This is a genomic window from Curtobacterium ammoniigenes NBRC 101786 (assembly GCF_001571045.1).
Lineage (GTDB): Bacteria > Actinomycetota > Actinomycetes > Actinomycetales > Microbacteriaceae > Curtobacterium > Curtobacterium ammoniigenes.
Map to the genome: position 1 here is coordinate 57387 of NZ_BCSV01000003.1, position 57100 is coordinate 114486.

The following is a 57100-nucleotide window of genomic DNA, read 5'->3' on the forward strand; positions in this document are numbered from 1 at the left end:
CCCCGACGGGCACGAGGCCCGAGCGGTCGGTGCGTGGATCACGGAGGGGTTCGGGGTCCGCCACTGAGCTTTGTGCTCCTCGGATTGTCCGCGCGATCCGGATCATGGCGTGCGCTCGTGTCGCGTCATCGCGTAGCGTCCCCGCCAACCACTCAATCCTGTAGGAAATAGGAAGGGGATCGGCATGGCCAACGTTGTCCACGCTCGAACCGTCGGAAGCATGCGATGGAAGCGACTCATTCCGGTCGCGATCATCGTTTACATCATCTCGTTCATGGACCGGACCAATATCGGGTTCGCGCTCACGGGCCTCCAGAAAGACCTCGGGATCAATGCCGCACAGCAGGGGCTTGCGGCAGGGATCTTCTTCATCGGCTATCTCGTGCTCCAGATTCCCGGCGGCTATCTCGCCGAGCGGTGGAGCGCGAAGAAGTTCGTCGGGATGATGGTCCTCATCTGGGGTGCACTCGCGATCCTGTCCGGGTTCATCCAGAACTTCTCCGAACTGCTCATCGTGCGGTTCCTGCTCGGCGTTGCCGAGGCCGGCATCTGGCCGGCGATCCTCGTCCTCATCAGCCATTGGTTCCCGGCTGCCGAGCGCGCACGTGCGTACGCGTTCTGGATGATGAACATCGCGATCGCGTCGATCATCACGGCGCCGTTGTCGGGGTGGATCCTGTCGTTCTCGGACTGGCGGATGCTCTTCATCGTCGAGGGAATCTTCCCGTTCGTGATCGCGGCCCCGCTGTGGTGGTTCCTCGTCGCCGACCACCCGCGGGAGGCCTCGTGGGTGACTCCAGGAGAGCGCGACTACATCGAGAGCGCGCTGGAACAGGACCGGATCGCGGCCGGGCATCACGAGAACCTCACCATCCGCCACGTCGTGCGGAACGGCGTCGTGTGGCGGCTCACCATCGTGTATTTCCTCATTCAGATCGGGTTCTACGGGCTGAACATCTGGCTGCCGAAGGTTGTCAAGACCATCACCGGTGGCGGCAACGTCGAAGTCGGTCTCGTCACGGCGATCCCGTACGTCCTCGCCATGTTCGCGCTCTGGTACAACGCGAAAGCAGCCGATCGGACGGGCCGCTACTCCACGCACGTCCTGCTGTCGATGGCGGTCGGCGCGGTGGCGCTCGTGATCTCGGTGGCGACTGGCAGCGACGTTCCGCTCCTCGCGATCGTGTTCATCAGCATCGCGATGGCGGGTGCGCTCGCCTACGACGGACCGTTCTGGGCAGCTGCCTCTCGTGCGATGCCCGTTGCGGTCGCCGGCACCGCGATGGGGCTGATCAACGCGATCGGTAATCTCGGCGGGTTCGTCGGCCCGTATGTCGGCGGATTCCTACAGGACATCACTGGCGGCAGCTTCTTCGCGACGAGCATCTTCCTGGCGTGCTGCCTCCTCGCGGCGGGCCTGGTCATGCTGACCCTGCGGCGTGGCGGCGACCGACCGGTCGGGGTCACCGCGGCGGAAGACACGACCGAAGTCGTCCGGGAGGCGCACTGACCGCCACCGGGACCCGCACCTCCGCAACGGGGCGCTCTGGCTACACTCGGCGCATGATGAGCGCCGCGGAGTCAGAGTTCCCCGTGGTGGGCCGACGGATGCTCGCGGACGAGGTGTACGAGCGTCTGCTCGAGATCCTCATCGACGGCCGCATTCCGGCGGACGCCCCCGTGAGCATCGACGGCATGGCACGACAGCTGGCGGTGTCCCCGACTCCCGTGCGCGAGGCCCTCGCCCGGCTCGAGGCGACGGGACTTGTGCACCGGGTTGCATTGAAGGGCTACCGCGTCGCTCCGATCCTCACGCCTGAGGAGCTCGGCAAGCTGATGGACGCCCGCCGCATCATCGAGGGCGCGAACGCCCGAATCGCCGCGTCGACGTCCGACCCGACCTTCGTCGAGGAGCTCGGCGCATCCATCCGAGCGCTCGAGGTCGCCCCGCACGGCCCCGGCTTCGCCGAGCTCCGCCCCTACTGGCGCGCGGATGAGCAGTTCCACCGGCTCATCGCACTCCGCGCGGACAACCCGTTCCTCCTGCATGCGTTCGAGGCGCTCGGCGGCCAAGTGCAGCGCTTTCGTCTCTACGGGCGATCCGGCGTGACCGACGCAGCCCAGGCAGTAGCCGAGCACAGCGCGATCCTCGATGCGCTCCGTCGGAACGACGAGGACGCCGCCGCTGCCGCAATGGAGGCCCACATCACCGAAGCGCGTCGGCGCGCGTTGCGTGATCGCGAGGAGAAGCTGGACGAGCGAGCGCGGCGGCCCGAGCACGATGGGGGCGTGGAACCGGCGAGCGATGACGGGATGAACTCGTCTGTCGGCCAAACGCCTTGACGACGGCGCTCCGGTCCGTAATCGTATAGGAAACAGGATCTCTCAGGAGGAACGATGACGTTCACCGCGGACGACTGGCCGATCGCCGCCGCCCTGCTCCAATTCCCCGGGACAACCGACCGAGGCCCGGTGCAAGACGCGCCAGCCGCGGCCTGGGTCGACGCGTTCACCGAGCTACACGAGGCCGGCTTCGACGACGTCGACCTCACCGACAGCTGGGTGAGAATCGGCGATCTCAGCGATACGCGCCTCCAGGAGTTCGGTGAAGCGCTCCGCACCGCGGGCGTCCGCGCGCCCTCGGTGTCAGCGATCCGCCGAAGCGTCATCGACGCACGCCACGGCGACGAGAACCTCGCATACTCGCACCGCACCATCGACGCCGCCGCCGCCCTCGGATGCTCCGTCGTCTCGGTCGGACTCCACCAGGCCCTCACACCGGCACAGCAGGAGCAGCTCTGGTTCTGGACCGTCGAAGGACACCACGACCCGACCGATGACCGCGAGACCTGGGACACGGCGGTCCGCCGACTCCGCGAGCTCGGCCAGCACGCTGCCGACGTCGGCCTCCTGCTGTCCCTGGAGATGTACGAGGACACCTACCTCGGCACCGCGGACTCCTCGGTGCGCCTCGTCGAAGACATCGGACTCCGCGAAGTCGGACTCAACCCCGACATCGGCAACCTCGTCCGCCTGCATCGCCCCATCGAGTCATGGCGCGAGATCGCCGAGAAGACGCTGCCCTACGCGAACTTCTGGCACGTCAAGAACTACTACCGAGACGAAGACCGAGCCCGCGACCTCTATGTCGCAATGCCCGCCCCCATGGAGTTCGGGATCATCAGCTACCGGGAAGCATTCCGCATCGCGATCGACGCCGGCTTCCAGGGCGTGCTCTGCTGCGAGCACTACGGCGGCGACGGTCTGAGCGTCAGCGCCACAAACCAGGACTACCTGCGCCGACACGTGCTCCCCAAGCACAGCGGCTACTCACTCGGGACCTCTCGAGTCGCACAGGGCTCCCCGAAGGACGGTGCGCAATGACCCACCTCTTCGACGACCCGACCACCTTCTCCGACGATGCGCTCGCCGGATTCGTCGCCGCGAACCAGCGATTCGTGAGAGGGACTGAGGGTGGAGTGCTCCGTGCCGCCGGAACCGAGCACGGGCATGTCGCCGTCGTCATCGGCGGCGGCTCCGGCCACTACCCCGCATTCGCCGGTCTCGTCGGGCCCGGCCTTGCCGCCGCCGCGGTCTGCGGGCCGATCTTCACCTCCCCGTCCGCAGCACACGCGCAGCGCGTCGCGCGCGCAGCGCAGAACGGCGGGGGAGTGCTCTTCAGCTACGGCAACTACGCCGGCGATGTCCTGCACTTCGGCCAGGCAGAGGAGCGCCTGAACGCCGCCGGGATCCCAACCCGCACCGTCCTCGTCACCGACGACATCGCCAGCGCACCGGTCGAGGAGCGCGAGAAGCGCCGAGGCATCGCCGGCGACCTCACCGTCTTCAAGGTCGCCGGTGCCGCGGCCGACCGCGGCGACACGCTCGACGAGGTTGTCCGCGTCGCGGAGCACGCGAATGACCGCACGCGCTCCCTCGGCGTCGCGTTCGCCGGCTGCACCCTGCCGGGATCCGACGAGCCGCTGTTCACCGTGCCCGACGGCATGATGTCGCTCGGGCTCGGCATCCACGGCGAGCCAGGCATCTCCGACCATCCGATGCCGAGCGCCCGGGAACTCGCCGAGCTGCTCGTCTCCCGCCTCCTCGACGAACGGCCGGAGGGCGCCGACACGCGGGTCGTGCCGATCCTCAACGGTCTCGGCACGATCACGAACGAAGAACTCTTCGTCCTCTACGGTCATGTCGCGTCGCTTCTCGCGGAGGCCGGGCTCCACATCGTCGAGCCGGAGTGCGGACAGCTCGTGACAAGCCTCGACATGTCGGGTCTCTCGCTCACACTCCTCTGGCTCGACGATGAGCTCGCCGACCTCTGGGCGGCGCCGTGCCAGACGCCCGCGTATCGGAAGGGCTCGCTGCCAGAGGCAGTGTTCGAGAAGCGAGCAGCGGGGGAGTCGGCGGACGCAGAAGACGCAACCGCGGGCCTCCCGATCGAGCCGGCGCAGAACGCTGCAGCCGCCGCGGTCGGCGCGCGCGTCGTCGACCTGCTCGTCGCCATTGCGGCGACATTGGCCGACCAGGAGCATGAACTCGGCGCGCTCGACGCGATCGCGGGCGATGGCGACCACGGTGCGGGCATGCTCCGTGGCGCCCGAGCCGCGCAGGCCGCCGGGAAGGATGCAGCAGCGGCCGGCGCGGGCGTCGACACGGTCCTCCAGGCCGCGGGCGACGCCTGGTCGGAGGAGGCCGGGGGAACGTCCGGTGCGCTCTGGGGAGCCGGCATCAGCGCAGCTGGGCGAGCGCTCGGCGACAAGGAGTCGTACGACGGCTCCGACGCGGTTCGTGCCGTCGCCGCATTCCGCGACGACATCCTGCACCTTGGCAAGGCCGAGATCGGGGACAAGACCCTCGTCGACGCACTCATCCCATACGCCGACGCGCTTGCGACCGCGATGGAGGGCGATTCGTCGACGGAGCGTCTGCTGGACGCCACACAGGCTGCAGCGGACCGGGCCGAGACCGCCGCGCAGGCGACCAGCGACCTCCGACCGAAGAAGGGTCGAGCCCGCCCACTCGCTGAACGCAGCGTCGGCCACCCCGACCCCGGGGCGATCTCCTTCGCCCTTATCGCCGCGACGATTGCGCGGCAGATCCGAACCGAACGAACGGGAGACAACTCATGAGCCGCAGCGTCGCGATCGTCGGATCGGGATACATGGGCGGGGGCATCGCGCAGGTCCTCGCTCTTGCCGGAGCGGACGTCGCACTCGCCGACGCCTCGCCGCACATCGCGCGTGAGAACTACGAACGGCTCCTGCGCGAAGGCGCGGATTTCGTCCGAGACGGACTGTTCCCGGACGACGCGGTCGAGACGTTGACACGGAATCTCCACGCCGCAGAGAGCATCGAGGAGGCGGTCGCCAACGCCGACTTCATCGAGGAGGCCGTGCCAGAGATCCCCGACCTCAAGCGCTCGGTGCTCGAGCGCATCAGCGCGGCTGCTCGGCCGGACGCGCTCATCGGCAGCAACACCTCCACGATCTCGATCGGCCAGCTCGCCGTCGCCGTGCAGAACCCGGAGCGGTTCCTCGGCGTCCACTTCTCCAACCCGGCGCCGTTCATTCCCGGCGTCGAGCTCATCCCGCACGCCGGCACCGCGGCAGCATCGGTCCAGCTCGCCCGGGAGATCGTCGCCGAGACCGGCAAGCAGACCGCCACCGTCAAGGATGTGACCGGCTTCGTGCTGAACCGGCTCCAGTACGCGCTGTTCCACGAGGCAGCGCAGGTCGTCGAAGACGGCATCGCGTCGGCCGAGGACGTCGACACGCTCGTCCGCACGACCTTCGGCTTCCGGCTCCCGTTCTTCGGGCCGTTCGCGATTGCCGACATGGCCGGGCTCGACGTGTACGCGTTCTGCTATGGCACCCTGCAGGAGGAGTTCCCGGAGCGGTTCTCGACGCCGCCGATCCTGCAGCAGATGGTCGACTCGGGCCGTCTCGGAACGAAGAGCGGAGGCGGGTTCCTCGACGTGCCCGCAGAGCGGATCCCGGAGCTCGTCGCCTACCGGAACAAGGCGTACGTGCTCATGCAGCGACTTATCGAGGATCTCGGCCCGGCGCCGCTCGGCGAGAACAGGAGCGACGCATGACATTCCCCGACGAACGCACCGTCATCGTGACCGGCGCCGGATCGCCCCGGGGCATCGGGCGTGTCACCGCGCATCGGCTGGCCGCGGCCGGCTGGTCGGTCGGCGTCCTCGACCTCGACGGCGCCGCGGCAGAAGCCGTGGCCGCTGAGCTGCGCGACACCGGCGCGGCAGCGGTCGGACTCGCCGCAGACGCATCCGACCCTGCTCCGGTCGACGCCGCGATCACCGAGGTCGAGCGCACACTGCCGCCGATCGTCGGCCTGGTCAACCTCGCGGGGATCAGCTCGCCGAAGCCGTTCCTCGAGGAGACCGTCGAAGGCTGGGATCGGATCATGGCCGTCAATCTCCGGAGCGTCTTCGTGATGGCGCAACGGGTCGTCCCCGGCATGATCGAGCGGCGGCTCGGCCGCATCGTCAGCGCGTCCTCGGTGTCGGCGCAGCGCGGGGGCGGGACCTACTCCAAGTCGGCCTACAGCGCTTCGAAGGCCGGGATCCTCGGGTTGACGCGTGCGCTCGCCCGTGAGGTCAGCGAGTTCGGCGTCACCGTGAACGCCATTGCGCCGGGCCCGATCGACACCGACATCATGGGAGGGACGCTCACCCCCGAGCGGAAGGCGGACCTCGCGCGCGACGTGCTCGTCGGACGCGTCGGCACGCAGGACGAGATCGCAGCGCTCATCGCGTTCTTGCTCGGTCCCGATGCCGGCTTCATCACGGCTGCCACGGTCGATATCAACGGCGGTCTGCAGATCTCGTGACGCGCCTCCAGGGCTTACTCGACCGGCAGCCTCCGGAGCTCATCGTTCCGGAGGCGCGGTCGACGATCCGTCATGCGAACGTCGCCTCGGGCCGCCGGTTCGCGGTCCTCGACGATGATCCGACGGGATCGCAGTCGGTGCACGACGTCAGCCTCGTCACGGCCCTCGATCGGGTCGAGTACGAACGCGCGCTCGCGGAGCCGGGGTCGGTTGCGTTCATCCTCACGAACACGCGGGCGCTGGACGAGCACGACGCGGTCGCGCGCACCACGGCGATCGGAGCGGACATCGCCGCGCTCGAGGCGAGTGGTGTCGGCCCGATCAGTGTCGTCAGCCGGAGCGACTCGACGCTTCGCGGGCACGTCATCGCCGAGGTGCGTGCGCTCGACGCGGTACGTCGACACGCGGACTCCTCCGGCTATGACGGTGTCCTGTTCGTGCCGGCCTTCTTCGACGCCGGTCGTGTGACGATCGACGATGTCCACTGGGTGGTGTCCGGCGGCGACGCGGTTCCGGCTGCTGACACCGAGTTCGCGAAGGACGCGACCTTCGGCTATCGCGCTCGGACGCTGCCAGAGTTCCTCGTCGAGCGCTCGGCTGGCTCGCTCGATCCAGCGTCGATCGTCTCGCTGTCGCTCGACGATATCCGGCGTGGAGGCCCGGATCGCGTCGCCCACGTGCTCTTGTCCGCCCCGAGCGGCAGCATCATCGTGGTGAACGCGGCCGCGCCGTCGGATCTCGAGGTGGTCACGCTGGGTCTCCAGCGCGCAGAGCAACAGGGGCATCGCTTCCTGCATCGGTGCGGACCGTCGTTCGTGCGAGCGCTGGCCGGCATCGAGCCGACGGCGCCGCTGACGATCGAGTCGGTCGCGCCGGCGATCACGCGACCGCGGGCGCACGGGGTCGTCATCGTCGGTTCGCACGTCGGTCTGACGACACGGCAGCTCGCTGCAGCGCGTGCGCTCGGCGGACTTGCCGACGTCGAGGTCGACGCATCGGCGCTGGCGGACCGTGGCGGCGCGTCGGACGAGATTGATCGAGCGGTCGCGCGAATCGCGACGCAAATCGCCGACGCGGACGTCGTGGTGGCGACGTCGAGGGCCCTGGTCCGCGGAGATGACCCGACTTCGAGCCTTGCGATCGGGCGCAGGATCTCGGACGGGTTGGTCGCGATCACACGGGGCGTTGCCCCGCTCGAGCCTGCCTGGGTCGTGGCGAAGGGCGGGATCACGTCACACGATGTGGTGCAGCGCGGCCTCGACATCAGACGGGGTCGTGTGATCGGTCAGGTCCTGCCGGGGGCCATCTCCGTGCTGCTGCCGGAAGAGGCTCCGACGACCGTGCTCGGCATGCCCGTCGTGATCTTCCCGGGGAATGTCGGCGGTGAAACGGCGCTGGCCGACACGCTCGCACTGCTGCGAGGTGCCGGCCAGCGAGGCTAGGCCGGGAGCAATGCCAGGCCGAACCGTGGCGTTCTGCGTGCGGCCCTGGCTTCCACGATCAGCGCGTTCGGCTCAGGCCGGGACGTAGTCGAACACGTCGGGGTCCGGGCCGGTGCGGTGTCCACGGTCGAGGGCCGTGATCGCGCTCATCTCCTCGTCCGACAGCTCGAAATCGAAGATCGCGAAGTTCTCCTCGACGCGGGAACGCGTCACCGACTTCGGGAACACGATGTCGCCGCGCTGAATGTGCCAGCGGAGCACGACCTGCGCCGGCGTCTTGCCGATCGCGTCGGCCACGCGCGTGATCGTCGGGTCGTCGAGCACGAGACCCTGGGCGATCGGCGACCAGGCTTCCGTCGCGATGCCGTGCTCGCGGTCGAATGCGCGCAGCTCGTCCTGCACGAGGTACGGGTGGATCTCGATCTGGTTCACCGCGGGCACGATGGTGGTCTGCTCGTGCAGCTTGCGGAGGTGGTGCGCCTGGAAGTTGCTGACGCCGATGCTGCGCGAGAGGCCCTGGTGGTAGAGCTCTTCAAGGCTCTTCCAGGTGGGCACGAAGTCGATGACGGTCGGCAGCGGCCAGTGGATCAGGAACAGGTCCATGTACCCGCCGAGCCGGTCCGCGGACTTCTTGCCGTTCTCGATTGCCGCGTCGGGGGCGTGGAAACCGTTGTTCAGCTTCGAGGTGACGAAGATCTCCTCGCGCGGAATCCCGGACTCCGCGATCGCCTCACCGACCTCCTTCTCGTTGCCGTACATCTCGGCCGTGTCGATGTGCCGGTAGCCGATCTCGAGCGCGGTCAGCGTGGCGGCCTTCGTGTTCTCGGGCTCGATCTGGAACACTCCGAACCCGAGTTGCGGAATGGTCTTGCCGTCGTTGAGCGTGATGGTGGGGACAGTCATGCCTCTAGTCAACCGCGCAGTTGAATGCGCTGCTCGCTACGGTTCGCTCTGCGGTACCTGTTCGACGAGGGCCACGAGATTGCCTTCACTGTCGCGGATGAACGCCTGCCACTCGTCGGAGTTCGCGGGCCCGAGCCGGTCGTCCTCATGCGAGAAGATGACGGAGGGTTCGTTCTCGATCGCCACCCCGGACGCCTGTAGCTCCTCGATCCGAAGGTGGATGCCCGTCACCCGGAGATAGATGAGCGCGGATGGGGCCGCCCGGTCGAGGAGCAGCCGCGTCCCGTCGAGCTCGAAGAAGAGCAGGCCGGGTGGGTCGAAGCGGGCCGCCGCTGGCGCGCCGAGCAGCTCTGTGTAGAACGCCTCGGCCCGATCGAGATCATCGGCGTGCTGTGCGATCTGGGTCAGATGCATTGGAGCCTCACATCCGTCTGCCGCTGACGCGCTGTCAGCTGCGCACAGCCTCCCATTCCGCGCGCCGGATGTCTGCAGCGACGTTCGGGAACGACGGAAGCGTGCCTCCTGCCATCGATTCGAGGACGCGAACGACCTGACGGCTGTACCCGTATTCGTTGTCGTACCAGACGTAGACGACGCACCGCTCCGATCCGTCGGCAATGGTTGCGAGTCCGTCGACCACCCCGGCTTTTCGGGCGCCGAGGAAATCGCTCGAGACGATCTCCGGCGAATCGACGAAGTCGATCTGCCGCTGGAGTGCGGAATGGAGGGAAATGTCTCGCAGGAACGCATTCAACGACTGCTTGTCGGTCGGCGATCGCAGCGTCAGGGTGAGGACCGCGATCGATACGTTCGGCGTCGGGACGCGGATCGCGTTGCCGGTGAGGCGTCCCGCGAGCGGCGGGTACGCCTTTGCGACGGCTCGGGCTGCTCCCGTTTCGGCGATCACCATGTTGAGTGCGGCCGAACGTCCGCGTCGGCCTGCACGGTGATAGTTGTCCGTGAGGTTCTGGTCGTTCGTGAACGAATGGACGGTCTCGATATGCCCATGCTCGATCCCGAAGCGGCGATCGATCGCGACGAGCACGGGCGTCGCAGCGTTGGTCGTGCATGATGCGGCCGCGATGATCTCGGCATCCCCGATCTCCGTGTCGTTGACACCGTGCACGATGTTCGGCACGTCGCCCTTCGCCGGCGCGGTGAGGAGCACGCGCGCAATGCCCTGTGCCCGCAAGTGTTCGCTGAGGCCCGCTCGGTCTCGCCGCGCGCCCGTGTTGTCGACGAGGATTGCGCGGTGAATTCCGTATTCGGTGTAGTCGACCGCGGTCGGGTCGTCCGCCGCGATCACTCGGATCACCGTCCCGTTGGCCGTGATCGTCCCGGCGCCCTCGTCGACCGTGATCGTTCCGTCGAACCGCCCGTGCACTGAGTCGCGCCGCAACAGACTCGCCCGCTTCACCAGGTCGCCGGGACCGGTGGCGCGCACCACGATGGCTCGCACGCGAAGCCCGTACGCGCCTCCGGCCCGACTCAGCAGGATCCGAGCCACGAGGCGACCGATGCGTCCGAATCCGTACAGCACCACATCCGTCGGCTCCGCCGAGTGACCGCCCGCATCGACAACCGGCTCGAGTTCGCGCCTGAGGTACGTTTCGAGGTCGTCCTCGTCCTGCGCTCGGTAGCCGGCGTTCAGATCGGCGACATCCACCACGCACGGTCCGAGCCGGAGCATCGCGAGCATGTGGAGCACCGGCAGGATCTCATGCGGCGACAGCTCGCGACCGTCGATATGCCTCGCGAACCGATGGAGTTTGAGGATCTCGTTCGTCGATCGGCCGACGAGGCGCCGACCGTGCACGGTCGTGACCACGTTGTTCCGCCGATACAGGCTGTCGATGATGGGCACCATCGCGGCGGCGACCGACTCACGGTCGACCCAGTCGGCAAAGATCTGCTCGTCCTCCGCGCGGCTCATGCGGCCACGCCGCTCGCGACGACCGCTCGACGCCCGCTGGTCTCGGTTGCCGTGCCCGCCGAGCCGCCTTCGCGCGAGGACGCGGAATGCGACTGGGGCTCCCCGATGCGCTCGCGCAGCGCGACCAGCTGCGCACGCACGGCCGCAGGCACCGTGTCACCGAGTGACGCGAAGTACGCCGCTATCTCATCGCACTCCTCAAGCCACGCAGCGCTGTCGACCTCGAAGAGCGCATAGAGGCTCCGATTCGGCAGGTCGAGCCCGCGCACGTCGAGCGCGCCCTCCGCCGGAATCAGGCCGAGTTCGCTCTCGACGGCGCCTGCAGTGTCGCGAGCGGAAACCCGAGCCGCGATCCATGCGAGTACCCGTGCGTTGTCGCCGAACCCGGGCCAGAGGAAGCTGCCGTCCGGACCCTTCCGGAACCAGTTGACCTGGAAAATCCGCGGAGCTCGGTCGCCGAGCGCGGCGCCGACATCGAGCCAGTGCTGCCAGTAATCGCCCATGTCGTATCCGACGAATGGCAGCATCCCGAACGGGTCGTGCCGCAACTCGCCGACCGTGCCCTCCTGCGCAGCGGTGCGCTCACTCGAGATCGTCGCGCCCATGAAGACGCCGTGCTCCCACGAGGTCGACTCGACCACGAGCGGGACGTTCGATGCGCGCCTCCCACCGAAGAGGATCGCGTCGACTGGAACGCCGTCGGCAGCGAACCAGTCGTCTGCGAGCGTGCGGCACTGCGTGAGCGGCGCGGTGAACCGCGCGTTGGGATGTGCGGCCGGGAGTCCCGAGGCCGGTGTCCAGTAATGCCCCTGCCAGTCGATGAGATGCGCCGGCGGTTCGGATTTGCCCTCCCACCAGACGTCCCCGTCTTCGGTGAGTGCGACGTTCGTGAAGATGGTGCGCTTCCGCACCAGGTCGACCGCAACCGGGTTCGTCGCCTCCGAGGTTCCGGGTGCCACTCCGAAGATGCCTGCCTCCGGGTTGATCGCCCACAGGCGGCCATCCGGCCCGGGCCGAAGCCACGCGATGTCGTCGCCGATCGTCTCCACCGACCACCCCGGAAGCGAGGGGCGGAGCATTGCGAGGTTGGTCTTGCCGCATGCGCTCGGGAAGGCGGCTGCGATATGGAAGGCACGTCCGGACGGATCCGTGAGTTTGAGGAGCAGCATGTGCTCCGCGAGCCATCCTTCGTCGCGCGCGATCGTCGACCCGATGCGCAGGGCGAAGCACTTCTTCGACAGGAGCGCGTTCCCGCCGTAGCCGGAGCCGAACGACCAGATGGCACGCTCCTCCGGAAAGTGCGCGATGTACTTCGTTGGGTTACTCGGCCACGCGACGTCCTCGCGACGCGTGCCGTCCGCGTTGCGGAGCGGGTGTCCGACCGAGTGCACGCCGGCGACCCACGGCGTGTCGGGCCCGATCTCGCGCAGCGCCTCGGTGCCCATCCGGGTCATCGTGGCGAGCGACACGACCACGTATGGGGAGTCTGTGATCTGCACGCCGAGCTGCGAGATCGCGCCGCCGACCGGTCCCATCGAGTAGGGCACGACGTACATGGTGCGGCCGCGCATCGATTCGGCGAAGAGCCCGTCGAGCTCGGCGTGCATCGAACCGGGTGCGCGCCAATTGTTCGTTGGGCCGGCCTGGGACTCGGTCTGGCTGCAGATGAAGGTCCGATCCTCCATGCGAGCGACGTCGTCGTCGGTCGATCGAGCGAGGAAACTGTCGGGTCGGAGGCCCGGGTCGAGTCTGATCAGCGAGCCGGCTTGGACCATTGCCTCCGTCATGCGATGCCACTCCTCGTCGCTCCCGTCACACCAGACGATCTCGTCCGGGCGTGTGAGGAGGGCGATGCGCGCGACCCAGTCGGCGAGCGCTTGGTTCGCGATGCCGTGCTGGAACGCGCCCTGCGGCACCTCTGGGTATGGCGGCACAGGGACCGGGGTGTGCAGGTGGTCGGCGGTGCACGTTGTCATGGGTCGGCTCCTCGTTGATCGCTTCCATGGAGCGGCGCGCCTTGTACGGCGGTCGTAGTTCGAGCGTGCGGGAAGAAGTGCGGGAGGTTCGGCGATATCAGGGCGAAAGAACTTGCGATCTTGATGAATGCGGAAGGACGAGCGCGAGCGACGCGCCACCACGGATCCTGTGGGGAGTGCGAAAGCTGTCCTTCGGAGCGTGTCGTCTGCAGCTTCCGGGTCAGCGGCGAGCCGCGCTCGGCGTGTCGAAGGCGATCGCGTGAGTCGCGGCCGGGCTCGCGGGCCGGCAGTGCTCGAGAACGTGTGGGACTGGATGCGGGCCGAACGTTCACTGAACGAGCGTGCGTGCGCGGGGAATACGTTGATGTAGTCAGATCGACCTCGGTGCGAGCCGAGGAGTTCTGGCACCAGGCCGAGGTAGCCGGCACCATGCCGGGTAGTCCGGCACCATGCGGGGCCGCTCCGCAGAGCTGGCCGGGCAATCCCGGCGAGCGAGCCGGAGCATCCCGGCGGAGACGAGAAAGGGACTTGTCGTGTTCGAAGCAGAGAACATCCGCGACTGGATCGGACTGCCCGTGGTTGACCCGGGTGACGACCGCATCGGAACGCTCGAAAGCGTCTACTACGACACGGCGACGTCGGAGCCGTCGTTCGCGTCGGTCACGACGGGCATGATCGGCTTCCAGCGGCTGACATTCGTTCCGTTGGCGGAAGCGACGGTCTCCCCGAAGCATCTGAAGGTCGCCTTCGACAAGAAGCTCGTGAAGGACGCACCAACCATTCCAACCGACGGCGAGCTCGAAGCCGTGACTGAGCCCACACTCTTCGAGCACTACAACCTGCCCTATCAGACGGGCAGCAACGGAGAGCGGCGCCTGGGCCGTCGCTGATCGCGTCGTGCATCTGCGTACTCTCCTGCACCTCGCGGCTGGCGCGACCCTCGGGATCGCGCTCGCTGTTGCTCCGAGCGTCCCCGTTCACCCTGTTGCTCCGCCCGAGGGGCGCGGTGCCGCTTCGTCGATCGATGCTGCCGCCGCGGCCACTCCGCCGGCTGGCGCGCAAGACGGGGCCCCGAGTACCGACGGGGCTCTCGCAGCGAGTTCCGCTCCGCTGAACCTTCCTCCGGGGTCGCCCTACGTCGCGCTCGGAGATTCATACGCTGCCGGGTACGGCCTCGGTCATCCGACTCGTCGACCGGTCCCGGCGTGCGGCCAGTCGAAACTCGACTATCCGCACCGTCTCGCCGCGGCGCTCCACCTCGACCTGACCGATGTCACGTGTGCTGGCGCCACCACCGCAGACGTCGTCGCCAAGCGCCAGAACGGCGCGCCTCCTCAGATCACGGCGCTGGGCGCCGGCACGGCGCTCGTGACCCTCACTGTCGGAGGGAATGACGCCGGCCTCTTCAGCCAGGCGTTCGACTGCCTTGCGCTCTCCCCGAAGGGCCCTGTGATCTCAGGACGGGATGCGCCCTCGTGCCGAAGCAGGCTTGTCCACGACGGTACGGACGCACTGGCCGCCAAGGTGGCTGGACCCGTTTCCAACGGCATCGTCAAGACCATCCGTGCCGTTCAGCGCGCTGCACCGAACGCTCGCATCGTGCTCGTCGGCTATCCGGCCATCTTTCCCAATCAGAAGGACATCCCGAAGGGCGGCTGTTTCCGCTCCGCCCTCGACTTCGGCGCGTTGGCCGGTTTCTTCCCGTCGAACAGCTTCCCGTTCACAACCACGGACGTCGCCTACTTGCACAACGTTCAGGCGCTTCTGGACCAGGTCAGCAGCGAGGCAGCGCGTGCTACCGGCATCACCTACGTCTCGACATTCGGCGCGAGCGAACATCGGTCGGCGTGCGACAAACATGGCGCACTCGTGTCCGGGGTGACGCTGCGGTCGAGCGGGAACTTCCGTCGCATTCAGATCGTTCCCGGATCGCTGCACCCAACGACCGCCGGAGCGGCGTTCATGGCGTCCAAGGTGGCGGCCGCGTTGCGAAGCCCGACGACCGCACCCAGCGCACCGTCGGGCTCCCACGCTGCGTCCTCGCCCGGTTCTGCCTGACCCCTACACCCGCCCCGCACGGTCGTGCGGCAGCGATTGCTTGCGCGGAGATCCGCCGCAGCGCTCACCCGTGCCGCATCATGGTTCGCCTCGGGCGCATCCCGTTGGACGTCAGCTCGCTCGCTCGTCGAACTCGATCGGCTGCTCGACCGTCTCGTCTTCGGCGCGGGCAGGGCGGTTCGCGGCGAGGGGGACCACGCAGACGGGCACCTGCGACTCCCGGACGACCTCTCGGAGGATCGAGCCCGATAGGACGTGGGCGTGGCCCTGCCCGAGAACGACGAGTGAGGCGAGTCGCGTGTGATCGACGATCGCGCGGGCCGGATGACCCTCCACCAGCAGCGGGTGCACGCGGACGTCGGGGAACCGGGCCGCGATCTGGGCAGTGGCGCGATCGAGGAGTTCTGCGTTGATGCGTCGCCAGCGGAGCGGATCCTCGGCGAAGTCCGTGAGGCCCGTCCTCGTGATCACCGGCATCTCCCAGGCACGGAGCGCGGTGAGGCGACGCCGTCGGCGCCGGGCCTCGTCGACGGCGAGCTGGACGGCCCGTTCGTCGAGGGGCTCGTCGACGGCGAGCACGACATCGCCTTCGATTGCTCGCGCCGGGTCGGGAACGACGACGACCGGAATGGTTGCGCGCTCGGCGAGTCGTTCCACGCGATATCCGGCGGTCGAGCCGCGTTTGCCGCGGAACGATCCGACCACGAGCAGGTCGTCCTCTTCGGCGGCAGCGACGAGTTCGGGGACGACTGACCCGGTACGGCGCGATGCGGAGACCGAAACATCGGGGCACGCTGCACGAATCCGCTCGACGACGTCGTCGGCATCAACGCCTCCATCGTCCGGATCGACGACAACGACGTGCAGCGTTCCGCCGGCGCGAGCGCGCTCGGTTGCCCATCGCTGTGCTTCGTGATGCGGGACATCCGATGCGACGCCGAGAACGATGCTCGGTCCGGAACTCAGTTCCTGAGTCATGTGCGACCTCCTCAGTCAGTGCTTCGGAGCGCCCCGGAGTGCCGGGGCGTTGTCGTGCGCGGTGCGTACGGTTCGAACGCTACGCCCGGCGGAGCGCCGATCGACGCTGTCGGCACCGCTTGTGTGCTGAGAAAATCACGACGATTCTCAGCCGTGCGTGACCATTGCCGCGAGGATGCCATCGACCACGGAGACGGTGAGCGTCTCCGTGGTCGATCGAGCGACGAGCGTGATGTTGCCGCGACTCATGGACGCCCGCGGGTAACACGCTTCGGTCGCGCTCTGGCGGTCGGATGTGGCGACGAGGCAAATGCTGCTCGGGTCGGTCCCGACCGCCGCATACACCGCCCAGGGTATGACCGAGTCGTCGGTCTCGAGCTGCAGGGATCGGTTCGTGAACACCAGCCGCGCAGTGTGCCGTTGTACCGGAGCGACCACGGCGGGCGGGAGTTGATCGCCGTAGGTCTGCGGTGCCGCGAGCAGCTGATTCACCGTGAGGGTGCCGAATCGATTCGTTGTGGGCAGTTGGGGTGTGCTCGTCGCGGCAGCCGTGGTGACGTGTGGCTGGCGGGCGCCCACTGCTTGGCCACCGAGGAATGCGACGCCGGCGATCACGACGACCACAGCGCCCGCGGTCGCGATGCGTACCCGCCGCCCTCGCGTGTCTCCGCGCAGGAGGCCCGACAACCGTTCCGCGGTCGCCGTCCAGACACCAGGATGGCCGGCTCCGGCGGGAGCGACTGCGTCCACACCTCCGGGCCCATCCACACCTCCGGGCTCGCCGACGTCGTCCGCGTCGGGCTCCGGAGCCGGACTCGCAGCATCCGGGTCGGCACGTGCCGCGGGCGTCGCCTCGACTGCGCCCGAGGTGCTGGCAACCGGGGGAGTCGCGGTCAGGGGGGTGCCTGCGAGGGCCGCGAGCCGCCTCCTGGCCGCTTCCGCTGCCGCTGGCTCGGAGGCAGGGCCGAACGCGATGGCCTGGAGGCGCTCGCGCTCGGCACGTGCTGCGGCCGATTCCGTCCGCGCCGCTGGCCTGTCGGGTCGTTTCATGCTGCTCCAGCTCTCACCGCCATTGTGCGCGCTCTGGACCGCTTCGCGCCGCCGTTGCGCAACGATCTGAGCCGTTTGGCGCGCCGATGCCGATCTTTGGAGTTTCCTGCGGGCAGGATCGGCATATGAGCGCCGCCTTCCCGACGACGCCGGCCACGATCGCCCTCGACCGCGCCGGGATTCCGTATCGTCCCCACATCTACGAGCACCACGACACGGCGACGAACTTCGGTGAAGAGGCAGCACAGGAGCTCGGGCTTCGTGAGGATCAGGTGTTCAAGACGCTCATCGTGTCCGTGGATGGGCGCCTCGCGGTCGCGATCGTTCCGGTCGCGAATCGCCTTGACTTGAAAGCGATCGCGGCGGTGATGGACGGCAAGAAGGCGACCCTCGCGGACCCGGAACTCGCCGAGCGCAAGACCGGATACGTGGTCGGCGGAATCTCGCCGATGGGGCAGAAGACGTCGTTGCCGACGGTGCTCGACGCGTCCGCGTCGCGATCCGCGACGATCTTCGTGAGCGGCGGCCGGCGGGGGTTCGATCTCGAGATCGCTCCCGACGATCTGCTCAAGGCGACCGGCGGCGTGACGGCGGCGATCGCGCGCGACTAAACGCGTGCCTCCAGATCGGCTGTCTGCCGAACCTGAGTCGACCGGCCGCAACTTTTTTGACAGACCGGGAATGTCTCCGGTACCCCTGTGTTGCATTGAGTCAAAGGCACTCAAGTTCCACAGGAGGCTCCTTTGCCAGAGACGTTCGGCCCGGCCGACGGCGACTCGCTCGACGCGTTCCTCGCCCGGCTGCTGCAGGGTCAGCACAACCGGTCCGTCCCCTTCGGACGGCCCGTCGACATCACGCGGCTGCTCAGCAAGCGCACCCACACCGTGCTCCACGAGGCGGCAGCGTTCGCCGTCGAGCGCGGACACCACGAGCTCGACGCGCTGCACATGCTGCGGACGCTCGTTGCGACTGATCCGTTCGCATCGCTCGTCCGGTCCGTCGGCTCCGACCCCGAGCGTCTGATCGATGAGATCGACCAGCGCCTCCCGGAGGCGGCCACAGGCGCCCCGGACGGCCAGCCCGCCCTCACCGCGTCCGCCCAACGCGCCCTCGCGGACGCGGTCCAGGCTGCGCGCGCATTCGGCAGCACCTATGTCGATCCCGAGCACCTGTTCTTCGCGCTCGCTGTCGAGCAGGATGCCGTGACCGGACAGCTCCTCGCTGCAGCCGGTGTCACACCGCAGGCGATGCAGCAGTATGCGCAGGAGGCCGCTCGCGCCGCCCGCGACGGTCGCCCCACGCCCGGAACGGCGACACCCACGGATGGGGAGCGCTCCGCGACACCGACCCTCGACAAGTTCGGCACCGATCTCACCGCGCGGGCTCGCGAGGGCGCGATCGACCCCGTCATCGGCCGCGCCGACGAGATCGAGCAGACCGTCGAGATCCTGCTTCGCCGGACGAAGAACAACCCGGTGCTGATCGGCGAGCCAGGAGTGGGCAAGACCGCGATCGTCGAGGGGCTCGCGCAGCGGATCGCCGACGGTGACGTCCCGGCGCTCCTGCAGGGCAAGCGCGTGATCGCACTCGACCTTCCCGGCATGCTCGCCGGCACCCGGTACCGCGGCGACTTCGAGGAGCGCCTCACCGCCGCGATGGACGAGATCGCGGCCCATCGCGATGAGCTCATCGTCTTCCTCGACGAAGTGCACACCGTCGTCGGCGCAGGCGGCGGAGGTGACGGCGGCGGCATGGACGCCGGCAACATCCTCAAGCCACGACTCGCGCGTGGCGACCTGCACATGGTCGGCGCGACGACGCTCTCGGAGTACCGGCGCATTGAGAAGGACGCCGCGCTCGAACGACGTTTCCAACCGGTGATGGTCGGGGAACCGAGCACGACGGACGCCATCACGATCCTGCAGGGACTCGCACCGCGATACGCCGAACACCACGGAATCAGCTACGCCGACGACGCCATCCGTGCCGCCGTCGAGCTCTCGCACCGCTATATCACCGACCGGTTCCTGCCTGACAAGGCGATCGACCTCATCGACCAGGCGGGTGCGCGCCGCCGCCTCGCGCTGAGCGGCACGGTCGATGTCGAAGCAACACGCTCCGAGATCGCGCGACTGCAGCAGCAGAAGGACCGCGCGGTCGCCGAAGAGCAGTACGAAGAAGCGTCGACGCTGCGCGACCGGATCGACGAGTTGGAGGCGCGGATCGAATCGGCCACGGTCCTCCCGACCGCCACCGGCGCCGTGGACGGCGCTGGCACCGGCGCGTCGAGCGACGCCGTGACGACGGACGCGGTGATCACAGCGGACGACATCGCGGCGGTCGTCGCCCGGGCGACCGGCATTCCTGTCGCCCGGCTCGCCGCGGGCGATCGGGAACGGCTTGCCGCGCTCGAGTCCGAGCTGCACGCTCGGGTGATCGGTCAAGACGATCCGGTCGCTGCGGTGGCCCGTTCGATCCGTCGAAGCCGTGCCGGCCTCGGCGATCCGCGCCGGCCGGTCGGAAGCTTCCTGTTCCTCGGCCCCACCGGGGTCGGCAAGACCGAGCTCGCCAAGGCACTGGCCGGATCGCTCTTCGGCGACGAAACGGCGATGCTGCGATTCGACATGAGCGAGTACGGCGAACGCCACACGGTCTCGCGTCTCGTCGGAGCGCCTCCCGGATACGTGGGGTATGACGAAGCGGGACAGCTCACCGAGCGCGTTCGGCGGAACCCATACTCGGTCATCCTGCTCGACGAGATCGAGAAGGCGCACCCGGACGTCTTCAACCTGCTGCTGCAGGTTCTCGACGACGGCCGACTGACCGACGGGCAAGGCCGCACGGTCGACTTCCGGAACACCGTCGTGATCATGACCTCGAACCTGGGATCCGAGTTCCTCGCATCGCGATCGGGAGCGATCGGATTCTCGGCGCAGGCGGACGGAGGATTCGGTGACGTCGACCTCCGGAACCGCGTGATGGGCAAGCTCCGCGAGTCCATGCGTCCAGAGTTCCTGAACCGGATCGACGACATCCTGCTCTTCCGGAAGCTCGATCGGGAGCAGCTGCGCCAGATCGTCTCGCTCATGCTCGCTGCGTCCGCTGATCGCGTCGCCGCGTTCGGCGCGGGCCTCCGCGTGTCGGAGGCCGCTATCGAATGGCTCGCAGCGCACGGGTTCGAGCCGGAGTTCGGCGCACGCCCCCTCCGCCGACTGATCCAGCGCGAGGTCGACGACCGGGTGGCGGATCTCGTGGTCGATGGCAGCATCCAGGACGGTTCGGACGTGCACATCGACGTGGTCGACGATGAGCTCGTTGCGACCGTGCGGGAGGCCGTGCTCGCCTGACGTCGCCGGACCGCACCCAACCTCGCTCGCTGTCGCCTGAAGCGGGGTTGGGTGTCGGGTGGCGGTGACCTCTAGCGTTGGACGCATGACAGAGACCGTCACCGCGCTCGTGCACCGCCTGACCGCCGTCGTTCCCGATTTCCCGAAGCCCGGCGTGCTCTTTCGCGATGTCACGACCGTGTTCGCCGATCCGGAGGGCTTCTCGTCGATCTGTCGGGCGCTCGCCGAGCCGTTCGCGGGAATCGAAGCGGTGGCTGGGATCGAGGCGCGCGGGTTCGCACTCGCCGGTGGCATAGCAGCGCAGCTCGGCACGGGCGTGCTCACCGTCCGGAAGGCGGGCAAGCTGCCGGGCGAAGTGTTGAGCGAACAGTATGCGCTCGAATACGGGGAAGCCGAACTCGAACTCCGGCCGGGCCAGCTCGCGTCGGGAACACGGGTGCTGGTGGTTGACGATGTTCTCGCCACGGGCGGCACGGCGGGAGCGACGGTGACGCTCCTCGAGCGCGCGGGTTATCACGTCATCGGATTCGCCGCTCTGCTGGAACTCGACGGTCTGGAGGGCCGGCGCGCCCTCGAGCCGCGACTCCCCGTCCACACGCTGGACACAGTGCCCGCGTGACCGACGGCCGTCGGGTGCGTTCCGAGCCGCCCGGCATGCCCGGATAGGGTGAACTCACCATCTACAGAGGAGCAGTCCGACCGTGACCGAGCAAGTCGACCCCGCCGATGACAACGCAGTGCCGCAGGCACCGAGCAGCGTGACGGCGACCACGGACACGACCGGCGCAGACCTGTTCGCGGCGGACCGTCGGGTCGTGGCTGTCCGGGTCGATGGTCGTCTCCTCGACCTCGCAGCGGCCGTGCACGAAGGGCAGATCGCCGAGCCGGTCACGCTCGCCGAGCAGGACGGGCTGGACATCCTCCGTCACTCGACCGCACACGTACTCGCGCAGGCCGTGCAGTCGATCAACCCGGACGCGAAGCTCGGGATCGGTCCGCCGATCACCGACGGCTTCTACTACGACTTCGACGTCGCTGAGCCCTTCACTCCGGACGACCTCAAGGCCATCGAGAAAGCGATGGACCGGATCATCCGTCAGGGGCAGCGCTTCTCGCGCGTCGTCGTGACCGAGGCAGAGGCCCGGGAACGCATGGCCGACGAGCCGTTCAAGCTCGAGCTCATCGGGCTCAAGGGCGCTGCGGCGGACGGCGACTCGGGCGAGAGCGTCGAGGTCGGCGCCGGTGAGCTCACCGTGTATGAGAACGTCGATCCGAAGACCGGCGCGGTGGTCTGGCAGGACCTCTGCCGCGGCCCGCACCTTCCGAACACGCGGGTCATCGGCAACGCTGCGAAGCTCATGCGTGTCGCCGCTGCGTACTGGCGCGGCTCTGAGAAGAACCCCCAGCTCCAGCGCATCTACGGCACCGCCTGGCCGGACAAGGAGCAGCTCCGCGCCTATCTCGAGCGGCTCGAAGAAGCCGCGAAGCGTGACCACCGGAAGCTCGGCAACGAACTGGACCTATTCTCGTTCCCCGACGAGATCGGCTCAGGCCTCGCCGTCTTCCACCCGAAGGGCGGGATCATCCGCCGGGTGATGGAGGACTACTCGCGCCGCCGTCACGAAGAAGAGGGCTACTCGTTCGTCTACACCCCGCATATCACCAAGGGGGAGCTGTTCGAGGTGTCCGGGCATCTCGGTTGGTACAAGGACGGAATGTTCCCGGCCATGCACCTCGACGAGGCGAAGGACGACGACGGCAACATCACGCGGCGCGGGGCGGACTACTACCTGAAGCCGATGAACTGCCCGATGCACATCCTCGTGTATCGATCGCAGCCACGCTCCTACCGCGACCTCCCGCTTCGGCTGTTCGAGTTCGGCACGGTCTACCGCAACGAGAAATCCGGGGTGATCCACGGGCTGACCCGCGTCCGCGGTATGACCCAGGACGACGCGCACATCTTCACGACGAAGGAGCGCATGAAGGATGAGCTGACCACCACGCTCAACTTCGTGCTCTCGCTCCTCCGCGATTACGGCCTCGACGACTTCTACCTCGAGCTCTCGACGAAGGACCCGGACAAGTACGTCGGTTCCGATGAGGTGTGGGAGGAAGCAACCGAGACGCTTCGTCAGGTGGCGGAGGAGTCCGGCCTCGAACTCGTCCCGGATCCGGGCGGCGCGGCCTTCTACGGACCGAAGATCTCCGTGCAGGCGCGTGACGCGATCGGGCGCACGTGGCAGATGTCGACCGTGCAGCTCGACTTCAACCTGCCGGAGCGGTTCGATCTCGAGTACACGGCGGCAGACGGATCGCGGCAGCGCCCGGTCATGATTCACCGGGCCCTGTTCGGGTCAATCGAACGATTCTTCGGCGTGCTCACCGAGCACTATGCCGGAGCCTTCCCGGCGTGGCTCGCGCCGGTTCAGGTCGTCGGCATCCCGGTTGCCGGGGAGTACGGCGAGTACCTCGACGAGGTCGTCGCAGAACTCCGCGGGCACGGTGTGCGCGCCGAGGTCGACCACTCCGACGACCGGATGCAGAAGAAGATCCGGACGCACACCAAGCAGAAAGTGCCGTTCATGCTGATTGCCGGCGCGGAGGATCGCGACCAGCGGGCGGTGAGCTTCCGGTTCCGGGACGGCACGCAAGACAACGGTGTGCCGGTCCAGGCAGCCGTCGAGCGGATTCTCGACGCGATCCACTCGCGCGCCCAGGTCTGACATGGCCGAGGACGACTCGTACGTCATCCGTTCGACGGCCGACGCAGCGGCCGTGCCGGACGCCTTTCAGCGACTCTGGACTCCGCACCGCACGGCCTACATGGAGTCCGGCCGGGCGGGCGACGGACGCGGAGCCAATGACGACTGTCCATTCTGCGATGCCCCGCACCGAGCGGACGAGGACAGCCTGATCGTCGCCCGTGGCACCCACGTCTACGCACTGCTCAACCTCTATCCGTACAACAACGGTCACCTGCTCATCTGCCCGTACCGGCACGTGTCGCTCTACGACGACGCCACCGAGGCGGAGACCGCCGAGATGTCCGCGATGACACAGACGGCGATGCGGGTGCTTCGGGCGGTCGCCCACTGCGATGGCTTCAACATCGGCATGAACCAGGGCGCGGTCGCTGGTGCTGGAATCGCGGCCCACCTGCACCAGCACGTCGTGCCGAGGTGGGAATCCGACGCCAACTTCTTCCCGATCATCGCGCGGACGAAGGCGATCTCGCAGCTCCTCGGTGACACCCGGCGTCTTGTCGCCGAAGCCTGGCCGTCGTGACCGGCGACCGGCTCTAAGATTGTCTGCATCATGAGCGACAGCACCGCAGCAAGCACCCCCGCCGGCACCGACACGCCCGAAGGTGCGACTTCGATCACGGGATCCTCGCGCGTCAAGCGCGGCCTCGCCGAGATGCTCAAGGGCGGCGTCATCATGGACGTCGTCACCGCGGACCAGGCGAAGATCGCCGAAGACGCGGGCGCGTCGGCAGTCATGGCGCTCGAGCGCGTTCCTGCCGACATTCGCGCCCAGGGCGGCGTGGCCCGGATGTCCGACCCGGACCTGATCGACGCCATCATCGACGCCGTCTCGATTCCAGTGATGGCGAAGGCGCGCATCGGCCACTTCGTGGAGGCGCAGGTGCTGCAGGAGCTCGGCGTCGACTACATCGACGAGTCCGAGGTGCTGTCCCCGGCGGACTATGTGAACCACATCGACAAATGGCAGTTCACCACGCCGTTCGTTTGCGGTGCCACCAACCTGGGGGAGGCGCTGCGGCGCATCACCGAGGGCGCTGCGATGATCCGTTCCAAGGGTGAGGCCGGTACGGGCGACGTCTCCGAGGCGACGAAGCACATCCGCACCATCAAGCGCGAGATCGCGTCGCTCCGCAGTCTGGCAGACGACGAGCTCTACGTCGCCGCCAAGGAGCTGCAGGCTCCGTACGACATCGTCCTCGAGGTCGCCCGCACCGGCAAGCTGCCCGTCGTGCTGTTCACCGCAGGAGGCGTTGCAACCCCCGCAGACGCGGCCATGATGATGCAGCTCGGCGCCGACGGTGTTTTCGTCGGCTCAGGCATCTTCAAGTCCGGCGACCCCGCAGCGCGAGCCGCAGCGATCGTGAAGGCGACGACATTCGCCGACGACCCGAAGGTGATCGCCGAGGTCTCCCGTGGCCTCGGCGAAGCGATGGTGGGGATCAACGTCGCCGACGTGCCCGCGCCGCATCGGCTGGCCGAGCGCGGGTGGTGAGTCCGGCCTCCGGACCGCGAATCGGCGTCCTTGGCATCCAGGGCGACTTCCGCGAGCACATCGCGTCCCTGCGCGCGCTCGGCGCCGACGCAGTGCTCCTGCGCCGTCCCGAGGAGCTCGCGGCGCTTGACGGGGTTGTGATCCCCGGCGGCGAATCGTCAGTCATGGACAAGCTCACGCGGTCATTTGGGCTGGCTGCGCCGCTGCGCGATGCGCTGCGCAGCGGCCTCCCGGCCTATGGAACCTGTGCTGGGATGATAATGCTCGCCGCCGGACTCGCGAATCCCATCGCGGGTCAGGAGACGCTCGGCGTCCTCGACGTCAGCGTCCGGCGGAACGCGTTCGGCGCGCAGAACGAGTCGTTCGAGATCGACATCCCGATGCCTGCGCTCGGGGAACGACCGGTCCACGCCGTGTTCATCCGCGCTCCGGTCGTGGAGACCCACGGCGACGCCGTCGAAGTGCTCGGGGCGCTCCCAGACGGGCGGGCGGTCGCCGTCCAGCAGGGGAACATCCTCGCCTCCGCATTCCATCCAGAGGTGGTCGCGGGGGAGGACCGGTTCCACCGTCGATTCCTGGAGATCATCGAACGGGCGCAGTGCTCCAGCAACGGCGAGCGCGAACCTGCCCGGTAGACTGGACGCCGACGTTTCCGCGGCACGCGCCGCGCGCACGCAAGCGACATCGCAAGGAGAACCGTGTCCGGGCATTCCAAGTGGGCAACGACCAAGCACAAGAAGGCCGTCATCGACCAGCGGCGCGCGAAGTCGTTCGCCAAGCTGATCAAGAACATCGAGGTCGCCGCGAAGATGGGCGGCGCCGACCTCACCGGCAACCCGACGCTTGTCGACGCGGTTCAGAAGGCGAAGAAGACGTCTGTTCCGAACGACAACATCGATCGTGCCATTAAGCGTGGCGCGGGGCTCACCGGCGAGTCCATCGACTACCAGACCATCATGTACGAGGGCTACGGCCCGAACGGTGTGGCACTGCTGATCGAGTGCCTCACCGATAACAAGAACCGTGCGGCCGCGGAAGTGCGCACCGCGATGACGCGGAACGGCGGAACCATGGCCGATCCGGGGAGCGTCGCCTACAACTTCAGCCGCAAGGGCGTGATTGCCGTCAGCAAGGTCGACGGGCTGAGCGAAGACGATTTGCTCGCGGCAGTGCTCGATGCCGGCGCGGAAGAGGTCGTCGATCAGGGCGGCGGCTTCGAGGTCATCACCGAGGCCACCGACCTCGTTCAGGCTCGTACGGCCCTGCAGGACGCAGGCATCGACTACGACTCCGCGGACGCCGAATTCGTGCCCGGCTTGAAGATCGAGGTCGACGCCGAGACTGCCAGAAAGGTCTTCCGACTGATTGATGCGCTTGAGGACAGCGATGACGTGCAGAACGTCTACGCGAACTTCGACATCACCGCCGATGTGCAAGCCGAGCTCGACGCTGACGAGGACTGATCACCGATGCTCCGGGTGTTGGGGGTCGACCCGGGGCTGACTCGGTGCGGGGTCGGCGTCGTCGATGTCGCCGCGGATCGTCGCGCGAGCCTTGTTGCCGTGTCCGTCGTCCGCACGCCGACCGACATGCCCCTCGAACACCGTCTTGTGCAGATCGCTGCAGGTATCGCCGCCGCGATCGACGAGTTCGCACCGGACGCTGTGGCTGTAGAGCGCGTCTTCGCCCAGGCGAATGTCCGCACGGTGATGGGAACCGCGCAGGCCTCCGGGCTCGCATTGCACGCTGCCGCATCACAGGGGATCCCAGTCGGCCTCCACACCCCATCGGAGGTCAAGGCCGCCGTGACCGGGTACGGCAATGCCGACAAGCGGCAGGTCCAGGCCATGATCGCGCGCATCCTCGGCCTCGCCTCCCCGCCGAAGCCGGCAGACGCGGCTGACGCGCTCGCGCTCGCGGTCTGCCATGCCTGGAGGCTCGGCGCACCCGCCGCCGCATCCACCGGCACGAGCGTGCAGACTCCGGCGCAGCGTGCCTGGGCGGCCGCGGAGCAGCAGGCGCGCCGGGTGCCCGCGCAGCTGTCGGCCGCGCGTGGCGTGCCCAGAAACGTCGGTGGAGCCTCCTAGGCTCGGGACATGATCGCGAGTCTCCGGGGTGCCTGTATCGACATTTCCGGGTCCTCGATCGTGGTCGATGTCGGCGGTGTCGGCTACGCGGTCACTGTCACGCCGGCGCATGCGCTGACGATCCGGCTGGGGTCAGAGGTCTCGCTGCGCACTGCCTTGATCGTCCGTGACGACGAGTTCGCCCTGTTCGGGTTCGAGTCGGCGGACGCGCTCCGCGTGTTCGATCTGCTTCGGAGCGTGTCCGGCGTCGGCCCGAAGTCCGCGATGGGCGTGCTCGCCGTGATGTCTCCGGCGGAGGTCGCTGCCGCTGTCGGAGCCGAGAACGATGCCGCGTTCCGCAAAGTCAGCGGTATCGGTCCGAAGACGGCCAAGCTCATCGTTGTCGCGCTCGCGGGCAAGCTCGTGTCGTTCGAACATGCGGACGCCTCTGCTCCAGTGTCTGGCGCGCATCCGGCGGCTGCCGACGTGATCGAGGCGCTCGTCGGACTCGGATGGAAAGACGATGCCGCGACCTCGGCAGTCGACGATGCAATCGCTGCGAATCCGAATGCAGCCAGTCTCGGTGCCCAGGCGCTGCTTCGCGCCGCACTCGGCACCCTACGACCGTCCGGTGCGGCACGATGAGCGGCGATCTCACGGCGGCCACCCCAGAGTCGGAGGCGGAGCTCGCGTTCGAGGGTGCGATGCGTCCGCGCTCGTTGTCCGAATTCGTCGGACAGCGGAAAGTGCGCGGTCAGCTCGAGCTGCTTTTGCGTGCTGCGGCGCTCCAGGAGCGGACCCCCGACCACATCCTGCTCGCCGGTCCGCCCGGCCTCGGCAAGACGACGCTCGCCATGATCGTCGCGCACGAGTCGAATCGGCCGCTCCGGCTGTCGAGTGGGCCGGCCATCCAGCACGCCGGCGACCTTGCGGCGGTGCTCTCGTCGCTCGTTCCCGGCGAGGTCCTGTTCGTCGATGAGATCCACCGCATGGCGCGATCGGCGGAGGAGATGCTCTATCTCGCGATGGAGGACTTCCGGATCGACATCATGGTCGGCAAAGGCGCCGGCGCGACGAGCATCCCGCTGGATCTGGCACCGTTCACGCTCGTTGCCGCGACGACGCGGTCCGGACTTCTCCCGAACCCGCTGCGCGACCGGTTCGGCTTCACGGCGCATCTGGAGTTTTACGACCACGACGAGCTCGAGCGCGTGCTCGTGCGTGCGGCGGGTCTTCTCGGTCTCGATTTCGACCGAATCGCGCTGCGGGAGATCGCCGAACGCTCCCGCGGCACGCCACGTATTGCCAACCGGCTTCTTCGCCGGGTTCGCGACTATGCGCTCGTGCATCAGCCGGATCGCGGCATCGACGCCGTCCGCGGCGCGCTGGATCTGTACGACGTCGATGCCCTTGGACTCGATCGGCTCGACCGCGCGGTCGTCGAGAACATGCTGGACCGCTTCGATGGGGGACCGGTCGGGCTGAACACGCTCGCGCTCGCCGTCGGTGAGGAAAGCGAGACGATCGAATCAGTGGTTGAGCCGTTTCTCGTGCGCGTCGGCCTCGTCACCCGGACGCCGCGCGGGCGCGTGGCCACCGACCGTGCCTGGTCGCATTTCGGACGCACACGGCAGCATCGGGCAGTCCCGGGCGCGCCCGCGCTCTTCGATGACGGCGGCCACGACTGACGGCGTCCACAGCGTTCGGCCCGGTACAGGACCGTGCTCTAGACTGCTACGGCCCCGCCGGGGCACGGTCGAAGCGGCCCATCATCTGATGCTGCCTCGGCGATCAACACAGAAGGCAATCTCATCATGAACATTCTGCTCATCGTCATTCTCGTTGGGTTCGCGGCCTTTCTGTTCTGGAACAGCCGCAAGCGCAAGAAGCAGCAGGCCGAGATGGCATTGCAGATGGTTCCCGGCGCTCGGGTCATGCTGTCGTTCGGGCTGTACGGGCGACTGATCTCCATCAACGAGGAGCAGACCACCGCGGACGTCGAGATCGCACCGGGAACAACCATCACGGTGCACCGTCAAACGCTCGCTCGCGTTGTCGAGGAGCCCACCGACACACCGATCGTGGATGCCGACGCGCCGGTCGTTGCGCCCGAGCCGCTCGCGGAAACCACCGAGCCCGAATACGGCGAGCGTGCGGACAGCGCAGCGGAAATCGACGCCGCCAAGCGCGCGAACGACGACTGAGCCCTTCGCCGGCAGGTTCGATACCCGAGCCTCCCGATCCATTCTCGCGGCGCCTCGCCGCACTGAACAGAAAGACGAGACGCGCAGGTGGCACGACGAACGACGCCCGTCCGGAAGGCGCTCCGCTCACTCACCTGGCTGATCGTGATCCTCGCCGGTCTCGGCGTGCTCAACGGCACGGCCACGGTCCTCGCGAACACCGTCGGTGGCGCTGGCGCCTGGTACGCGGGTGCCGGTTGGGCGCCGAAACTCGGCCTCGACCTGCAGGGCGGCACGCAGCTCACGATGGCCGCGAACGACACGTCGGGGAAAACCGTCACCTCGCAGCAACTGAGCCAGGCTGTTGCGATCATCCGTGAGCGTGTCAATGCATCCGGTGTCTCGGAGGCGCAGGTCAACACGCAGGGCGCGAACAACATCGTCGTGTCGATCCCTGGTTCGCCGAGCAAGTCGACGATCCAGCGGATCGAGACCGCGGCCCGCCTGACGTTCCGTCCAGTGCTGTATACGACCGCGGCGACGAACACTGCGGTGGGCGGCAAGGGGGCGAACGCCTCCGCGTCGCCGACGCCCTATTCGCCGCCGGCCACGCTGTCATCCACCCCGACCGCGAAGCCGACGAACGGTTCCGACCTCGCGTGGGTGACGCCCAAGCTGCAGAACCTCTACGACAACTACAACTGCGCCGCACCGGACAACGTGTCGCAGGCGCCGGACAACAAGCCGCTCGTCACCTGCGACTCGACTGGCCAGAACAAGTACATCCTGGGGCCGGTCGAGGTCGAAGGAAAGGACATCAAGAACGCGACGTCGGGCCTTGCCACGAGTTCGCAGGGAGTCACGACCGGGGAATGGGCCGTGAACCTGTCGTTCAACGGCACCGGTACGAAGGCGTTCAGCACGGTCACGAGTCGTCTCGTCGGGCTGACCGCTCCGCGGAACCAGTTCGCGATCGTCCTCGACGGAACGATCATCAGCGCTCCGGCGACGAACGCGGCCATCACGAACGGCCAAGCCCAGATCACGGGGTCCTTCACCGCTGAGAGTGCAAAGTCGCTTGCCGATCAGCTGAAGTTCGGTGCGCTTCCGATCAGCTTCACCGTGCAGTCGAACGAGCACATCTCCGCGACCCTCGGTTCGGCACAGCTCATCGGGGGGCTGATCGCGGGCCTGATCGGGTTGATCCTCGTCGTGATCTACTCGATCGTGCAGTACCGCGCACTGGCATTCGTGACGGTCCTCTCGCTCGCAGTATCGGCGGCGATCACGTACGGCGTGATCGCGATCCTTTCCTGGAACATCGGGTATCGCCTGTCGCTTGCCGGGGTCGCGGGCCTCATCGTCGCCATCGGCATCACCGCGGACTCGTTCATCGTTTACTTCGAGCGCATTCGCGATGAGCTCCGAGACGGGAGAGCGCTGGAGTCCGCCGTCGAAGCCGGGTGGCGTCGTGCGCTTCGCACCATTCTTGCGTCGGACTCGGTGAACTTCCTCGCGGCGATCACGCTCTACGTCCTCGCCGTCTCGGACGTGAAGGGATTCGCGTTCACGCTGCTCGTCACAACCATCATCGACGTCGTCGTCGTCGCATTGTTCACACACCCCATGCTGCAACTCATTGCACGCTCGCGATTCTTCGGAGAGGGTCACGCGTTCAGCGGCCTCGACCCCTCGGCGCTCGGCGCCGTATACCGCGGGCGCGCGCAGTTCCGCGCGCCAGTGATCGACGGCAAACGCCAGCAGCGCAGCGCTCGTGAGGCGGTACGCCGCCAGACCATCGCAGAGCGCAAAGCCGCAGCATCCACCGGTGAATCCGACAGCGCTGAGAAGGACTCCTGATGTTCAGCTTCAATCAGTTCGGTAGCGATCTCTACACCGGCAAGCGGTCGTACGACTTCGTCGGCAAGCGGCGCATCTGGTTCAGCATCGCAATCGCGGCAGTACTCATTGCCATCATCGTTCCGTGGCTTCGTGGCGGGTTCCACCTCACCATCGACTTCACCGGTGGTTCCGAATACACGCTCTCGAACGTGAAGAACCCTGACCAGACGAAGGCCACCGCAGCGGTCGAGCAGGTGGTGCCGAAGATCATTCCGCTCGTCTCGCAGGTCGGTCAGAACGGCCTTCGCGTGCAGACGGGACAACTCACGACGTCGCAGTCAGATGCAGTCGGTGCGGCACTGGCAAAGGCCTACAACCTCCCGCAACGTGATGTCGCAGCGTCCTACATCGGTGCGACCTGGGGCTCAGACGTCCTGAATCAGGCAGTTCGCGGGCTCGTGATCTTCCTCATCCTCGCCGCCGTGTTCATGACGGTCTACTTCCGGACCTGGAAGATGTCACTGTCCGCGATGGTGGCCCTGTTGCACGACCTCATCATCACGGCAGGTGTCTACGGCATCGTCGGGTTCGAAGTGTCTCCTGCAGCGGTGATCGGCTTCCTGACCATTCTCGGCTACTCGCTCTATGACACCGTGGTCGTCTTCGACAAGATTCGCGAGAACACCAGCCTCGAATCGAGCCGGACGTTCGCGCAGGCCGCAAACCTCGCGGTCAACCAGACCCTTGTCCGATCCATCAACACCTCGGTCGTGGCCCTCCTCCCGGTCGCGTCGATCCTCTTCATCGGCACTTACCTGCTCGGTGCCGGCACGCTTCGCGACATTGCGCTCGCGCTCTTCATCGGCATCATCGTCGGAACGTACTCGACGATCTTCATCGCCGCACCGCTGTACACGAGCCTCCGCGTGCGGGAGCCGAAGATCCAGCGAGCCGATGCCAAAAAGGCCCAGGCGCTCGCCCGGAAGAGCCAGACGCAAGCAGCACAGTGACGCCGTCGCCCGCGTGAAGCGGGCAGGACAATGACGCCGCCACGAGCATGACGCTCGCAGCACACGAGGAGAATCACATGCACGAGATCGACGCTCCGGAGGCGCTGCGCCGCGTCGCTGCCGGGTCCCGGCTCATCGACGTGCGGGAACCCGACGAGTGGGCCGCCGGGCACGCGCCCCAGGCGACCTTCATGCCGATGTCGACGATCGAGAGCCATTGGCACGAGATTGACGCCGACGCAGACCCAGCTATCATCGTTTGCCATTCGGGGTATCGATCGGCCCGCGTCGCCGACGCGCTCGAGCGCGCGGGCGTCCCCGCCGTGAGCCTTGCGGGCGGCATGATGGAGTGGGCCGCGGCTGGAGGGCCGGTCACCGCAGGCTCGGATACAGGTGCCGACAGCGAACCGGACACCCGCGGCGGATCCGCCAGCGTAGGCTGATTCGAATCGGAGCGGGAGGCGACGCATGACGGATACGCGTGAGTCTATGACCACGGATGGCGCTGCTGCGGCTCCTGCCCCCTCACGCCCCGTGAGCCCGCCGTCGTCCGGCGCTGCCGCGACGGGGGCCACCGGAAACATCGGCTCGCTTCGAGCGCTTCTGCCGCGCCTGTTCTCTCGCGCACAGCCTTCCGGCGCTGTTGACACGCTCATCCGAACGGTGCGCTCACATCATCCGAAGGCAGATGTGACGCTCCTCGAACGTGCGTACTCGGTCGCGGAGCGTGCACACGATGGTCAGCGCCGCAAGTCCGGTGAGCCGTACATCACGCATCCGGTCGCGGTCGCGCAGATTCTGGCGGACCTCGGGATCGGGTCGATCACGATCGCCGCAGCGCTCCTGCATGACACCGTCGAGGACACCGAGTACACCCTCGACGAGCTGCGCGCCGATTTCGGTGACGAGATCGCCATGCTCGTCGACGGAGTCACGAAGCTCGACAAAGTGAAGTACGGCGACAGTGCGCAGGCGGAGACCGTGCGCAAGATGGTCGTCGCGATGTCGAAAGACATCCGGGTCCTGGTCATCAAGCTCGCCGACCGGCTCCACAATGCTCGAACGTGGGGCTTCGTCGAGTCCGAATCAGCGACCCGGAAGGCGAAGGAGACGCTCGAGATCTACGCGCCGCTCGCGCATCGGCTCGGTATCCAGGCGATCAAGCTCGAGCTCGAGGACCTCTCGTTCGCGGTCTTGCACCCGAAGCTGTACGTCGAGATCGACTCGCTCGTTCGCGAACGGCAGCCGAAGCGCGAAGAACTCGTGCAAAGCGTCATCGGCGGGGTGAAGCGGGACCTCAAGTCGGCGAAGATTCGCGGCGACGTGATGGGCCGTCCGAAGCAGTACTACTCGATCTATCAGAAGATGATCGTGCGCGGCCGCGAATTCGACGAGATCTACGACCTCGTCGGGATTCGGGTCATCGTCCCCACAGTCCGCGACTGCTACGCGGTGCTCGGTGCCGTGCATGCGCGCTGGACGCCGCTGCCCGGTCGATTCAAGGACTACATCGCGACGCCGAAGTTCAACCTGTACCAGTCGCTGCACACCACGGTGCTCGGCCCACAGGGGCGCCCCGTCGAGATCCAGATCCGCACGAATGAGATGCACCAGCGCGCCGAGTATGGCGTTGCCGCCCACTGGAAGTACAAGCAACGGATCTCCGGACGGGACGCTGGTACCGGGTCGAGCTCTGACACCGACATGGCGTGGCTCGCGCACATCACGGACTGGCAGGCTGAGACCAGCGATCCGACCGAGTTCCTCGACTCGCTCCGATACGAAATTGGAGCAAAAGAGACCTACGTCTTCACGCCGCAGGGCAAGGTGATCGGCTTGCCCGCTGGAGCGACTCCGGTCGACTTCGCCTACGCGGTGCACACAGAGATCGGCCATCGCACCATGGGGGCGAAGGTGAACGGGCGACTCGTTCCCTTGGAGAGCACCCTGTCGAGCGGCGACGTCGTCGAGATCTTCACCTCGAAGAATCCGGACGCAGGTCCGAGCCAGGACTGGCTGACCTTCGTCAGGAGTCCGCGCGCGCGGAACAAGATCAAGCAGTGGTTCACAAAGGAGCGCCGCGAAGAAGCGATCGAGCAGGGGCGCGACGCGATCGCCCGCGCGATGCGCAAGCAGAACCTCCCCCTGCAGCGACTCATGGGGCACGACACCGTGGCCGAAGTGGCGTCGGCGATGCGCTACGACGACGTGTCCGCCCTCTACGCAGCGATCGGTGAAGGTCACGTCTCCACGCAGTCGGTCATCGAGAAGATCCTCGCGAGCGTCCAAACTGAGACGGAGACCGACGAGCCCGAGCTGTCGTTCCCGCCGCAGCTGAGCGGCCGCGTTCTGCGGAACTCCGACAGCGGTGTGCTCGTCCGCGGAGCGCCCGACATCCTCGTCAAGCTCGCGAAGTGCTGCACGCCCGTGCCCGGCGATCAGATCGTCGGCTTCATCACGCGCGGACAAGGCGTGAGCGTGCATCAGGCGTCGTGCTCCAACGTGCAGTCGCTCATGCGCGAGCCCGACCGCATGATCGAGGTCGAGTGGGCGCCATCGTCGAAGAGTGTCTTCCTGGTCCAGATCCAGATTGAGGCGCTCGACCGCTCAGGTCTCCTCAGTGATGTCACCCGGGTGCTCTCCGAGCACCACGTCAACATCCTGTCGGCGACCGTCTCGACGTCGTCAGAGCGACTCGCGCTCAGTCGATTCGTCTTCGAAATGGGTGACACCACGCATCTCGATCGCGTCTTGAACGCGGTTCGACGCATCGACGCGGTCTACGACGTCTATCGCGTCAGCGCTGCCTGAGGCCACAGCGCCTCCAGGGCAGGCATGACATCCGCGTGCGGCACGGTGTCGAGCCGAGCCATTGCGTGCTGCGTGAATGGAGCGCGCGGCGTCGCGAGGAGCCGCGTGCGAACCCGCTCCGCCGCCCCGGGTGCCGCGAGCAGCACTGACAGCGCATCCCGCGCCGCCGCGTCCCAGCCCGTGTGAAGCCGCAGCAGATCGACGGATGTCCGTTCGACGGTGGTGACGCGCGCCCCACCGACCGTCGAGACGTCTCCGGGCGCAAGCGTGCTCTCTCGGACGACGACCGATGACGGATCGGGCCGCGATGACCGGGCGACCGAGCGCACGCACGCGTGCAGGGGTCGCGGTGCCCTCGATACGGCGCCCCATACCCACGCGGCGGTCATTCGGTCGGCGATGAGGCGCGGATCCGGAGCCGCAGCGCGGAACGCCTCAGCGCGGAGCGGTGCATCGTTCGGCTCCGCGATCGACGCCCAGCCTGGCCCGACGCGCATCAAATCGCCGTCGTGCGCGCAGGCGAACAGCTCGGCCTCGGGAAGCTCGGAGTTCGTCAGAATGCGGTTGCGCGGAAGCGGCACTGGACGAGTCTCGATCATGCACAGGGAGGCCGGCGTCGGCGTTAGGCGGACCTGTGGATGAGTCGTCAGCGAAGGACGTGGGCGCGGTGGACGAGCGCGGCCGCGCCGATCAACGGCCCATCCTGGGAGAGCGCGCTCGGCACGATTGTGACCTTGGTCACGAAACCGAACTCGGCGCGCTCCGCGACCGCTTCTCGAGCGAAGTCGAAGAGGTCCGGAGTCACATGCGAGAACCCACCGCCAATCGCGACGAGTTCGAGATCGACAAGGCTGGTCGCCGAGGCGATCGCCTGGCCGAGCGCCCGACCGCTCCGACGAACCGCATCACGCGCGATCGGGTCCCCTGCCGCGTAGGCGACCGCCAAGTCCTCTCCCGAGCTGCCCGCAAAGCCGTGTCGTCGCGCCCAGGCAACCGTCTTCGGTCCGCTCGCCACAGCCTCCAGACAGCCGGTGCCGCCACAGGCGCATGGGTCGTCGAATCCGCCGCACTCCAAATGGCCGATGTGTCCTGCATTCCCCGTCGGGCCGCTCACCGTCCGACCATGCAGGATCAGGCCGCCGCCGACGCCGGTCGAGACGATCATGCCCATTACGTGGTCGCGACCCTGCGCCGCTCCGAGCCAGTGCTCGGCAAGGGTGATGCAGAGACCGTCCATCCGGAGCGTCACCGGAACATCCGACGGAACCAGTGCAGCGACGCGGTCCCGGAGCGGATACTGCCGCCACACCGGCATGTTCAGCGGTGAGACTCGGCCGTGCTCCTCGTCGATCGGTCCGGCGGCGCCGACTCCGACGCCGAGGAGTTCCGCGTCGCGGGGGAGCGCTGCGAGTGCCGCCTGCACGACTTCGTCGACAGCTGTCTGCAGTTCGGCGGCGCTCCGTTGCGGCCCGGTCGGTCGACGATGGCGCGACCCGAGCAGGATCGTCCCGTCGTCGCGCACCAGCGCGGCCTCGACCTTGGTGCCCCCGAGGTCAACCGCAAGCGCGATGTTGAGTGATTCCACGGACTGCTCCTTCACGTCAGTGCGATCGACAATTCATTGCGGGACGAGTTCCTCGGAGCGGTCTCGTCAGCGGGCGGCGCCGCCAGGTCAATACGAGGTGCGATCATCGCCACGGTCGGAGGCGGTCCCGGTGGACGCGCGATGCGCGAACTCGTCGAGAATGCGCGCAGACGCGCTCGTCCCGATGCGATTCGCTCCAGCACGGACCATCTCGATGAGCGTGTCCAGTCCGCGGACACCGCCCGACGCCTTGACCCCGACGGCCTCGCCGACGGTGGCGCGCATGAGTGCGATGTGCGCTGCGGTGGCTCCGCCACCACCGAAGCCCGTTGACGTCTTCACGAAGGAGGCGCCACCAGCGACCGCTGCCCTGCTTGCCGCGACGATCTGGTCGTCCGTCAAGTAGGACGTCTCCAGGATGACTTTCACTGGGACGGCGCCGGCGACATCCACGACGGCTCTGACATCACCCTCCACCATTTGCCAGTCGCCCGACGTAGCGGCGCCGATGTTCTGCACCATGTCGAGCTCGAACGCACCATCCGCGAGTGCTTGGATGGCCTCGGCAGTCTTCGTCGTCGTCGTGGTCGTTCCGTGCGGGAAACCGATCACGGTGCCGACCCGCACGCCGGTCCCGGTAAGGCGCGCAACCGCATGTGCGACGTCGCACGGCCGAACGCACACGCTGAAGACGCCGTACGCCGCTGCCTCGTCGAGTTGCGCGTCCACCTGCACACGGCTCAATTCGGGCTTCAAAATCGCGTGATCGATCAGCCGACGAATGGCGTCGGCGGAATCCGGCGGGGAGGCATGTTCCACAGTCTTCGAGCGTAGCGTGCGGGCATGCGCGTGCTGGTCACCGGAGCAACCGGGTACATCGGCGGACGACTGGTGCCTCGCCTGCTCGACGCCGGGCATACGGTTCGCGTCATCGCTCGAACGCCGCAGAAGCTCGCGGACGTGCCGTGGCGCGGAGCGGTCGACGTGGTCGAGGGCGACCTCCTCGATGCGGCCGCAGTGGACGATGCGGTTCAAGACCAGGACGCCGTGTTCTACCTTGTTCATTCGATGGCGGCCGGTTCCGACTTCGCCGCAGCAGAACGGCGGAGCGCCCAGATCATGGCCGGTGCCGCTCGTCGCGCCGGCGTCAAACGGTTCGTGTACCTCGGCGGCCTGCACCCGGAGGGCCAGCTCAGCCGGCATCTCGCGAGTCGCGCGGAGGTCGGCTCGATCCTTCTGGCCTCCGGCGTGCCGACGATCGCGCTGCAGGCGGGTGTCGTCATCGGCTCCGGAAGCACATCGTTCGAGATGATCCGCCACCTCACCGACGTGCTTCCGTGGATGCCCGCGCCGAAATGGGTTCGGAACCACATTCAGCCGATCGCCGTGCGGGACGTCCTCTACTACCTCGTCGAAGCGCCGTATGTCGCCGAGGACATCAATCGAACCTTCGACATCGGAGGCCCGGATGTGCTCCGATACGGCCAGATGCTCAACGGATATGCGCTTGGGGCGAAGCTGCCGCAACGGGCGATCGCGAGCCTCCCGGTCTTGACGCCGGGGTTGGCGGCGCACTGGGTTCATCTGGTGACACCGGTGCCGCGCGCCGTCGCGAAGCCCATCATCGAGTCCCTGCAGTTCGAATGCGTGCAGCGCGAGCACGACATCGACGCGGTGATCCCGCCTCCGCCGGGCGGCCTGACGCCGTATCGACGGGCCGTGCGGCTCGCGCTTGCGAAGATGCGAACCGGGCAGGTAGAGACGTCCTGGCGCGGCGCCACGCTGGATTGGGCGCCCTCCGATCCGCTGCCGAGCGACCCGCAATGGGCTGGACATCGCGTCTACGTCGACGACAGATCCCGCACCACAACCGCTTCGTCCGCCGCGGTGTGGCGCGTCGTCGAGTCGATCGGCGGAGATAACGGGTGGTATTCGTTCCCGCTCGCGTGGTCGCTGCGCGGGTGGATGGACCGGCTCGTCGGTGGCGTCGGACTTCGACGCGGACGACGAAACCCCAACACCTTGCATCAGGGCGATGTGCTCGATTGGTGGCGTGTCGAACGACTCGACGCGGGGCGTTTCCTCCGGCTGCGAGCTGAGTTCAAGGCCCCGGCCGTGCCTGGCTCGAGATGACCGTGACGCCCACCGACACCGGAGCGGACTACCACCAGCGGGCGATCTTCTTCCCGCAGGGCCTGTTCGGACGTCTGTACTGGTATTCGATCCTGCCCTTCCACGGCATCATCTTTCCGGGGATGGTGGAGCGGATCACCGCGCGCGCCGAGGTCGAGTCGCGCACCGACCGAGTGAGCGAGGACAATGGGGGGCACGTTCTCGAGAAGGAGGCAGTATGACGGACGACTCGGAGCGCGAACTCGTCGCATTCCTCGGTGCGAGCATCGTTGCCGCTGGCGACTGGGAGTCGTGGCTGCCCGGTGAGCGGGTGCTGAACATGGGCATCCCCGGTGACACGACCGATGCGGTCCTCGCACGGTTGGCCAGTGTGGTCGCCGCGGCGCCGAACGTGATCGTCCTGCTGATCGGCACGAACGACTTCATGGAGGCGAAGGCGAGCGTTGAGCACGTCGTGCGCAACATCGAGACGATCCTCGTCGACCTTCGTCGTGATCTGCCGGGCGTCCGGCTCTTGCTCGTCTCGATCACGCCCGGGTCCGATGCGATCGCCGCGAAGATCACCGAGGCGAACCGGCATCTGCGTCAGTTCGTGGCAACGTGCCACGCGCAATTCCTCGACCTCTGGCCGGCACTTGCCGAGGGCGACCACCTCAAGACCGCGCTGACGGAGGACGGCATTCACCTCAACGCGGACGGGTATCGGGCCTGGGTCGACGAACTCATCCCCGGGCTGGAACGGCTTCGCGGGCTGCCGCCCATGTCGCGACCGATGACCGCGATCGACCTCGGCGACCTCGCCTCGTGAGCGGGCGCCCTCGGCAGCCCGCGTCGGGCGTGCCCGGAGGACGCTCCTCACAGCGCCGCCCGCCCGCGTCAGGGGTTCCCGGTGGCGGCTCGTCGAAGTCGGACGGAGGCCTGCGAGACCGCGCGCGCGGAGGGTCGGCACCGCGTCGGCCCCCCGAGCGCTATGGCAAGACCATGCGGACCCGAGACGGCGGACGGGCGAACTTCACGCGGCCAGGACTCGCGCCGGCGCTCATCGGTGCTGCGGTGCTGACCTTCTGCGCGAGCTTCGTCAATGACGCCGGGTTCTTCGCAGTTCGCCTCGGCGTCACGGTGCTCGCGCTCATCATCCTCGTGTTCGCGGCTCAGGGCGGCCGATGGATCGCAGCAACTGTTGTCGCCGCGATCGCGGTGCTGTGGAATCCCGTCCTCGTCATTCCGCTCACCGGCCCGCTCTGGATGGCGCTTCAATTCGTCGGCTCCGCCGTGCTCGTCGCGGTGGGCATCCTCTTGCGCGTTCCCGTCCGGGAGGACGGCCGCGGCTCTGCCGGATAAGATCGCACTGGACGGTCTCTGCTACGGGCCGTGGCCGCGCGAACCGCGCTGATCGAGCCGCAGAAGGGCATGGATGGGGAACGAGACCGCTGACCGCAACGAGAGCCCGCTGCTCACGCCTCGTCCAGCGTCAGGTGGTCTGGAACGTCCCGACGTCGTCGTCCGCAAGGGCATGCTCACGCTCCTCAACGGGCACCTCACGCCGCAGCAGTCGATGATCGAGGACTTGCTCGCGATCGACGATGCGTTGTCCGCGGCGGGCGTTCAGCATCTGCTCATCCGCGGGAACGATGTCCGACCGGTGCTCGCCCTCGATGAGCGGGATCGTGAGCGGGCAGCATCCGCGCTGATGAGTACGTTCGCGGGGGAGCCGTTCTACGCCAAGCCGCCCGGCAAGCCTGCGCTGCTCATCGCTGACGATGGCCTCGGATCGCGTCGTGCCGACGTTCTCCGCGTATTCCGCCCGCGAGTCGAGCCCATCGGCCGGCTTCGATATGGCGCATCGACCGCGGTGCAGCTGGAGTTCTGGCGAGTCACGGACGAAGCGGTCCTCGCTCCGGAAGAGAACGCCATGATGCGCCGCAGCCTTCCGCTGGACGAGTTCGTGCTCGCGAGCGTGGAACGCTTCGGTCGGTCATGGCAGACGATCGAGCATATGTTCGACGACCACGTCACCGACATCACGTTCCCCATCGACATCGTCTTCTCCTGGGTTGACGGGAACGCGACCGAGTATCAGCGTGCTCGGAAGGCCGCCCAGGCGGGCGTGCAGCTTGGAGAGGGAGACGACGCACCAGCACGGTTTCGGCAGATCGATGAACTGAAATACGCGTTGCGGTCGGTCCACATGTTCGCGCCCTGGATTCGGACCATCTACATCGCGACCGACTCGCCTGCTCCGCACTGGCTCGCCGACCACCCGGGGGTGCGCATCGTCCGTAGCGAGTCGTTCTTCAGCGACCCGTCCGTCCTGCCGACGCACAACTCGCAGGCCGTCGAGTCGCAGTTGCACCACATCGACGGTCTCAGTGAGCACTTCATCTACTCGAACGACGACATGTTCTTCGGACGCATGATCGAGCCATCAATGTTCTTCTCGCCCGGTTCCGTGTCGAAGTTCATTGTCGCAACGACACGGATCGGCCTGGGCGCCAGCAGCGTCGAGCGCAGCGGGTTCGAGAACGCGGCTCGCGTCAATCGGCGACTCCTCCAGCAGCGGTTCGGCGCGGTCACCACGAGGCACCTCGAGCACGCTGCGACGCCGCTTCGGCGCAGCGTCCTCACCGAGATGGAGCATGAGTTCCGCGCAGAGTTCGACGCGACAGCAGCCTCGCGCTTCCGCTCCGCGGAGAACATCTCGGTCACCAATTCCCTGTACCACTATTACGCCCTGATGACTGGGCGGGCGATCGTGCAGGAGAACGCGACGGTCCGATACATCGACACCACGATGCAGTCCGGACTGGCCGCGATGGATCAGCTCCTCAAGAAGCGGAACGTCGACTTCTTCTGCCTCAACGACGGCAGCTTCCCCGAGGTCAGCGACGAGGAACGGACGGCTCGAGTGACAGCGTTCCTCGATCGCTACTTCCCGATTCCCGCGCCCTGGGAGCGTCGCGCGAGCTGACCTTCCATGTCCTGGACCGGGCTGGGAGCGACGTCGGGGGACCGGGCTCGGTGCGACGTCGGGGATTCAGCGCGCCTGAGCAACCGGCGATGCCGGCACTGCGTCGTCGCCGAACACGGGGATGCTGGCGGTGACGGGCGCCGGCTCGGTTGCGGGCGCGATTCGAACGCCGGCCTCTCGGAGCCGTTCGGCCGTGGCTTGCGCGTCAACGCGTTCGCCGACTGTCGCGAAATGCCCCAGCGGGACCACGGAGTGGACGACGTTCTTGCCGTAGACGTGCACAAGGTTGAATGACTGCGCGCCGTCGCGGCCCCGCGTTCCGCCTCCCGCGGTAGCGAGGTCCTGCGTGTAGCACGTGGCGCTTGCGACCGACACCGGGATTCCGGCGAACAGCGCCGTTGTCGAGTAATGCAGATGTCCCGCGATGATCGCAAGGATGTCGCTTCCCTCGACCACTTCCGCGAGCGCGCGCTGATCGCGGAGCTCCACGAGGACGGCGAGGTCCTGCACGCTCGGTACCGGTGGATGATGCATGGCGAGGATCGTGCCGTGGGGTGCGGCCGTGCTGAGCTCTTCGGCGAGCCAGTCCAACTGTGCGCTCGAGATCAGACCGTAGTGTTCACCAGGGACCGTCGTGTCGAGCGTGATGACGCGGAGTCCGTTGACGTCGTACACAAAGTCAACGGGACGGTCCGTGGGCTGGAGACCGAAGAGCCCGGTGCGAAAGGCACCCCGCTCATCGTGATTCCCCATCGCCCAGATGACGGTGGCTCCGAGCCGCTGTGCGAGGGGATCGATGATTGCTCGAGCGCGTCGGTAGGCGCCGGGCTCGCCCTTGTCGGCGATGTCTCCGGTGAGCACGATTGCTTCGGGTCGCGCTCCCGACGCTTCAATCTCAGCCGCAATCTGTTCGAGCCGTACGGTTGCGTCGACGGCTCCATACAGCGGTTGCTCGTCTGCGAGCAGGTGCGTGTCGGAGAGGTGCAGCAGGAAGTGGTTCGGCCTCGGGTATTCGGCCGTCCGCGTGTCCATGGATCTCGCAATCGTGTGACTGTCAGCGGAGACCACACTGCCACCGCGACATGGACAAGTTCAGCACGAGAGGTGAACACAGGCTGAAGCGGCAGTCAGCGTGTCGCGGAATCTTTCCGGCTGCGTCACGACGGAGACCCCGCCAGCGTGATGCTGACGGGGTCTCCGATTCTTGAGCGGCTCGTTGATCCGACCTAGTGGCCGAGCGGACCCGCTCCGACCTGAGGCGCCGTGTTGGCGGCGTCGACCGCGGGGTTCGCGTGGTGGGAGGAGTGCGCCGTCTCGAGCTCTTCCTTGCTGACCGGCGCGATTCGGTCCTCGAAGAAGAAGCGAGAGAGTCCCGCGCGGATCTTCTCCGAGCGTGTGATCTTTCCCTTTGCGTTCGGGCGCAGCATGAGCGGCTGGTAGTCGTTGAACTGCAGCAAACGCCAGCGCTCGTACTCATCGAGCTGCTGATGCACCTCGATGTATTCGCCGTGCGGAAGACGAACGATGCGCCCGGATTCGTACCCGTGGAGGACGATCTCGCGGTCCTTCTTCTGGAGCGCAAGGCAGACCCGCTTCGTGATCCAGAACGCGACGAACGGACCGAGGACCGCCATGGCCTGGATGACGTGGATCACCGAATCGATGGACACCATGAAGTGCGTTGCGATGATGTCTGAGGACGCCGCCGCCCAGAGGCTGCCGTAGAGGGTGATGCCCGCAGCACCGATCGCGGTTCGAGTCGGTGCGTTCCGTGGGCGGTCGAGGATATGGTGCTCCCGCTTGTCTCCAGTCACCCAGGCTTCGAGGAACGGGTACGCCGCGATCGCGACGATCAGCAATACGAGCACGATGATCGGCAGCAGGATGTTCATCGACAGCGTGTAGTTGCCCCAGATGATGAACTCCAGGTGCGGGGGCACCAGACGGAGAGCGCCGTCCGCGAATCCGATGTACCAGTCCGGCTGCGTGCCTGCGGACACGGGGGACGGGTCGTACGGGCCGTAGGTCCAGATCGGGTTAATCGTGAAGAACGATGCGATCAGCGCGAGGATCCCGGCGACGATGAAGAAGAACCCGCCTGCCTTCGCCGCGAACGCGGGCAGGATCGGCACGCCGACCACGTTGTCATTGGTCTTGCCAGGCCCGGCCCACTGCGTGTGCTTGTTGATGACGACGAGCACCAGGTGCACGCCGAGCACTGCGACGAGGATCGCAGGCAGGAGCAGGATGTGCAGGGTGTACAAGCGTCCGACGATCGCGGTCCCGGGGAACTGGCCGCCGAACAGCAGATAGGCGATCCACACGCCGATGACCGGCACGCCCTCGATCATGCCGACGATGATGCGGAGACCGTTCCCGGAAAGCAGATCGTCCGGAAGCGAGTATCCGGTGAAGCCTTCAGCCATCGCGAGCACCCACAGCGTGAACCCGAAGACCCAGTTGAGCTCGCGCGGCTTGCGGAACGCGCCGGTGAAGTACACACGCGTCATGTGGAGCATGATCGCCGCGATGAACAGCAGCGCTGCCCAGTGGTGGATCTGCCGGACGAAGAGGCCGCCGCGGATGTCGAACGAGATGTTCAGGGCCGACTGCATTGCGGCCGACATCTGGACGCCCTTGAGCGGAACGTACGCGCCGTTGTAGACGACCTCGGCCATGGACGCCTGGAAGAAGAAGGTCAGGAACGTCCCGGAGAGCAGGATGACAACGAACGAGTAGAGCGCGACCTCACCGAGCATGAAGCTCCAGTGGTCGGGGAAGATCTTGCGGCCGACCTCCTTCACGAGACCGGAGATGCTCGTGCGCTCATCGATGTAGTTCGCGACGGCGCCGAGGATTTTCGAGCCGGGCTCCGGCTCGTTCGCGGGCGTCCGCGTGGGCCGTTCGGTGGTGGTGCTGGACATTAGCGATCACGCTCCCAGAATGACGGGCCGACGGGCTCGTGGAAGTCGCTCTGCGCGACCAGATACCCCTCGGCGTCGACCGTGATTGGCAATTGGGGGAGGGGCCGACTTGCCGGTCCGAAGATCACTTCGCAGTTGTGGGAAACGTCGAAGGTCGACTGGTGGCAGGGGCACAGCAGGTGGTGGGTCTGCTGTTCGTAGAGCGCAACGGGGCAGCCGACGTGCGTGCAGATCTTGGAGTACGCGACGATGCCGTTGTACTGCCAGTTCTCCCGCCCCTTCGGCTCGTGGAGGTCGTTCGGGTCGAGGCGCATGAGCAGCACCGCGGCCTTCGCCTTCTCCTCCAGCATGTCCTCTTTCTGCAGGAGGCCTTCCGGAATCACGTGGAACACGGAGCCGAGCGTGACGTCAGACGCTTTGATCGGAAGACCGGTCGGGTCTTTCGTCAGGCGCGTGCCCTTCTTCCACATGGTGTGCCGGAGGAGCTCGTTCGGGTCGGCTGCGGGGGCGAGATCGCGCACCAGCACAATACCCGGCAGCGGGAACGCGGCGAGGGCGCCGATGATGCTGTTTCGGATCAGCTTGCGGCGGCTGAACCCGGACTCCTTGTCCGCAAGCTGGAACGCCTCGACGGCCTTTGCGCGGGTGGTCTCCGAGCCGCGCGTCGGGTGCCGCATCTCCGCGATCTCTCGATCGACGACGAGCGTCTTGGACCAGTAGACGGCTCCGAGCCCCATGGACAGCAGCGCGAGCGCGATGGCCAGGCCGAGGAAGAGATTCGCGGTGCGGACCGTGCCGAAGTCGTTCTGCTGGATCGGGAATGCGACGTAGGCGGCGACCGACAGAATGCTGCAGATGATCGACACGTAGAAGAACGTTGCGACCTGTCGTTCCGCGAGCCGCTGCTTCTTCGGGTCGACGTCGGTCCGGCGGGGGCGGTGCGGCGGCTCTCCCGGGTTCTCGAACGGATCGGCCGGGAGGATTGCTGTTCCTGCCGATGCGCTGGCACCGTGCTTCTCGACAGCCGAGGACGAGCTCAGCATCTCGTCGTCGTGCTCTGCCATGGTGTTCCCTTCAGTGTCCTCGGTACGTCGAACTCAGTTGGACTTCGCGGTGAGCCACACCGTCATTGCGACGACCGCTCCGAGCCCGAAGATCCAGATGAACAGACCTTCCGCGACCGGTCCGATGTTTCCGAGGGAGAACCCGCCCGGCGACTGGTGCGTCTGGATGTACTTGAGGTACGTGATGATGTCCGCCTTCTGCTGCGGCGTGATGTTCAGGTCGTTGAAGACGGGCATGTTCTGCGGCCCGGTCACCATCGCCTCGTAGATGTGGCGTCCGCTGACGCTTTGCAGGTTCGGTGCGTACTTGCCCTCGGTGAGGGCACCGCCGGCACCTGCCACGTTGTGGCACATGGCGCAGTTGACGCGGAACAACTCGGCGCCGGTCGCGGCGTTTCCGCCGCCGTCGGTGTACTTGGAAGAGGGGATCGCGGGGCCTGGAGCGAGCGAGGCCACGTACGCGGCGAGCTCGTCGATCTGTGTCTGGCTGAACTGCGTCGGCTTCTGCTCGGCCTGGGGGCCGTCGGCAGCCATCGGCATGCGGCCGGTTCCGACCTGGAAGTCCACGGAGGCAGCACCGACGCCGATGAGGGAAGGTCCGCTATTCGTGCCCTCGGCCTTCAAGCCGTGGCAGGTCGCGCAGTTGGATGCGAAGAGCTTCTGGCCTTCGTTCACTTGTGACTGGCTGTGCAGCGCGACGGCGCTGGACTGCGCGGTGTCAGCGGTCGCTGACGACGTGAACAGCGCGTAGGCGCCGCCCGTCGTCAGAAGCCCTACAAGGATCAGCGTCGCTGTGGCGAGCGGGGAGCGGCGACCCTTCTTCGTGCCGGTGCTGCTGTCGTTCTTGGTGCGTGTGAACATGCGCGGTGGGCTATCCGATTCCTACTTGAGAAGGTAGATGACTGCGAACAGGGCGATCCAGACGACATCGACGAAGTGCCAGTAGTACGACACGACGATGGCCGTCGTTGCTTCCTTGTGACCGAAGTTCTTCGCGGCGAAGCCCCGACCGAGCGTGAGGAGGAACGCGATCAGGCCGCCGGTCACGTGAAGGCCGTGGAATCCGGTCGTCATGTAGAAGGCCGACCCGTACGCGCTCGAAGAGAGGGTGATGCCGTCGTGCCACATGTTCGTGTACTCGTAGATCTGGCCGCAGACGAACAGCGCGCCCATGCAATAGGTGACGAACATCCACTCCGTCATGCCCCAGTCGCGGGGATTCCAGCTGGTGCGGTGCACCTGGAATTTCTCGGCCGCGAAGACCGCGAACTGACACGCGAACGAGGACAGCACCAGGATGATCGTGTTCGTCGCTGCGTACGGAACGTCCAGGTGGGCGGTTTCGGTCGCCCAGAGCTTCGGCGACGTGCTGCGCAGCGTGAAGTAGATGGCGAAGAGCCCGGCGAAGAACATCACCTCGCTCCCAAGCCAGACGATCGTTCCCACCGCGACGGGATTGGGGCGGTTCAGGATCGGACCGCTAGCGGATCTCGAGATCGTGGTGCTTGTCACGGGTCCATTATGGCCGAATCCACCGACAGTGTTTTCGCAGCGAACTGCCGGGCGGCTCCGAATCACTACGATCGAGGCATGTCGGGATCGCTCACATGGCCCTCCATCATCAGCGCACTGATGGCTCGCTCCGATCTCTCGATCAGCCAGTCGACGTGGGCCATGGAGCAGATCGTGGGCGGTCATGCGACCGGCGCCCAGATCGGGGCCTTCCTCGTCGCGCTCAGAATGAAGGGCGAGACCGTCGCGGAGGTCGTCGGGTTCCGGGATGCGATCCTCGACGCGGCGATCGACCTCGACGTCGACCCGATGGCCGTGGACATCGTCGGGACGGGGGGAGACGTCGTCGGCACCGTGAACATCTCGACCACCGCGGCGATCGTCATCGCTGCGGCGGGTGTGCCGGTCGTCAAACACGGGAACCGCGCATCCTCGTCTCGGAGCGGCTCCAGCGATGTGCTGGCAGCGCTCGGCCTCGACCTCACGATGGACAGCAGTCGGGTCGCGGAGACATTCCGGCGTGTCGGTCTGACCTTCGCGTTCGCGAGCGCCTTTCACCCGGGGTTCCGTCACGCCGCGCCTGCGCGCGCGCAGATCGGTGTCCCCACGGTCTTCAACTTCCTCGGCCCGCTCGTCAATCCCGCACGGTGCGAGGCGAACGCGGTCGGCGTTGCGAACCCGGAGCTCGTTCCGATCATCACCGGCGTGTTCCAGACCCGCGGCACCACGGCTCTCGTCTTCCGCGGCGACGACGGCCTCGACGAGCTCACCACGACCGGTCACAGTCACATCTGGGAGGTGTCGAGCGGTCTCATCACTGAGCACGATCTCGATCCACGAGATCTCGCCATCCCTCGCGCTCGAATCGATGATCTACTCGGCGGAGACCCGGCAGAGAACGCCGCGATCGTTCGCCGCGTCCTCGCCGGCGAAACCGGTCCCGTTCGTGACATCGTGCTGCTGAACGCCGCTGCCGGCCTCGTCGCCTTCCGACTGGCGCAGTCGCCGACGGAGGCTGCGCGCCCGATCGTGACGCGCCTCCAGGAGCAGCTTGTCGTCGCCGCGGACGCGATCGATTCCGGCGCGGCCACCCGGAAGCTGGAGGCGTGGGTCGCCGCTCACAACTGAGCCGACCCTCACAAAGCGCGGGCGTGTCGCCGGTATCCGATCGACTCGACGTGGGCTGCACGTGGAACGGGTCCGCCCCTCGCAGCACGAGGAGGCGGACCCGTTCGACGACCGATGAGTCAGTGCACGTCTTCGTCCACCCAGTCGAAGGTCTTCGTGACGGCCTTCTTCCAGAGACGCAGCGTGCGGTCGCGCTCGGCGTCGTCGAGCTGCGGCTCCCAACGACGGTCTTCCTGCCAGTTCGAGCGGAGCTCGTCGAGCGACTTCCAGAAGCCGACCGCGAGGCCCGCCGCGTAGGCCGCTCCGAGTGCTGTGGTCTCCGCGACGACGGGCCGAACGACCGGCACGTTCAGGATGTCGGCCTGGAACTGCATGAGCGTGTCGTTGGCGACCATGCCGCCGTCGACCTTGAGTTCCGTCAGCTCCACCCCGGAGTCCGCGTTCACTGCGTCGATGACCTCGCGGGTCTGGAACGCCGTGGCCTCCAGCGCTGCGCGGGCGATGTGGCCCTTGTTCGCGTAGCGAGTGAGGCCGACGAGCGCGCCACGCGCGTCCGGCCGCCAGTACGGCGCGAAGAGACCTGAGAACGCGGGGACGAAGTAGACCCCGCCGTTGTCCTCGACGGTCTTCGCGAGCGTCTCGACGTCCGGCGCGCTCTGGATGAGCCCGAGGTTGTCACGGAGCCACTGGATCAGCGACCCCGTGACCGCGATCGATCCCTCGAGCGCGTAGTGGGTCTCCTGGTCGCCGAGCTTGTAGCCGACCGTGGTCAGCAGTCCGTTCTCGGACCGGACGATCTCGGTGCCGGTGTTGAAGATCAGGAAGTTGCCGGTCCCGTAGGTGTTCTTCGACTCGCCGGTGTCGAAGGCCGCCTGACCGAACGTCGCGGCCTGCTGGTCGCCGAGGATGCCTGCGATCGGCACCTCCCGAAGCAGGCTCGACGACTCGACCTGGCCGTACACCTCGGACGAGGAAACGATCTCCGGGAGCATCGACTTCGGCACGCCGAAGTCCGCGAGGATGTCGTCGCGCCAGCTCAGCGTCTCCAGGTCCATGAAGAGCGTGCGGGAGGCGTTGGTCACGTCCGTCTTGTGGACACCGCCATCGGTGCCTCCGGTCAGGTTCCACAGCACCCACGTGTCTGTGGTTCCGAACAAGAGGTCGCCGGCTTCGGCCTTCTCGCGAGCACCTTCGACGTTCTCGAGGATCCACGCGATCTTCGTCCCGGAGAAGTAGGTCGCGAGCGGGAGGCCCACGATCGCCTTGTAGCGGTCGGTGTCGCCGTTCGCGAGGCGGTCGACGATGGACTGGGTCCTGGTGTCCTGCCACACGATCGCGTTGTAGACCGGCTTGCCGGTCGTCTTGTCCCACACCACCGCGGTCTCGCGCTGGTTGGTGATGCCGACGGCCGCGACGTCGTGGCGCGTGATGTCGGCGCGCGACAGCGCCTGACCGATCACCTCACGGGTGTTGTCCCAGATCTCGAGCGGGTTGTGTTCGACCCAGCCCGCACGGGGGAAGATCTGCTCGTGCTCCTTCTGACCCACGGACACGATCGATCCCGAGTGGTCGAAAACGATCGCTCGTGTGCTTGTCGTGCCCTGGTCGATGGCAACGATGTAGTCAGCCATGTACTGCTCCTTCGGGGATTCGTTTGGCCGGGGTCAGCGGGGTGCGGGTCCCAGCCGGTGTGCGAGGGTGAGAAAGGTCGATGATGGCGCTGGTCAAGCCATCGGGAGGAGGGCGCCGGACACGAGCGCCGCGAGCCCACCACCGATGAGCGGGCCGACGATCGGCACCCATGAGTACGACCAGTCGCTCGTTCCCTTTCCGCGGATCGGGAGGACGGCGTGGGCGATACGCGGGCCGAGGTCACGGGCCGGGTTGATCGCATATCCGGTCGGCCCACCGAGGCTGACGCCGATCGCGATGACGAGGAACGCCACGGGGATCGCACCGAGGGACGCCGGCGTGCGCCCGTTGGTGAACGCGATGACCACGAAGTTCAGCACGAAGGTGCCGATGATCTCGGTGACGAGGTTCCAGCCGTAGGAGCGGATCGCCGGTCCGGTGGAGAAGACGCCGAGCTTCGCTGCCGCGTCGGGTTCTTCGTCGAAGTGCTGTTTGTAGGCCAGCCAGACGATGACCGCTCCGACGAACGCGCCGATCACCTCGGCGAGCATGAGCAGCAGCATCGCTCCGAAGGTCAGCTTGCCGAGCAGGAACTGCGCGAAGGCCACCGAGGGGTTGAGCAGACCGCCGGACTTGTAGGCGACGGTGACGCCGGCGAAGACCGCGAAGCCCCACCCGATCGTCACCATGAGGAAGCCGGCACCGAATCCCTTGCTCTTCGTCAGCGAGACCGCGGCGACGACGCCGCCACCGAGAATGATGAGCATTGCGGTACCGACGAGCTCGGACAAGAACTTGATCCCGATGCCGTCCATCGCGAGACCTCCTGTGTCTGAGAGGAGGACCGCTTTCACCGGCACTCCTCGTTGAGTGATTTCGCGATGAGCATAGTGCTGGGATTTTGCTGGACGAGCCCAATTTCGAGGAACGTTCTCGTGAATTGCACGAACGTGCACACGCGGCAATCTGCTGCGTTCGAATGCGCCGCAAGGGCATGCGGGGGCGGATGATCAAGGCTCGCGAAGCGCGGAGCGCCGTCGTGCACAAACGTGCAACTAGTCCGCACGGGCATGGCGGTACATTGAGCGCAACCAGGCCGCGAGCGCCTCGAGTGGTGCGCCGGCCTCCGGATCACTGTGCGTGGAGGCATTCGATGAAGAAGCTGATCAACGACCCGCAGCGCGTCGTCGACGACACCGTTCGAGGGTTCGCTCTGGCCCATGCGGACCGCGTCGTGCTCACGGAGTCTCCGATCCACCTTCGGCGGTCGGACGCTCCGGTTCCGGGCAAAGTCGGGATCGTCAGCGGGGGCGGCAGCGGACACGAGCCGCTCCACGCGGGATTCATCGGGCACGGCATGCTCGACGCCGCTGTTCCGGGACCCGTCTTCACCTCGCCGACGCCGGACCCGATCGTGGAGGCGACGAAGGCGGTCGACGCTGGTGCGGGAGTCCTCCACATCGTGAAGAACTACACCGGCGACGTGCTCAACTTCGAGACCGCGGCGGAGCTCGCCGGGATGGACGGGATCCGGATCGAGTCGGTCGTTGTCGATGACGACGTCGCCGTTCAGGACTCGCTCTACACGGCGGGTCGTCGGGGTGTCGCTGGCACGGTTGTCGTCGAGAAGTGCGCTGGGGCTGCTGCCGAGCGCGGAGATGACCTTGACGCCGTCGCCGGCGTTGCTCGCCGGGTCAATGCGGTGACGCGGTCGATGGGTCTCGCGCTCGCTCCGTGCACGGTTCCGCACGCGGGGGAGCCCTCGTTCACGCTCGCTGAGGACGAGGTCGAGCTCGGTATTGGCATCCATGGCGAGCCGGGACGCGAGAAGATCGCCATGGCGCCGGCGGACCAGCTCACGGACCGGGTGATCGAGCCGATCCTCGCAGACCTTTCACCGTCCGAGGGTGCACGTGTCCTGCTCTTCGTGAACGGGATGGGGGGCACGCCGCTGTCTGAGCTCTACATCGTGTACCGGCGCGCTGCCGAGGTCCTTGCGGAGCGTGGTCTCCAGGTCGCGCGTAGCCTGGTCGGGAACTACGTCACCTCGCTGGAGATGCAGGGATTCTCGATCACGCTCTCGGTGTTGGATGACGATCTTCTTGCGCTATGGGATGCGCCGGTCGAGACGCCGGCGCTCCGGTGGGGTCGGTGAGATCACAGCGTTCCGGGACTCGGCAAGGACCGGGATCCGACGAGGAGAGGAAAGCAGGTGGGAATGCTTGACACGGCGTGGGCGGTCCGATGGGTCCGCGCGACGGCGGCGACTGTGGCAGAACATCGCGCCGAGTTGGTGACGCTCGACCGCGAAATCGGTGACGGCGATCACGGTGAGAATCTCGACCGAGGGTTCCGCGCCGTTGTCGAGTCAGTGGACGCAGACGAGGATTCCCTCACGACTCCGGCCGACGTGCTGAAGCTCGTCGCGACGAAGCTCATCTCCACGGTCGGCGGTGCGTCCGGTCCGCTGTTCGGGACTGCGTACCTGAAGGCGTCGCAGGCTGTCGGCGGCCGGGATGCGCTCGATCCGGAGGCTGTGGTCGCGTTGCTCGCGGCGGCGCGGGACGGCATTGTCATGCGCGGGAAGGCGCAGCCAGGCGACAAGACAATGGTCGATGCGTGGACACCGGCGGTCGACGCCGCGGGGGAGGCGTCCGCTGCTGGGGCTTCCGTGGTGGCGGTACTGGAGGCGGCGGCGTCTGCCGCGCAGGCGGGTGCTGAGGCGACCGATCCGCTTGTCGCGCATAAGGGGCGGGCGAGCTATCTCGGGGAGCGTGCGATCGGACACCGCGATCCCGGCGCGCAGTCGACCGCGTACATTCTTCGAGCCGCTGCGGATGCTGCAGCTGATGCAGCGTGAGCGTCGCGATCCTCGTCGTGTCGCACAGTGCGGAGCTCGGCGCGGGCGTCGCTGCGCTGGCTGGACAGATGGCACCGGACGTCTCGATTGCGGTTGCCGCGGGGACGGACGACGGCGGCATCGGGACCTCGTTCGACCGGATCAGTCAGGGGTTCGAGTCCCTTCGCGACAGCGAAGGAGTGGTGGTGGTGTGCGATCTCGGATCGGCGTACCTCACGGTCGATACCGTCCTTGAGTTTCTCGACGATGAATTCCGCTCCCGTGTCGTGGTTTCGGATGCGCCTCTGGTTGAGGGTGCTGTCGCCGCGAGCGTTGCGGCGCAGGCCGGTGGAAGCCTGCGGTCCGTGGTCGCGGCAGCGGCGACTGCATGGACGCGGCCGAGCGATGCGCCCGATCTCCCGCGCCGGCCAGACGCGACGCCTTCGGGGAACGAGGATTCGCAGGGCTCACGAGCGGCGGACACATCACAGCATGGGCACGCGCGGGCCTCTGCGGAGCTGGTGAACCCTTCTGGGCTGCACGCGCGGCCGGCTGCAGAGTTCGTGAGGACGGCAGCTCGATTCGAGGCGGTTGTTCGGGTGAACGGTGTCGATGCCAAGAGTCTCCTGGCGATCATGGCGTTGGCATTACCGCAGGGGAGTTCTGTCGAGATCGAGGCAACCGGTGTCGATGCTCGGGCGGCCGTTGATGCCTTGACGGATCTCGTGCGATCCGGGTTCGGAGAAGCCTGATCGCGCGGTGACTCAGCGTTTCGAGGGAAGCGTTGGGCGCTCGGGGAGCGGTGCGTTCGGCTTTGTCGAGACGGTGACAAAACTCGCGGTGCCCGCGGCGAAAATGGCGGTGGTGCGGGCGTTTCGTGCTGGTTCGACTCGGTAGGGCTTGATCGCCCTGGTATCGGGAGCCTGGTCGCTGAGTTGCGATTCGCCGTTGTTTCCCCAGACGTAGAGTGCGCCGGATTCTCCGATCGCCATATCGTGCTCGCTGCCGGCGCTGATCTGCAAGATCGGCTCCGGAAGGAGGTCGACGTGTTGCGGGGCGGCTCGCTGTTGCGTGTCGACGTTGTCCGTGGGTTCGAGATCGATCCCGAGTTGTCCTTCGACGTTGCGGCCCCAGGTGAAGATCGACCCGTCGGTCATGAGCGCCATGGCGTTCAGCGTTCCCACTCGGAGATCGACGACGTTGCTGAGCACTGGTCGCGGAGTGGGGTATTGAACGTTCGGGACCTTCCTTGCGAGGATGCCTGACTGGTCTTGTCCCCAGGTCCAAACGGTGCCATCGGTGAGGAGGACCAGGTTCGATCGGCGCGGCTCCGCGCCCTCGTCGACTCGGTGGGTGATCCCGGCGGAGCTGAGGATCGGTGTTCCGCCGAAGTCGTATGCGGTGACCGGTACGGCGGTTGGCACGGGTTCGGGGAGGCCGGTCTGCGTGTAGTCGGCGCGAAGAGCGTTTGACTCTCCGAAGCCCCACAGCGTGCCGTCGGCGGTCTCGAGGAGCACACTGTCGGCGAGCGGAAACATATTGATGATCCGCCCGACATGATCGGTGCGCGCGTCGTGCGGGGTACGGATGTCGTCGGTGGCGTCGCCCTGCCCGAGTTGTCCCCAAAAGTTTTGCCCCCAGGAGACGATGCGACCGGAAGCGGTTCGCGCGTATGCGGCGTGGGTCGTGAGCCCGATTTCCATAATCGGGCTCGTTGCTGCTGCTGTTCCAGTGAAGTCGATCCGCTGGGGCTCGTTCACCATCTCGGTCGTGCCGTCACCGATCAGGCCGCTCTCGTTGGATCCCCACGCCCACACGACGTTCTGCGTCGTGAGGACGATGTGCGTCTGGTCGGTGTCGATTCGTTGTCGGACAGTGATTCCTGCGAGTGGATGGTCGTCGCCGTATGGCAGGTGGACGAACTCGGTCGCGACCGCGGAGCTATAGTCCGTCGCGAAGTTGCCCGCGGACTGTCCAACGGCAAGGGAGAAGTACCGGCCGTCGGAGAGACCAACCCGGTTGTCGAAGATGATGGAGTCGTTCGTGTGGAGTGCGTTCGCCGGAGCGGCAACGGTCAGCGTTGCTATCAGGGAAGCGATCGCACCGCCGATTGCGGTAAGGCGCACGGGGCGGCTGTGTTTCACAGAGATTCCTCCAGACGTTGCGATGCGGAACGCCGGGCAGTGGGGTGAAGCGCGACCCCTGTCGCGGCTGCGGATATCGCGAGAAGGATCAGCGTTCCAAGGTCGACGCCGGTGATTGCCAGGCGGTCCGGGAGTTCCGTCGCGTCGAACCGGAGGTGCGCCGTGGTTGTCGAGGCAGGCATGTCGGCTGCGTTGATCTGCAGGGACGCGGCGAGGCACACGTCTGCGGTGGTTCCGGGGCTGACGGCGCGGTGAGGAATCGGCGCGCCGCCGACTACGGGTTCCTGACGGTCTCCAGTGGTGAAGGATTGGGCGCCGCACTCCTTCGTGTCTGCCACCGCAAGTGTCAGCTTCTCCGCTGCTGGACGGTGACCTGAGATCCGCGCGACCTCCGCTCGCACACTGACTTCGACATCGCGCGAGCCGCGATTCTCAAGTCGGGCAGACCGATAGGCGGTTTCACCGGGCGCGAGGACGACATCGAAGAGCGCCGAACCCGGTGTCACTCGAAGCGGGGTGTCGGACTCGCGCATGCTCGCTCGAGCGTCTGGATGGGCAGAGCTGATCGACGACCCGTCGCCCCGCGTTCGCTCGGCGCCAACCGCGCCGAGCTGCCCCGCGAAGGCAGCAGCGAAAGCAGTGGCCGCGATGCTCCACGCAATGCATTGAAGTGAGCGCGTCATGAGGGGCGTGGTTCTCCTGGTCTTGCGGCACGAGGCCGGCGTCGCGCGGGCACGATGAACGCGGGTACTGCGATGGCAGCGGTGATGATCCGCCCGCCCCAGCTCTGCAGGAATCGGAAGATGTCCGCGGAAGTCCCCGTGAGTGCAATGCGAGGAGCACCGAGGACCAACGACGACGTCACTTCAATTGGGTCGGGCGCCGTGTTGTTGTCGCCCTTGAGTACTGCTCCATCGGGCGTGGGCTGATGCACGCGGTGCACGTATTGTTGCGTTCGATCGCCCGCCGATTTCGTCACGACCACGATTTGGCCTTTGCGCGTGAGTTCAGATCCGTCGGGGGACCGAATGAGGAGGACATCGCCGACCAGGTAGGTCGGGACCATCGAAGATCCGGTCACTGTCATGTAGGAGTCACCGCTCGCAACTTGCCAGGCGAGCGGGGCTACAAGCGCGACGAGAAGCGCCGCACCGGTGACGCGCCAGAGGGTGATCAGCAAGTCGATCATCATTCGTTGAATCCGGGGTGGCGGGGGAGCGATGCCCTCCCCCGCCACCCATCAGGCTGGTTGCGGTATCAGGCCTTGACTGCGTCGAACTGGAAGTCGAGCATTGCCTTGAGATCGCGGTCGGCAAACTGCGGGAACGCGGAAGCGTCCTTCACGAACACTTCGACCTTTGCCGTCTTGGTGGCGCCGGCATCGACGGTGATGCTCGAGGGGAGCGACATCTTGTCGAGCTTGCCGGTCTCGTACCGACGGCCATCGATCGTGACGGCGGTGTCGAGCGCTCCCATGAGGGCATCGCGGTACGCGTCGTTGCCCGGCTGCTTTTTGGTGGACACGTTGACGGTGAGCGCGTCTTCAGTTCCCTCATTTCGGAGCGTGTAGTAGTCGTACACGGTTTCGCCGTTCACACCGCCGTCGAAGTCGTAGACGATCGGGTCGCCGGTCACGACGAGGCGTGAGTCGGTGTCGGAGGACTCGGGTGTGGTGCCGAACACGTTGTCGAAGATCGTGCTCTGCGAGGTGATCAACGCACCACCGGTTGCGAGGCCTCCGACGAGGACGGTTGCGATGCCGCCGGCGATGAGCGCGCGCTTTCGCGTGGTGTTCAGAGTCATCTGGTCGTCACTTCCTGTGTTGATGAGCCAGTCGGTGTCGACTGGTGAGATCGAAGATACCACAGTGTGAAATGTCAGATGAGATCAGACGGGTTAATCGTCGTCGAAGTCGACCTCTGCGCCGCGGAGCGCTCGGGCTGCCTTGATGATGAGCCGCACTGCCGGGAGCGCAATGAGTGCTGCGAGGGCGAGGGCGACGACCGGGTCAAGCCAGAGCCACCGACCCGTGACGAGGATGATCCCGCCGGCGACCGCGACGCCTCCCGCCGCTGCTGCATCGGCGAGGGCATCCAGCAGCACGGAGCGCATGTGGAGGTCTTCACTCGCCGCGGACCGGCCCAAAATGAGCGCACTGCTCAGCATCACGACAACGGTGATGCAGGCCGCGAGGACCATCGGAAGGCCATGAATATCGGGGGAGCCGCGCATGAGGCGATTCGCCGACTCCCAGGCGACCGCAACTGTCACGCAGGCGAGGAGGGTTGCATTTACGAGCGCAGCGGCCGGGATCGCCTTGCGGGCCGATTCGGCAGTCGAGCGGTCGCGAATCCGAACGGCGACGAGCCCGAGGAGAAGAGCCAGCGTGTCGGCGACGGCATCGCCAGCGGCGGCGAGTACGCCGACCGAGTGCGCCACCTGTCCGGC

The 57100-nt window shown here is 66.9% G+C and carries 54 protein-coding genes and 1 pseudogene (2 of these 55 only partly in view); 34 read left to right on the forward strand and 21 right to left on the reverse strand.

What is annotated here, in order from left to right; genetic code table 11:
• The 8 genes from CAM01S_RS07300 to CAM01S_RS07335 all read left to right on the forward strand — a co-directional run.
• Nucleotides 1-67 carry the 3' portion of a hypothetical protein gene (locus CAM01S_RS07300; RefSeq protein ID WP_066518848.1) on the forward strand. Its footprint begins 140 nt before the window's first position, so 67 of the gene's 207 nt are visible here — the last part of the coding sequence; the start codon falls outside the window, past its left edge; the stop codon is at nt 65-67.
• 117 nt (nt 68-184) lie between these two features.
• Nucleotides 185-1510, forward strand: a complete 1326-nt coding sequence (locus CAM01S_RS07305; protein ID WP_083527847.1) for an MFS transporter — start codon at nt 185-187, stop codon at nt 1508-1510.
• A gap of 53 nt (nt 1511-1563) precedes the next feature.
• Nucleotides 1564-2343, forward strand: a complete 780-nt coding sequence (locus tag CAM01S_RS07310; RefSeq protein ID WP_083527848.1) for a GntR family transcriptional regulator — start codon at nt 1564-1566, stop codon at nt 2341-2343.
• 54 nt (nt 2344-2397) lie between these two features.
• Entirely contained in the window at nt 2398-3384 is a 987-nt protein-coding gene (locus CAM01S_RS07315) for a sugar phosphate isomerase/epimerase family protein (RefSeq protein ID WP_066518852.1), read from the forward strand.
• On the forward strand, nt 3381-5141 hold the full coding sequence (locus CAM01S_RS07320; RefSeq protein WP_066518853.1) for a dihydroxyacetone kinase family protein: 1761 nt from the start codon (nt 3381-3383) through the stop codon (nt 5139-5141). The genes CAM01S_RS07315 and CAM01S_RS07320 overlap by 4 nt, the downstream gene beginning before the upstream one ends.
• Complete coding sequence (locus CAM01S_RS07325) at nt 5138-6106, forward strand: 3-hydroxyacyl-CoA dehydrogenase family protein (protein WP_066518855.1); 969 nt, start codon at nt 5138-5140, stop codon at nt 6104-6106. The genes CAM01S_RS07320 and CAM01S_RS07325 overlap by 4 nt, the downstream gene beginning before the upstream one ends.
• Nucleotides 6103-6864 carry an SDR family NAD(P)-dependent oxidoreductase gene (locus tag CAM01S_RS07330; RefSeq protein WP_066518857.1) on the forward strand — a complete coding sequence of 254 codons (762 nt, stop codon included), beginning with the start codon at nt 6103-6105 and terminating at the stop codon, nt 6862-6864. The genes CAM01S_RS07325 and CAM01S_RS07330 overlap by 4 nt, the downstream gene beginning before the upstream one ends.
• Nucleotides 6861-8306 (forward strand): four-carbon acid sugar kinase family protein, encoded by a 1446-nt coding sequence (locus CAM01S_RS07335; RefSeq protein ID WP_245631574.1) that lies wholly within the window; start codon nt 6861-6863, stop codon nt 8304-8306. The genes CAM01S_RS07330 and CAM01S_RS07335 overlap by 4 nt, the downstream gene beginning before the upstream one ends.
• 72 nt (nt 8307-8378) lie before the next feature.
• Here CAM01S_RS07335 and CAM01S_RS07340 read toward each other — a convergent pair whose 3' ends face one another.
• From CAM01S_RS07340 to CAM01S_RS07355, 4 genes are read right to left on the reverse strand one after another with little or no spacing between them, the layout of a single operon-like run.
• On the reverse strand, nt 8379-9209 hold the full coding sequence (locus tag CAM01S_RS07340; protein ID WP_066518859.1) for an aldo/keto reductase: 831 nt from the start codon (nt 9207-9209) through the stop codon (nt 8379-8381).
• Between the two features lie 36 nt (nt 9210-9245).
• Nucleotides 9246-9623: a VOC family protein gene (locus CAM01S_RS07345; protein ID WP_066518862.1), complete on the reverse strand. Its 378-nt coding sequence runs from the start codon at nt 9621-9623 to the stop codon at nt 9246-9248.
• A 34-nt stretch (nt 9624-9657) separates the two neighbouring features.
• A complete protein-coding gene (locus CAM01S_RS07350; protein WP_066518865.1) occupies nt 9658-11142 on the reverse strand; it encodes a glyceraldehyde-3-phosphate dehydrogenase in 1485 nt (494 codons plus the stop codon).
• Nucleotides 11139-13118, reverse strand: a complete 1980-nt coding sequence (locus CAM01S_RS07355; protein WP_083527849.1) for a phosphoenolpyruvate carboxykinase (GTP) — start codon at nt 13116-13118, stop codon at nt 11139-11141. Before CAM01S_RS07355 ends, CAM01S_RS07350 begins: the two co-directional genes overlap by 4 nt.
• 533 nt (nt 13119-13651) lie before the next feature.
• On the opposite strand from CAM01S_RS07355, the gene CAM01S_RS07360 reads away from it, so the two are divergent.
• Nucleotides 13652-14008 (forward strand): PRC-barrel domain-containing protein, encoded by a 357-nt coding sequence (locus CAM01S_RS07360; protein ID WP_066518868.1) that lies wholly within the window; start codon nt 13652-13654, stop codon nt 14006-14008.
• 7 nt (nt 14009-14015) lie between these two features.
• On the forward strand, nt 14016-15176 hold the full coding sequence (locus tag CAM01S_RS07365; RefSeq protein WP_066518869.1) for an SGNH/GDSL hydrolase family protein: 1161 nt from the start codon (nt 14016-14018) through the stop codon (nt 15174-15176).
• A 111-nt stretch (nt 15177-15287) separates the two neighbouring features.
• On the opposite strand, the gene CAM01S_RS07370 is transcribed toward CAM01S_RS07365, so the two are convergent.
• Together CAM01S_RS07370 and CAM01S_RS07375 are read right to left on the reverse strand one after the other, a co-directional pair.
• Entirely contained in the window at nt 15288-16154 is an 867-nt protein-coding gene (locus CAM01S_RS07370) for a universal stress protein (protein ID WP_066518872.1), read from the reverse strand.
• A gap of 147 nt (nt 16155-16301) precedes the next feature.
• Nucleotides 16302-17204 carry a hypothetical protein gene (locus CAM01S_RS07375; RefSeq protein ID WP_066518874.1) on the reverse strand — a complete coding sequence of 301 codons (903 nt, stop codon included), beginning with the start codon at nt 17202-17204 and terminating at the stop codon, nt 16302-16304.
• A gap of 125 nt (nt 17205-17329) precedes the next feature.
• Here CAM01S_RS07375 and ybaK point away from each other — a divergent pair, with 125 nt between their 5' ends.
• The 16 genes from ybaK to CAM01S_RS07455 all read left to right on the forward strand — a co-directional run bounded on the left by ybaK (nt 17330) and on the right by CAM01S_RS07455 (nt 34723).
• Nucleotides 17330-17815, forward strand: coding sequence for a Cys-tRNA(Pro) deacylase (ybaK, locus tag CAM01S_RS07380; protein WP_066518878.1), 486 nt, complete (start codon nt 17330-17332; stop codon nt 17813-17815).
• A gap of 132 nt (nt 17816-17947) precedes the next feature.
• Nucleotides 17948-20551, forward strand: a complete 2604-nt coding sequence (locus CAM01S_RS07385; protein ID WP_066518882.1) for an ATP-dependent Clp protease ATP-binding subunit — start codon at nt 17948-17950, stop codon at nt 20549-20551.
• 85 nt (nt 20552-20636) lie between these two features.
• On the forward strand, nt 20637-21170 hold the full coding sequence (locus tag CAM01S_RS07390) for an adenine phosphoribosyltransferase (protein ID WP_066518885.1): 534 nt from the start codon (nt 20637-20639) through the stop codon (nt 21168-21170).
• 118 nt (nt 21171-21288) lie between these two features.
• Nucleotides 21289-23277 carry a threonine--tRNA ligase gene (gene thrS, locus CAM01S_RS07395; RefSeq protein ID WP_066519899.1) on the forward strand — a complete coding sequence of 663 codons (1989 nt, stop codon included), beginning with the start codon at nt 21289-21291 and terminating at the stop codon, nt 23275-23277.
• A gap of 1 nt (nt 23278) precedes the next feature.
• Nucleotides 23279-23839 (forward strand): HIT family protein, encoded by a 561-nt coding sequence (locus tag CAM01S_RS07400; protein ID WP_066518893.1) that lies wholly within the window; start codon nt 23279-23281, stop codon nt 23837-23839.
• 30 nt (nt 23840-23869) lie between these two features.
• On the forward strand, nt 23870-24811 hold the full coding sequence (gene pdxS, locus CAM01S_RS07405; protein WP_066518899.1) for a pyridoxal 5'-phosphate synthase lyase subunit PdxS: 942 nt from the start codon (nt 23870-23872) through the stop codon (nt 24809-24811).
• Nucleotides 24808-25446 carry a pyridoxal 5'-phosphate synthase glutaminase subunit PdxT gene (gene pdxT / locus CAM01S_RS07410; RefSeq protein ID WP_066519905.1) on the forward strand — a complete coding sequence of 213 codons (639 nt, stop codon included), beginning with the start codon at nt 24808-24810 and terminating at the stop codon, nt 25444-25446. The genes pdxS and pdxT overlap by 4 nt, the downstream gene beginning before the upstream one ends.
• A gap of 63 nt (nt 25447-25509) precedes the next feature.
• Nucleotides 25510-26274, forward strand: a complete 765-nt coding sequence (locus CAM01S_RS07415; protein WP_066518907.1) for a YebC/PmpR family DNA-binding transcriptional regulator — start codon at nt 25510-25512, stop codon at nt 26272-26274.
• A gap of 6 nt (nt 26275-26280) precedes the next feature.
• Entirely contained in the window at nt 26281-26898 is a 618-nt protein-coding gene (ruvC, locus tag CAM01S_RS07420) for a crossover junction endodeoxyribonuclease RuvC (RefSeq protein ID WP_066518909.1), read from the forward strand.
• A gap of 9 nt (nt 26899-26907) precedes the next feature.
• A complete protein-coding gene (gene ruvA, locus CAM01S_RS07425) occupies nt 26908-27522 on the forward strand; it encodes a Holliday junction branch migration protein RuvA (RefSeq protein WP_066518910.1) in 615 nt (204 codons plus the stop codon).
• Nucleotides 27519-28565 carry a Holliday junction branch migration DNA helicase RuvB gene (gene ruvB / locus CAM01S_RS07430; RefSeq protein ID WP_066518913.1) on the forward strand — a complete coding sequence of 349 codons (1047 nt, stop codon included), beginning with the start codon at nt 27519-27521 and terminating at the stop codon, nt 28563-28565. Before ruvA ends, ruvB begins: the two co-directional genes overlap by 4 nt.
• A gap of 126 nt (nt 28566-28691) precedes the next feature.
• On the forward strand, nt 28692-29081 hold the full coding sequence (locus CAM01S_RS07435) for a preprotein translocase subunit YajC (RefSeq protein WP_066518916.1): 390 nt from the start codon (nt 28692-28694) through the stop codon (nt 29079-29081).
• 87 nt (nt 29082-29168) lie between these two features.
• Nucleotides 29169-30920, forward strand: a complete 1752-nt coding sequence (secD, locus tag CAM01S_RS07440; protein WP_066518921.1) for a protein translocase subunit SecD — start codon at nt 29169-29171, stop codon at nt 30918-30920.
• Complete coding sequence (gene secF, locus CAM01S_RS07445) at nt 30920-31912, forward strand: protein translocase subunit SecF (RefSeq protein WP_066518925.1); 993 nt, start codon at nt 30920-30922, stop codon at nt 31910-31912. The genes secD and secF overlap by 1 nt, the downstream gene beginning before the upstream one ends.
• Nucleotides 31913-31989: 77 nt before the next feature.
• Nucleotides 31990-32355 (forward strand): rhodanese-like domain-containing protein, encoded by a 366-nt coding sequence (locus CAM01S_RS07450; protein ID WP_157071471.1) that lies wholly within the window; start codon nt 31990-31992, stop codon nt 32353-32355.
• Nucleotides 32356-32401: 46 nt separating this feature from the next.
• Complete coding sequence (locus CAM01S_RS07455) at nt 32402-34723, forward strand: RelA/SpoT family protein (protein ID WP_245631575.1); 2322 nt, start codon at nt 32402-32404, stop codon at nt 34721-34723.
• Here CAM01S_RS07455 and CAM01S_RS07460 read toward each other — a convergent pair.
• The 3 genes from CAM01S_RS07460 to deoC form a co-directional block, all read right to left on the reverse strand.
• On the reverse strand, nt 34702-35304 hold the full coding sequence (locus tag CAM01S_RS07460) for a hypothetical protein (protein ID WP_066518933.1): 603 nt from the start codon (nt 35302-35304) through the stop codon (nt 34702-34704). The genes CAM01S_RS07455 and CAM01S_RS07460 overlap by 22 nt on opposite strands.
• Before the next feature lie 65 nt (nt 35305-35369).
• A complete protein-coding gene (locus tag CAM01S_RS07465; RefSeq protein WP_083527894.1) occupies nt 35370-36308 on the reverse strand; it encodes an ROK family protein in 939 nt (312 codons plus the stop codon).
• Nucleotides 36309-36395: 87 nt separating this feature from the next.
• Nucleotides 36396-37127: a deoxyribose-phosphate aldolase gene (deoC, locus tag CAM01S_RS07470; protein WP_245631576.1), complete on the reverse strand. Its 732-nt coding sequence runs from the start codon at nt 37125-37127 to the stop codon at nt 36396-36398.
• 24 nt (nt 37128-37151) lie between these two features.
• On the opposite strand from deoC, the pseudogene CAM01S_RS07475 reads away from it, so the two are divergent.
• From CAM01S_RS07475 to CAM01S_RS07490, 4 genes and pseudogenes are all read left to right on the forward strand, one after another.
• Nucleotides 37152-38662: pseudogene (locus CAM01S_RS07475) on the forward strand (SDR family oxidoreductase).
• Entirely contained in the window at nt 38659-39249 is a 591-nt protein-coding gene (locus CAM01S_RS07480; RefSeq protein ID WP_066518939.1) for a GDSL-type esterase/lipase family protein, read from the forward strand. The pseudogene CAM01S_RS07475 and the gene CAM01S_RS07480 overlap by 4 nt, the downstream one beginning before the upstream one ends.
• A gap of 173 nt (nt 39250-39422) precedes the next feature.
• Nucleotides 39423-39782 carry a DUF6804 family protein gene (locus tag CAM01S_RS07485; RefSeq protein ID WP_066518940.1) on the forward strand — a complete coding sequence of 120 codons (360 nt, stop codon included), beginning with the start codon at nt 39423-39425 and terminating at the stop codon, nt 39780-39782.
• A gap of 73 nt (nt 39783-39855) precedes the next feature.
• Nucleotides 39856-41409, forward strand: coding sequence for a stealth family protein (locus CAM01S_RS07490; protein WP_083527853.1), 1554 nt, complete (start codon nt 39856-39858; stop codon nt 41407-41409).
• A 66-nt stretch (nt 41410-41475) separates the two neighbouring features.
• Here the strand turns inward: CAM01S_RS07490 and CAM01S_RS07495 are convergent, their stop codons facing one another.
• From CAM01S_RS07495 to ctaE, 5 genes are all read right to left on the reverse strand, one after another.
• A complete protein-coding gene (locus tag CAM01S_RS07495; protein WP_066518943.1) occupies nt 41476-42441 on the reverse strand; it encodes a phosphodiesterase in 966 nt (321 codons plus the stop codon).
• A gap of 194 nt (nt 42442-42635) precedes the next feature.
• Nucleotides 42636-44333, reverse strand: a complete 1698-nt coding sequence (gene qcrB, locus CAM01S_RS07500) for a cytochrome bc1 complex cytochrome b subunit (RefSeq protein WP_066518946.1) — start codon at nt 44331-44333, stop codon at nt 42636-42638.
• Nucleotides 44333-45397 carry a cytochrome bc1 complex Rieske iron-sulfur subunit gene (gene qcrA, locus CAM01S_RS07505; RefSeq protein WP_066518949.1) on the reverse strand — a complete coding sequence of 355 codons (1065 nt, stop codon included), beginning with the start codon at nt 45395-45397 and terminating at the stop codon, nt 44333-44335. The genes qcrB and qcrA overlap by 1 nt, the downstream gene beginning before the upstream one ends.
• A gap of 33 nt (nt 45398-45430) precedes the next feature.
• Complete coding sequence (gene qcrC / locus CAM01S_RS07510) at nt 45431-46258, reverse strand: cytochrome bc1 complex diheme cytochrome c subunit (protein WP_066518951.1); 828 nt, start codon at nt 46256-46258, stop codon at nt 45431-45433.
• Between the two features lie 21 nt (nt 46259-46279).
• Entirely contained in the window at nt 46280-46909 is a 630-nt protein-coding gene (ctaE, locus tag CAM01S_RS07515; RefSeq protein WP_066518954.1) for an aa3-type cytochrome oxidase subunit III, read from the reverse strand.
• Between the two features lie 78 nt (nt 46910-46987).
• On the opposite strand from ctaE, the gene trpD reads away from it, so the two are divergent.
• The gene (gene trpD, locus CAM01S_RS07520; RefSeq protein WP_066518956.1) at nt 46988-48037 is read left to right on the forward strand and encodes an anthranilate phosphoribosyltransferase; all 1050 of its coding nucleotides are present in this window, start codon (nt 46988-46990) and stop codon (nt 48035-48037) included.
• 119 nt (nt 48038-48156) lie between these two features.
• Here trpD and glpK read toward each other — a convergent pair whose 3' ends face one another.
• Both glpK and CAM01S_RS07530 read right to left on the reverse strand, forming a co-directional pair.
• Nucleotides 48157-49668 carry a glycerol kinase GlpK gene (gene glpK / locus CAM01S_RS07525; protein WP_066518965.1) on the reverse strand — a complete coding sequence of 504 codons (1512 nt, stop codon included), beginning with the start codon at nt 49666-49668 and terminating at the stop codon, nt 48157-48159.
• Between the two features lie 93 nt (nt 49669-49761).
• Nucleotides 49762-50484: an MIP/aquaporin family protein gene (locus tag CAM01S_RS07530; protein ID WP_066519912.1), complete on the reverse strand. Its 723-nt coding sequence runs from the start codon at nt 50482-50484 to the stop codon at nt 49762-49764.
• Between the two features lie 338 nt (nt 50485-50822).
• On the opposite strand from CAM01S_RS07530, the gene dhaK reads away from it, so the two are divergent.
• The 3 genes from dhaK to dhaM all read left to right on the forward strand — a co-directional run bounded on the left by dhaK (nt 50823) and on the right by dhaM (nt 53260).
• Nucleotides 50823-51824, forward strand: a complete 1002-nt coding sequence (dhaK, locus tag CAM01S_RS07535; RefSeq protein ID WP_066518966.1) for a dihydroxyacetone kinase subunit DhaK — start codon at nt 50823-50825, stop codon at nt 51822-51824.
• 63 nt (nt 51825-51887) lie between these two features.
• Nucleotides 51888-52529, forward strand: a complete 642-nt coding sequence (gene dhaL / locus CAM01S_RS07540) for a dihydroxyacetone kinase subunit DhaL (protein WP_066518968.1) — start codon at nt 51888-51890, stop codon at nt 52527-52529.
• Nucleotides 52526-53260, forward strand: a complete 735-nt coding sequence (gene dhaM, locus CAM01S_RS07545; protein ID WP_066518970.1) for a dihydroxyacetone kinase phosphoryl donor subunit DhaM — start codon at nt 52526-52528, stop codon at nt 53258-53260. The genes dhaL and dhaM overlap by 4 nt, the downstream gene beginning before the upstream one ends.
• A 12-nt stretch (nt 53261-53272) precedes the next feature.
• Here the strand turns inward: dhaM and CAM01S_RS07550 are convergent, their stop codons facing one another.
• The 5 genes from CAM01S_RS07550 to CAM01S_RS07570 form a co-directional block, all read right to left on the reverse strand.
• Nucleotides 53273-54652, reverse strand: coding sequence for an RCC1 domain-containing protein (locus tag CAM01S_RS07550; RefSeq protein ID WP_157071472.1), 1380 nt, complete (start codon nt 54650-54652; stop codon nt 53273-53275).
• Nucleotides 54649-55185: a hypothetical protein gene (locus tag CAM01S_RS07555; RefSeq protein WP_157071473.1), complete on the reverse strand. Its 537-nt coding sequence runs from the start codon at nt 55183-55185 to the stop codon at nt 54649-54651. The genes CAM01S_RS07550 and CAM01S_RS07555 overlap by 4 nt, the downstream gene beginning before the upstream one ends.
• A gap of 146 nt (nt 55186-55331) precedes the next feature.
• Nucleotides 55332-55844, reverse strand: coding sequence for a signal peptidase I (locus tag CAM01S_RS07560; RefSeq protein WP_066518985.1), 513 nt, complete (start codon nt 55842-55844; stop codon nt 55332-55334).
• Nucleotides 55845-55909: 65 nt separating this feature from the next.
• On the reverse strand, nt 55910-56455 hold the full coding sequence (locus CAM01S_RS07565) for a hypothetical protein (RefSeq protein ID WP_157071474.1): 546 nt from the start codon (nt 56453-56455) through the stop codon (nt 55910-55912).
• 93 nt (nt 56456-56548) lie between these two features.
• A protein-coding gene (locus CAM01S_RS07570) for a cation diffusion facilitator family transporter (RefSeq protein WP_066518995.1) crosses the window boundary here: on the reverse strand, nt 56549-57100 show its 3' portion. It continues 129 nt past the right edge of the window; only the last 552 of its 681 coding nucleotides appear in the window; its start codon lies beyond the right edge, outside the window — the gene reads right to left on this strand; the stop codon is at nt 56549-56551.

What these genes read in the sequence shown, in the direction of transcription:
- CAM01S_RS07305 (WP_083527847.1), top strand. Translation starts at nt 185, where the DNA reads ATGGCCAACGTTGTCCACGCTCGAACCGTCGGAAGCATGCGATGGAAG.
- CAM01S_RS07310 (WP_083527848.1), top strand. Translation starts at nt 1,564, where the DNA reads ATGATGAGCGCCGCGGAGTCAGAGTTCCCCGTGGTGGGCCGACGGATG.
- CAM01S_RS07315 (WP_066518852.1), top strand. Translation starts at nt 2,398, where the DNA reads ATGACGTTCACCGCGGACGACTGGCCGATCGCCGCCGCCCTGCTCCAA.
- CAM01S_RS07320 (WP_066518853.1), top strand. Translation starts at nt 3,381, where the DNA reads ATGACCCACCTCTTCGACGACCCGACCACCTTCTCCGACGATGCGCTC.
- CAM01S_RS07325 (WP_066518855.1), top strand. Translation starts at nt 5,138, where the DNA reads ATGAGCCGCAGCGTCGCGATCGTCGGATCGGGATACATGGGCGGGGGC.
- CAM01S_RS07330 (WP_066518857.1), top strand. Translation starts at nt 6,103, where the DNA reads ATGACATTCCCCGACGAACGCACCGTCATCGTGACCGGCGCCGGATCG.
- CAM01S_RS07340 (WP_066518859.1), bottom strand. Translation starts at nt 9,209, where the DNA reads ATGACTGTCCCCACCATCACGCTCAACGACGGCAAGACCATTCCGCAA.
- CAM01S_RS07345 (WP_066518862.1), bottom strand. Translation starts at nt 9,623, where the DNA reads ATGCATCTGACCCAGATCGCACAGCACGCCGATGATCTCGATCGGGCC.
- CAM01S_RS07350 (WP_066518865.1), bottom strand. Translation starts at nt 11,142, where the DNA reads ATGAGCCGCGCGGAGGACGAGCAGATCTTTGCCGACTGGGTCGACCGT.
- CAM01S_RS07355 (WP_083527849.1), bottom strand. Translation starts at nt 13,118, where the DNA reads ATGACAACGTGCACCGCCGACCACCTGCACACCCCGGTCCCTGTGCCG.
- CAM01S_RS07370 (WP_066518872.1), bottom strand. Translation starts at nt 16,154, where the DNA reads ATGACTCAGGAACTGAGTTCCGGACCGAGCATCGTTCTCGGCGTCGCA.
- CAM01S_RS07375 (WP_066518874.1), bottom strand. Translation starts at nt 17,204, where the DNA reads ATGAAACGACCCGACAGGCCAGCGGCGCGGACGGAATCGGCCGCAGCA.
- ybaK (WP_066518878.1), top strand. Translation starts at nt 17,330, where the DNA reads ATGAGCGCCGCCTTCCCGACGACGCCGGCCACGATCGCCCTCGACCGC.
- CAM01S_RS07390 (WP_066518885.1), top strand. Translation starts at nt 20,637, where the DNA reads ATGACAGAGACCGTCACCGCGCTCGTGCACCGCCTGACCGCCGTCGTT.
- CAM01S_RS07400 (WP_066518893.1), top strand. Translation starts at nt 23,279, where the DNA reads ATGGCCGAGGACGACTCGTACGTCATCCGTTCGACGGCCGACGCAGCG.
- pdxS (WP_066518899.1), top strand. Translation starts at nt 23,870, where the DNA reads ATGAGCGACAGCACCGCAGCAAGCACCCCCGCCGGCACCGACACGCCC.
- ruvC (WP_066518909.1), top strand. Translation starts at nt 26,281, where the DNA reads ATGCTCCGGGTGTTGGGGGTCGACCCGGGGCTGACTCGGTGCGGGGTC.
- ruvA (WP_066518910.1), top strand. Translation starts at nt 26,908, where the DNA reads ATGATCGCGAGTCTCCGGGGTGCCTGTATCGACATTTCCGGGTCCTCG.
- ruvB (WP_066518913.1), top strand. Translation starts at nt 27,519, where the DNA reads ATGAGCGGCGATCTCACGGCGGCCACCCCAGAGTCGGAGGCGGAGCTC.
- CAM01S_RS07435 (WP_066518916.1), top strand. Translation starts at nt 28,692, where the DNA reads ATGAACATTCTGCTCATCGTCATTCTCGTTGGGTTCGCGGCCTTTCTG.
- secF (WP_066518925.1), top strand. Translation starts at nt 30,920, where the DNA reads ATGTTCAGCTTCAATCAGTTCGGTAGCGATCTCTACACCGGCAAGCGG.
- CAM01S_RS07450 (WP_157071471.1), top strand. Translation starts at nt 31,990, where the DNA reads ATGCACGAGATCGACGCTCCGGAGGCGCTGCGCCGCGTCGCTGCCGGG.
- CAM01S_RS07455 (WP_245631575.1), top strand. Translation starts at nt 32,402, where the DNA reads ATGACCACGGATGGCGCTGCTGCGGCTCCTGCCCCCTCACGCCCCGTG.
- CAM01S_RS07480 (WP_066518939.1), top strand. Translation starts at nt 38,659, where the DNA reads ATGACGGACGACTCGGAGCGCGAACTCGTCGCATTCCTCGGTGCGAGC.
- CAM01S_RS07485 (WP_066518940.1), top strand. Translation starts at nt 39,423, where the DNA reads ATGCGGACCCGAGACGGCGGACGGGCGAACTTCACGCGGCCAGGACTC.
- CAM01S_RS07490 (WP_083527853.1), top strand. Translation starts at nt 39,856, where the DNA reads ATGGGGAACGAGACCGCTGACCGCAACGAGAGCCCGCTGCTCACGCCT.
- CAM01S_RS07495 (WP_066518943.1), bottom strand. Translation starts at nt 42,441, where the DNA reads ATGGACACGCGGACGGCCGAATACCCGAGGCCGAACCACTTCCTGCTG.
- qcrB (WP_066518946.1), bottom strand. Translation starts at nt 44,333, where the DNA reads ATGTCCAGCACCACCACCGAACGGCCCACGCGGACGCCCGCGAACGAG.
- qcrA (WP_066518949.1), bottom strand. Translation starts at nt 45,397, where the DNA reads ATGGCAGAGCACGACGACGAGATGCTGAGCTCGTCCTCGGCTGTCGAG.
- qcrC (WP_066518951.1), bottom strand. Translation starts at nt 46,258, where the DNA reads ATGTTCACACGCACCAAGAACGACAGCAGCACCGGCACGAAGAAGGGT.
- trpD (WP_066518956.1), top strand. Translation starts at nt 46,988, where the DNA reads ATGTCGGGATCGCTCACATGGCCCTCCATCATCAGCGCACTGATGGCT.
- glpK (WP_066518965.1), bottom strand. Translation starts at nt 49,668, where the DNA reads ATGGCTGACTACATCGTTGCCATCGACCAGGGCACGACAAGCACACGA.
- CAM01S_RS07530 (WP_066519912.1), bottom strand. Translation starts at nt 50,484, where the DNA reads ATGGACGGCATCGGGATCAAGTTCTTGTCCGAGCTCGTCGGTACCGCA.
- dhaK (WP_066518966.1), top strand. Translation starts at nt 50,823, where the DNA reads ATGAAGAAGCTGATCAACGACCCGCAGCGCGTCGTCGACGACACCGTT.
- dhaL (WP_066518968.1), top strand. Translation starts at nt 51,888, where the DNA reads ATGCTTGACACGGCGTGGGCGGTCCGATGGGTCCGCGCGACGGCGGCG.
- CAM01S_RS07555 (WP_157071473.1), bottom strand. Translation starts at nt 55,185, where the DNA reads ATGCGCGAGTCCGACACCCCGCTTCGAGTGACACCGGGTTCGGCGCTC.
- CAM01S_RS07560 (WP_066518985.1), bottom strand. Translation starts at nt 55,844, where the DNA reads ATGATGATCGACTTGCTGATCACCCTCTGGCGCGTCACCGGTGCGGCG.
- CAM01S_RS07565 (WP_157071474.1), bottom strand. Translation starts at nt 56,455, where the DNA reads ATGACTCTGAACACCACGCGAAAGCGCGCGCTCATCGCCGGCGGCATC.